We start from the raw sequence: 54,275 nt of genomic DNA on the forward strand, positions 1-54,275 counted from the left end.
GAAGATCTGGACCTGGCCCTTGTTGGCGTCGATGTCCGAGATGTTGAACTGGACGTTCGTCACCTCTTCCGAGAATTCCAGCTTGTAGGTGCTTTTCTCGTGGCTGTCGGCATCGGACCGCAGCGCCGAGTTGTCGTTGACCGCGCTGCCGTCGCCGGTGATGCCGCCGACATAGTTGCCGTCATCCTCGTAATAGCTTTGGGCGTTGGAGCCGCTGGAGCTCGGGACCGTCACCTTCACCGACACGTCGCCGGTATCCTGGGTGATCGTCCGGCCGGCGAGCGACTCGCCGTCATCGACCGTGTCGCCCGAATACCAGGCGCTGCTGTCGGGCAACTTGCTCCACTCGAAGGACTCGCGGCCGGTTTCCGGTGCCAGCGCCTTGTCGCCATAGATCAGGTCGTTGCCCGCGCCGCCCTCGACGCTGTCGTTGCCGGACCCGGCATAGACCGTGTCATTCGCCGCCCCGGCAAGGATCGTGTCATTGCCCGCGCCGGCATCGACGATGTCCTCGTCCTTGCTGAAGGTGTAGGTCTTCGCGTCACCCGCGTCGATCCGGTCGCCATCGGCATCGACATAGCCCGCGTTGATGAGGTTGGCGCCGCTGGTGCCGCTGACGATGCCGTCGCTCTTGCTGCTGCCGTGATCGTCGCAATCGTCGTCGTGCTTGTAGGTCATGTCTCGCCACTCCTCATCGTCCGGTCCGGCACGGGCGGTGCCGGTCGCGAGCCTGCAGGAGAGAGAAACGCAGCCGGAGGTCACGGAAAGACCGCCCGCCGGAGACACTATTCCGGCGCGTGGGACGGAGAGCAGTCATCCGTCCGAAAGGCATGTCGTCCGTGCGCCCGAGGCGCGTCGTCTCACCAGCCGCCCCCACGGCCTCGGTCCTGATCTGGACAAGGTTCGGGATACCGCCGAGTTCCGCGCGACAGAAGCGAAAAGTGTCGCGATCGTGGCCATTTGCGTCAGGCCAGTGGCAGGCCAACCGCCCGGATTGTCGCGGTTTTTCTTGCCTTGCGCGAGTGGCGTCCGGCCAGCGCCCGCGAGGACAAGAGGCTATGCCATTGATTTGATGTGAACTTGTCGTGAGGTGCCCTGATCCCGACACGCGTCATGGTTGCAGGCTGTTTCCATATTCCTGCGCCTTCGCGCCTGCCGGAACGTCGCCGACCGGCAGAAGATGTCCAAATCATGGCGCTGCGATTGACCGCGTTCTGGCGACAATCCGTCAAATCTTAACCGAATGGCCAGATCCGGATGCTGCGCTGCGCGAATCTCTTTTCTGAACTCCGGGCCGGCCGGCGGGTGCGGCGGATGGGTCGCGGGCTGCGCTGTCGATCCGTCTGGAATGGTGCCCGAGGTCGGACTCGAACCGACATATCTTGCGATGGCGGATTTTGAATCCGCTGCGTCTACCATTCCGCCACTCGGGCCGCGGTCCCTGCTCTAGCGCCGCCGCCGCGCTCTGACAAGACGGCTGCGGGCGGACGGCCCCAGGCGGTCAGAGAGTCTCGGCGGCGAAGGTGTCGCAGTCGGAGGGATCGCCGTTGCGATAGCCGCGGCCGAACCAGTCCTGCCGCTGCGCCGAGGTGCCGTGGGTAAAGCTGTCCGGCACCGGCACCCGGCCGGCCTGCCGCTGCAGCCGGTCGTCGCCGATGCGCGCGGCCGCGTTCATCGCCTCGGCGATGTCGCCGGGCTCGATCGAGCCGAACTGCGCCTCGGCATGGCGGGCGAAGACGCCCGAGAAGCAGTCCGCCTGCAGCTCGATCCGCACCGACAGCGCGTTCGACTGCGCCGCCGAGGCGCGGGCGCGCATCGCGTTCACCTCGGACAGGATGCCGAGTTCGTCCTGCACATGGTGGGCCACCTCATGGGCCACGACATAGGCGGCGGCGAAGTCGCCCGAGGCGCCCAGATCCCGCGCCAGCGTTCCGAAGAAATCGGTGTCGAGATAGACGCGGCCGTCCGTCGGGCAGTAGAACGGGCCCGTCGCGCCCGAGGCGCCGCCGCAGGCCGACTGGGTGACGCCGCTGAACAGCACCAGCGTCGCCGGGTCATAGCTGCGGCCCATCTGCGCGAAGATGTCCTGCCAGACCTCTTCGGTATCGGCCAGCGTGACCGAGACGAATTCCCCCATCTGCCGGTCCTCTTCGGACAGGGCGGCGCTGTCGCGGGGCGCGGGGCCGGGATCGCCGGACAGGATCGGGGTCAGGTCGACGCCGAAGAACAGGTAGATGGCGACAATGGCGATCATGCCGACGCCGCCCACCTGCACGGCGCCGCCACCCATCCGCTGTCCGCGCCGGTCGTCGATATTGCGGCTGCCGCGCCGGCCCTGCCATCTCATCCGCCGTCCTCCCTGCCCACCACCGCCGGTCCGCCGCCTGCGGCCGCGCTGTCAGCACATGCCGGACCGGCCCCCGCGGTTCCCGCGCCCCGGTGGAGCCCGAACAGCCCCGGTTGACGCTGCTGTCCGGCAGATGATCCCAAAACCGTGTGCAGCGCCAGCTTCGGCTTGACCTGCCCCCGTCTCCCGCCGCAATCATGCGACCGAAACCTGGCCGGGCGGAAAACCGCCGATCCCGGACCCGGCCTGCCATGCGCGGGGGCGGGCCCGAAGCGGAGCATGAAGATGGCAGCCTTCTGGAATATTGCGCGCCCGTCAGAGGGGTTGGACCGGTTCAGGATCCTGTGCCTGATCGCCGCCGGCGGTTCGGCGGCGCTGCTGGCGGGCGCGCTGATATTCCAGGCGCTCGGCTTCGCGCCCTGCCCCATGTGCCTGTGGCAGCGCTGGCCCCATGTCGCCGCCGTCGGCATCGGCGCGGTGGCATTGCTGCTGCCGGCCCCGGCGCCGGTCCTGCGCGGGCTTGCCCTGGCGGGGGCGGCGGCGGCGGCCTGCACCTCGGCGCTCGGGCTCTATCACACCGGGGTGGAGCGGGACTGGTGGCAGGGGCCGACCAGCTGCACCTCGTCCAGCGTGCAGGGGGTCAGCGCCTCGGACCTGCTGAACCAGATCATGGCCGCGCCGCTGGTGCGCTGCGACGAGGTGGCGTGGCAGTTCCTCGGCCTGTCGATGGCCAGCTGGAACGCGGTCTTCAGCCTCGGGCTGGTGCTGGTCTGGCTGGCGGCGGCCCGCCGGGCCGCCTGAGGCCGCGCCCGCCCTTCCCCGGTGACGGGTGGGTCAGTGCAGGGTGAACTCGCCCACGACGTTGCGCCATTCGCCCGGCGCGATCAGCTTGCGATGAGTGAAGCGCACCGAATGCAGCGGCCCCTCGATCTCTTTCTGCCAGAACTCGACGAAGGCGAAGAGCCGGGGGTGATCCGGGGCCAGGTCGTAGTCCTGCCAGACGAAGCTGTTCAGCACATGCCGGTAATCCGGCATCCGGTAGAAGAATTCCGCCGTGGTCAGCCCATAGCCCTTCAGCATCAGCTCCGTCTCGCTGCGCGGCGGGGCCGCGGACGGGGCTGAGGGCGGGCCCGAGGGCGATCCGGGGTCGTCGTTCCGTGGCTGCATCGGCTACCTCCTGCGGTTTCTTGTGGAAGCCATGCTGACACATCTTCTTCACAATTCAACGATTCCAGTATGTTGGCACTCTCTCGCGCCGGCTGCCGAGGATGGTTCCCCCGGCATTGCACCCAAGGGATGGGATCGGGTATAGTTCCGCGCAACAAGATGTGGTCAGAAAACAGAAGTCAGGCACCCACGTGAGCGACATCCCCGAACAACCTGAAAACACGCCGGATTCCCCGAACGGGGGTCATCTGCGCATGGCCCATGACGGGCCGCAGGTCTCGATCTCGGGCGAGATGCGCACCGCCTATCTCGACTACGCGATGTCGGTCATCGTCAGCCGCGCGATCCCCGATCTGCGCGACGGGCTGAAGCCGGTGCACCGCCGCATCCTCTATGCGATGCACGAGACCGGAAACACCCATGACAAGGCCTATCGCAAGTCGGCGCGGCCGGTGGGCGACGTGATGGGGAAATACCACCCCCATGGCGACGGCGCGATCTATGACGCGCTGGTGCGGATGGCGCAGGACTTCTCGATGTCGCTGACGCTGCTCGACGGTCAGGGCAACTTCGGGTCCATGGACGGCGACAATGCCGCGGCCATGCGCTACACCGAGGTGCGGATGGACAAGGCCGCCGCCGCCCTTCTGGCCGATATCGAGAAGGACACCGTCGACTTCCAGGACAATTACGACGGCAAGGACCAGGAACCGACCGTCCTTCCCGCCCGCTTCCCGAACATGCTGGTCAATGGCGCGGGCGGCATCGCCGTCGGGATGGCCACCAACATCCCGCCGCACAACCTGGGCGAGGTGATCGACGCGACGCTGGCGCTGATCGACGATCCGGACCTGTCCTCCGAGGCGCTGATGGAATTCGTGCCCGGCCCCGACTTCCCCACCGGCGGGCAGATCATGGGGCGCGGCGGCGCGCGCAAGGCCTATCTGGAAGGCCGGGGCAGCGTCGTCATCCGCGCCAAGACCCGGGTCGAGGAAATCCGCCGCGACCGCTATGCGATCATCCTCGACGAGATCCCCTATCAGGTGAACAAGGCGGCGATGATCGAGAAGATCGCCGACCTCGTGCGCGACAAGAAGATCGAGGGCATCGCCGGCATCGCCGACGAGTCCGACCGCGTCGGCGTGCGGGTGGTGATCGAGTTGAAGCGCGACGCGACGCCCGACGTGGTGCTGAACCAGCTGTGGCGCTTCACCCCCATGCAGACCAGCTTCGGCTGCAACATGCTGGCGCTGAACGGCGGCCGGCCGGAACAGCTGACCCTGCGCGATTTCCTGTCGCATTTCGTCACCTTCCGCGAAGAGGTGGTGGCCCGGCGCACCGCCTATGAACTGCGCAAGGCGCGCGAGCGCAGCCATATCCTCTGCGGTCTGGCCGTAGCGGTGTCGAATGTGGACGAGGTGGTGGCGACGATCCGGTCCTCGGCCGATCCGGCCGAGGCGCGCGAGCGGCTGATGACCCGGCGCTGGCCCGCGCATGACATCGCCGAATATCTGCGGCTGATCGACGACCCGCTGCACCCGATGAACGACGACGGCACCTATAACCTGTCCGAAACCCAGGCCCGTGCCATCCTCGACCTGCGGCTGCAGCGGCTGACCGCGATGGGCGTCAAGGAGGTGACGGACGAGCTGCGGGACCTGGCGGGCAAGATCCGCGAGTATCTGGAAATCCTCGGGTCGCGCGAACGGATCATGGCGATCATCTCGGACGAATTGCGCGAGGTGCGCGACCAGTTCGCGGTGCCGCGCCGGACCGAGATCGTCGACTGGGCCGGCGATCTGGAGGACGAGGACCTGATCGAGCGCGAGGACATGGTGGTGACCGTGACCTCGGGCGGCTACATCAAGCGCACCCCGCTGTCGGAATTCCGCAGCCAGCGCCGCGGCGGCAAGGGGCTGGCCTCGATGGCCACCAAGGAAGACGACGTGGTGACGCAGCTATTCGTCGCCAACACCCATACGCAGCTGCTGTTCTTCACCACCGACGGCATGGTCTACAGCCTGAAATGCTGGCGGCTGCCGCTGGCGGGCCGGGTGGGCCGGGGCAAGGCGCTGGTCAACATCCTGCCCATCGCCACCGGGATTTCCGTGGCGGCCCTGCTGGCCATCGACGAGCCCGAGGCGGAATGGGACCGGCTGCAGGTCTTCTTCGCCACATCGGAGGGCGAGGTGCGCCGCAACGCCCTGTCTGACTTCGCCAATGTCAAGCGCAACGGCAAGATCGCCATGCGCCTGCCCGAGGATGTGAGCCTCGTCAACGTGCGCATCTGCGACGAAGATGACGACGTGATGCTGGTCACCGCCGCCGGCCGCGCGATCCGCTTCCCGGTGCCCGAGGTGCGGATCTTCAAGGGCCGCGATTCCACCGGCGTGCGCGGCATCCGTCTGGGCGAGGCGGACCGGGTGGTGTCGATGTCGGTCATCCGGCATTTCGAGGCCACGCCCGAGGAACGGGTGGCCTATCTGAAGCAGCGCCGCCTGATGGCCGGCGTGACCGAGGACGAGGCGGCCGACGACGAGGACGAGGCCGTGGCCGAGGGCCAGCTGTCCCCCGAACGCTATGCCGAGATGTCGGCGGCCGAGGATCTGATCCTGACGGTCACCGCCAAGGGCGCGGGCAAGCTGAGTTCCAGCCACGACTACATCGTGCGCGGCCGCGGCGGCCAAGGCATCCGGGCGATGGACGCCGCGATGCGCGGCGGGGCGCTGGTCGCCTCCTTCCCGGTGGAGGCGTCGGATCAGGTGATGCTGGCCACCTCGACCGGCCAGTCGATCCGGGTGCCGGTGGACCAGATCAGCTTCCGCTCGCGGTCGGCCGGCGGGGTGAAGGTCTTCGACACCGGCGCGGACGAGGTCGTCGTCTCGGTCGCGCGCGTCGCCGAGACCGGCGAGGAGGAGTGACCGGGCCTGCCCCGCTGACGAAGAGCGCCTGTTAACCCTCTGGCACGAATGGCCTTTGGTTAACGAAACCTTTCGTGCGACGAAGCCCTCGGGAGCTATCCGCGGCCGGGCCCCCCGGGTCCGGCCGCCCTGATCCGAGGGATTGACGATGCTTTGCCGCGCCGTGGCGCTGTCCGTTCTCTCCGCCTGCGCGCTTGCGCCGCTGGCGGCCAAGGCCCAGTCCTCGCTGGGGTTCCGTCAGGTCGAGGCCGCCCTTGCCGCGACCGGGACGCCGGGCGACCTGCGCCCCGAGGCCCGGCTGTCCGCCGATCTGGCCATCACCGCCGCCCATGGGCTGCAATTCGACCTGTCGCTGGCCGATCAGCCCACCGGCACGCTGGGGGCGATCGACGCCCATCTCTACCTGACCCCGCGCCCGGGCCGCAGCTATGGCCTGTTCGGGCATCTGTCGGATCTCGACGGCACCGACAGCACCACCGTCGCCGCCGGGGCCGAGGCGCGCTTCGCGCTCGGGACCGGGGCGCGGGCCGAGGTGAAGGCCGGCATCGGCGTCCGCAACCCCGGCAGCTTCGACTTTCTTTTCGTCGAGGGCTGGGCCGAACGCGACCTCTCGCCCCGCGTGACCCTGATCGCCGGCGCGATGGCCGCGGATTATGACGAGGCCGACTTTTCCGCGACCGGCTGGCAGGCGCAGGCGGGGCTGCGGCTGGCGCTGGCGCCCCATGCCGCGCTGGAGACGACGGTGGGGCACAGCGGGCTTGCCGGGAGTGACGGCGACGGCGGGGAAACCTTTGCGCGGATCGGGCTGACCGTCAGCCTCGGCGGCGGCGCGAGCGGCGAGCGGCTGTTCCGCCCCGCCCGTCCGCTGGCGCCCCTGCAGCTGCGCGGGCTGGAATAGTCACAGCCCGTAGATCGCCCCGAACTTCGCGTCGAGATAGTCGAGCAGCGGCCCCTCGTCCGGCGCGGCCCCCGTCGCCCGGGCGATGACCTCGCGCGGGGCATAAAGCCCGCCATGCTGCTGCAGCCTCTCGCGCAGCCAGCCGGTCGCGGCGGCGGTATCGCCCCGGGCCAGCCGCGCGTCGAGGTCCGGCACATCGCGCCGCAGCGCCGCCATCAGGCAGCCCGCATAGACATTGCCGAGGCTGTAGGTCGGAAAATAGCCGAACAGGCCCACCGACCAGTGCACGTCCTGCAGCAGGCCATGCGCGGGACGGTCCACCGCCACGCCGAAATCCGCCAGGAAGCGGTCATTCCACGCCTCTTCCAGATCGGCCACGTCCAGCGCCCCCGACACCAGATCGCGTTCGAGGTCGAAGCGCATCATGATATGCAGGTTGTAATGCACCTCGTCCGCCTCGGTGCGGATGAAGCCCGGCTGCACCCGGTTGACGGTGGCGTGGAATTCCTCCGGCGTCTCGATGCCGAAGCTGCCGAACTCCGCCTGCATCTGGCGGAAGATCCAGCCGGTGAAGGGCGCGGAACGGCCGAGCTGGTTTTCGTAGATCCGGCTCTGGCTTTCATGGACGCCCATCGACACGCCCTGCCCCAGCACCGTCAGCGCGAAGGCCGGGGCGATGTTCTGCTCATAACAGGCATGGCCGGTTTCGTGGATGGTGGAATAGAGGCAGTTGAACGGGTCCGCCTCCACCACCCGGGTGGTGATCCGCACGTCGGCGCCCGAGCCGGAACTAAACGGGTGCACGGCAAGGTCCAGCCGCCCGCGGGTGAAGTCATAGCCGAAGGCCTCGGCCATCTTCCGCGCCAGCCGCAGCTGCCCGTCCTGCGGGAATTCGCCCTTCAGGGGCGCCACGATGCGGCCGGACCCGAGGATGCGGTCGCGCAGCGCCACCAGCCGCGGCCGCATCCGGTCGAAGATGGCGGCGATCTCCTCGGCGGTCGTCTCGGGTTCGTATTCCTCCAGCAGCGCGTCATAGGCGGTGGCGGCCTCCGTCCCCTCGCACAGCGCCTGCGCCGCCTCGCGCTTCAGCATCACCACCTGGCGCAGCGTCGGCAGGAAATGGTCCACCTCGTCCCGCGCCCGCGCCTCGGCCCAGATCCCCTGCGACAGGCTGGTCAGGCGCGCGATCTCGGCCGCCAGCCGGGCGGGGATGCAGGTCGCCCGGGCATGGGCGCGGCGGATCAGCGCCAGCATCCGCGCGCCCTCGGCATCCGGCGCGTCGGCCCGGTCCAGCCAGTCGGCCAGCCGCGGATCGGTGCGGCGGGCATGCAGCACGCCCTCCAGCGCCGCCATCTCGTCCGCGCGCTGTTCGGCGGCGCCGCGGGGCATCATCGTTTCCTGATCCCAGCCCAGACGGCCCATGACCTGCGCCAGCGCCTCGGTATCGCGCTGGAAGGCGATCAGATCGGGAAAAGCGGTCATCGGTGGCCTCGCAGCGATTGCACGACGGGATATTGCGCCAGATGCCGGGCGCGCAGGATCAGCACCCACAGCACCACGGCCCCCAGCTGATGCGCAAGGCCAAGGGGCAGCGGCGCCGCATGGACGACGGTCACGATGCCGAGCGCGACCTGGATCACCAGCATGGCGAAGACGGCATGGAAGGCGGCCCGGGTGGCGGCATGCACCGACCGCCGCCCGCGCAGCCAGACGACGATGCCGAAGACGAAGAGCAGATAGCCCGCCATCCGGTGCACGAACTGCACCAGCCCCGGATTCTCGAAGAAGGCGCGCCAGACCGGGCCGCTGCCGCCCTGCCCGTCCGGCACGTAGAAGGCATCGGCGGGAAACAGGCTGCCGTTCATCAGCGGCCATGTCGGAAAGCTGCGGCCCGCGTCGATCCCCGCGACCAGCGCCCCCAGCAGGATCTGCAGGAAGGCGAAATGCAGCAGCCCGGTGGACAGCGAGAACAGCTTGTCCTCGCGCTGGCGCCGGGCCTGCAGCAGCGCCGCCTCGGGCCGGGCCAGCGTCAGCATGTACCAGGCCGTCAGCCCGAGGATGACGAAGGCCAGCCCCAGATGCGTGGCCAGCCGGTAGGATTGCACATCCACCCGCGCGCCGGTCAGCCCCGAGGCCACCATCCACCAGCCGATGGCCCCCTGCAGCCCGCCGAGCAGCCCCAGCAGCAGCAGCCGGCCGGTCCAGCCCGGCGGCATCCGCCGGCTGACCAGCAGCCCCGCGAAGCCCAGGGCCCAGACCAGCCCGATGACCCGGCCCAGCTGCCGGTGGCCCCATTCCCACCAGAAGATCGTCTTGAACTCTGCCAGCGTCATCTGGTGGTTCTGCAGCTGGAATTCCGGGCTCGCCTGATATTTCGCGTATTCGGCCTGCCAGTCGGCGGCGTCCAGCGGCGGGATCGCCCCGGTGACCGGCCGCCATTCGGTGATCGACAGGCCGGAATCGGTCAGCCGGGTCAGCCCGCCCACCGCGATCATCGCCACGACCAGCAGGAAGATCGCCCCCAGCCAGATCCGCACCGCCCGCCGCGCGCCGCCGCCCGACTGCCGGTCGATCAGCCCGCCCTGCGGTGCGGGCGCCTTCTGCCCGGTCGCGACTTCCTCGAAAAGCTTGCGCTGTCCCGCCGCCATCCGGCACCCCTGTTCCGCTTGCGCGAAGGACAGTAGGTGCCGGGGCCGGGGCCTGCAAGGGCGCGCGGGACCCGGGGGACGGACTGCCGCACCGCTCGCGAACTGTTACAGCCGGGGCGGAAAGCAGCCGGCCCCCGATATCGCGCGCGAGACCGGCGCGGAACTTTCTCGAAGATGGCCTACTTGTGCTGCCACAGCGGTCCGGAACGGGACCGCGCCATCATGGACCAACGACGGGAAGGCTGATCATGACCAAATCCACCCTGCTGTTCCTCGGGCTCGGCGTCTTCGCGCTCTCCGCCTGCCAGGGCAACACCCCGAACCAGAACGCCGCCATCGGCGGCCTGACCGGCGCCGCCGTGGGTCTGGGCGCGGCCGATCTGGCCGATGCCAGCGACGAGGCGAAGATCGGCGCGACGCTGATCGGCGCCGCCGCCGGCACCGCCATCGGCGCCAACCAGGGCGCCCGCCGCTGCACCTATGCGAACGGTGCCCCGGCCCCCTGCCCGCCGCGCTACTGATCGCGCCGGACCAGGCGTCTGCCGCAGCATCTGCCGCCGCCCCTTGCCGGGCGGCGGTTTTCGTTTGCGGCGCCTTGCGCTTCTTGTCGGCGCAAATATCCCGGGGGTGCGGGGGCTGGCCCCCGCTTCCCCCGGCCCCCGCCAGCGCCGGTGTCAGACCATCGCGCAGAGGATCTCGAACATCAGGCTCGCCCCCAGCCAGGCGGTGTTGCCCGAGGGATCGAAGGGCGGGCTGACCTCGACCAGATCGGCGGCCAGCACCTCGACCCCCTGCAGATGCCGCAGCACCTCGATCGCCTCGCGCGCGATCGGCCCGCCCCATTCCGGCGTGCCGGTGCCGGGGGCGACGGACGGGTCGACGAAGTCGATGTCATAGCTCAGGTAACAGGGCGCGGTCCCCACGATCTCGCGCGCCTCGGCCATCACGTCGGGGATGCCGCGCGCGAACATCTCCTCGGCCCGGATCACCCGGATGCCGTTGGCCCGGGCGAAGTCGATATCGGCGCCGTCATAGGTGGTGCCGCGGATGCCGATCTGCACCATCCGCGCCGGGTCCAGCAGCCCCTCTTCCACCGCCACGCGGAACGGGTTGCCATGGGTCAGGGTGCGGCCGCCGAAATAGACCGGGTAGAGGTCGGTATGGCTGTCGAAATGGATCAGCCCCAGCGGCCCCTGCGCCAGCCCGCCGCGCCTGAGGCCCCGCAGCACCGGCAGGGTGCAGAGGTGGTCGCCTCCGGCGGTCAGTGGCCGGATGCCTTCGCCGGCCAGCCCGGCAAAGGCGGTCTCGAACCGGTCGAGCGTGTCCATCACGTCGACCGGGTTCGGCCCGATATCGCCCAGATCGGCGCAGGCCAGCGCCTCGAAGGGCCGCACCCCGGTGGCGCCGTTCTGGGCGCGCAGCATCGTCGAGGCGTCGCGCAGCGCCCGCGGCCCGTGCCGCGCCCCCGCCCGGTTCGACACCGCCCCGTCGAAGGGCAGGCCGACAATGCCGATCTGCACCTCGGCCCGGCGGGGATGGTCGGGGCCGACGATGGGCAGCCGCATGAAGCTGGGCACCCCGGCGAAGCGCGGCAGGTCCATGCCGGAGACGGGGTGGAAGAAGGGATCGGTGGTCATCGGCCGCTCCATGCTGGGTCCGGTGCCAGAGTTCCGGCAAGGCCGGCCCGCCGTCCAGTCCCCATATGCGGACCCGGTGCGATCCGGTGCGATCCGGCGCGATCCGGTGACGGCTGCATGAAATTCGCGCGGGCCGCCGCGGCAGCGGGAACCCGGCGCCGCGTTGCCGCGCTGTCTGTGCAACCTCCGGTCAGCAACAAGGAACCGACATGGACCTGATCCGCATCATCATCGCCATCCTGCTGCCGCCGCTCGGGGTCTTCCTGCAGGTGGGCTTCGGGCTGCAATTCTGGATCAACATCCTGCTGACCCTGCTCGGCTATATCCCGGGCATCATCCACGCGATCTGGATCATCGCGCGGCGCTGACCGGGGCCGAGGGGCTCAGAACAGCGACAGCTGGTCGCCGGGCCGGGGCGGCACGCGAAAGCGGGTCAGGTCATAGCCGGGCAACGGCGTGTCGAGCCCCAGCCGTCGCGCCGCCACCTTCATCCGCAGGTGCAGGATCTGCGCCTCGGGCCCCTCGCCCCTCATCCGGCTGCCGAAGCGAGGATCGTTCTCGCGCCCGCCCCGCATCGCGCGCAGCCGCGACATGACGTGATCCGCCTTGCCCGGATGGGTGCGGCGCAGCCAGTCGGTGAACAGCGGCGCCACCTCGAAGGGCAGGCGCAGCAGGATCCAGCTGGCCGCGCGCGCGCCCGCCTCCTTGCCGGCGGCGAGGATCGCCTCGCCCTCGGCATCGGTCAGCACCGGGATGATCGGCGCCACCATCACCCGCACCGGCACCCCCGCCCCGGCCAGCGCCCGGATCGCCGCCAGCCGCCGTGCCGGCGCGGGCGCGCGGGGTTCCAGCCCGCGGCACAGGTCCGTATCCAGCGTCGTCACCGACACACCCACATGCACCAGACCCCGCGCCGCCATGTCCGACAGGATGTCGAGGTCGCGCTCGATCAGCGCCGCGCCCTTGGTGACGATGCCGACCGGGTGGTTGAACTCGCTCAGCACCTCCAGCAGCCCGCGCATCACCCGGTGCCGGGCCTCGATCGGCTGGTAGGGATCGGTATTGGTGCCGATGGCGAGCGGCGCCATCCGGTAGCCGGGCTTCGACAGTTCCTTCGCCAGCAGCGCCGGCGCATCGGGTTTCGCCACCAGCTTGGTCTCGAAATCCAGCCCCGCCGACAGGCCAAGATAGCCGTGCGAGGGCCGGGCGAAGCAATAGATGCAGCCATGCTCGCAGCCGCGATAGGGGTTCACCGACCGGTCGAAGGGGATGTCGGGCGAATCGTTGCGGGCGATGATGCTGCGCGGACGCTCGATGGCGACCTCGGTGCGCAGCAGCCGTTCCTCCTCGGGGATGTCCCAGCCGTCATGCTGGCGGGCGCGGGTCTGCCGTTCGAACCGCCCCGCAGAGTTCGCCCCCGCCCCCCGCGCCTTCAGGCGCAGGTCGGGGTCCGAGGGGGGCATGTCGTGAATCCGCTTCATGCCCCGAGAATGGAACATTTACGGAACATCGGCAAGGGCCGGCCGCGTCAGGACGGGCTTCGCGCCCCGCGCCGGCGCCACAGGATCAGCCCCGCCGCCAGCAGCGCCAGCCCCGCCAGCAGCCCGAGCGCGAGGAAGGTCTGGCCCACCGCCGCGCGCGCCCGGGGCAGGCTGTCCGCCGCCAGATGCCCCAGCCCGACATACAGCGCGACCCAGACCGCCTCGCCCGTCACCGCCCACAGCGTGAACCGCCGCCAGCCGAAGCCGCCCGCGCCGGTGGCGAGGTTGACCCAGGGCCCCAGCGGGCTCAGCAGCCAGCGGCTGAAGAACACCGCCCCCGCGCCATGGCTCAGAAGCCATGCCTCGGCCCGCAGGATCAGCGCGGCGCGGCCCCGCCGCCGCGACAGCCGCGCCAGCAGCGGCGCACCGAAGCGTCGCCCCGCCCAATACCCCGCCTGATCGCCCAGCACCGCACCGGCGAGCGCCGAGGCCGCCACCGTACCCACCGGCAGTTGCCCCGCGGCGGCCAGCCCGCCCGCGGTCAGCATCGCCAGCGAGGCGGGCACCGGCAGCATCAGGCAGGACAGGAAGGTGACGATGCCCAGGACCAACACGGCGGAACCCGGCCCCCACCCGGACAGCAGGCCGGGCAGGTCCGCCGGCATCAGGCCAGTTCCTTCGCCGCGCGGGCGATCCCGTCGAGCGTCAGGGGAAACATCCGCCCGCCAAAGATCGTGCGGATCATCCCGGTCGAGGCCGAATAGCCCCAGCTGCCCTCGGGCATCGGGTTCAGCCAGACATGATGGGGCCAGGCCGCGCAGGCGCGTTCCAGCCAGACCGCGCCCGGCTCCTCGTTCCAGTGCTCGCTGGCGCCGCCGGCATGGCTGATCTCGTAGGGGCTCATCGCCGCGTCGCCGACGAAGAGGCAGCGCCAGTCACCGCCATAGGTCCGCATCAGCTCGGCCGTGGGCAGCATCGCCTCGCGCCGGCGGCGGTTGTCGCGCCAGACGCCCTCGTAGAGGCAGTTGTGGAAATAGACCTGCTCCAGATGCCGGAACTCCGCCCGCGCGGCCGAGAACAGCTCCTCGACCAGCCGGACATGCGGGTCCATCGACCCGCCCACATCCAGAAACAGAAGAACCTTCACCGCGTTGCGCCGTTCGGGGCGGGTCTGCACGTCCAGCCAGCCGCGTTCCGCCGTGGCGCGGATGGTGCCGGGCAGGTCCAGCTCCTCGGCCGCGCCGTCCCGCGCCCACCGCCGCAGCCGGCGCAGCGCCACCTTGATGTTGCGGGTGCCGAGCTCGACCCTGTCGTCGAAATCGCGGAACTCGCGCCGGTCCCAGACCTTGACCGCGCGGCGGTGGCGGCTGTCGTCCTGGCCGATGCGCACACCCTCGGGGTTGTAGCCCCAGGCGCCGAAGGGCGAGGTGCCGGCGGTGCCGATCCATTTCGACCCGCCCTGATGCCGGCCCTCCTGTTCCGCCAGCCGGTCGCGCAGCGCCTGCATCAGCGCGTCGAAGCCACCCATCGACCGGATCTGCGCCATCTCCTCGGGCGACAGCACCTTTTCGGCCAGCTTCTCCAGCCAGTCGCGCGGCAGGTCCAGCGCCGCCAGCACCTGATCCGCGCCGATGGCGTCGAGCCCGCGAAAGGTTTCGGCGAAGGCGCGGTCGAAGCGGTCCATGTGCCGCTCGTCCTTGACCATCGTCACCCGGGCGAGGTGGTAGAACCCCTCGGCATCGTAGGTGACCAGATGCGCCTGCATCGCCTGCAGGAAGGTGAGGTATTCGCGCAGCGAGACCGGCACCCCCGCCGCGCGCAACCGGTGCAGGAAGGGCAGGAACATCGCCGCCCCCGTCCGTCAGCCGGCGCGCTGGATGAAGATCATCGCGAACAGCGCGATCAGCGCAAAGAAGATGCCGAACCCGGCGGCATATTGCGCGATGTCGAAGCGGTTGCCCTTGCGCCGCCACGCCAGCCCGCCGCCCCACAGCGCCCCGGTCAGGAACCCGGCCAGGATGATCATCCGCAACTCCTCCGTCCGGCCGGGCGGCGCCTAGTCGGCCTCCGCCAGCGCCTGCACGATCTGCGCCGGGGGCGACAGGGCCGCGATCTCGGCCATCCGCCGGCGCACCTCCGCCTCGGCGCCGAAGCCATAGCGCGCCCAGCCCATCGCGTCCAGCCGCTCCGCCCGGGCCTCGGCCCCGCGCCCCTGCAGGTCCAGCGCCTCGGCCCGCAGGAACATCAGCGTCGCCAGCAGCGCCGCATTCTCGGCCCGCGCCACGACCGGGATCGCCCGGCCGGTGAAGGTCAGCACGTCCTCCGCCTGCCCGGCCGACAGCGCGAAGGCGGCGAGCTGCATGTCCACATGCGCCACCTGCACCTCCATCCCCGGTCCGGCGCGATAGATCAGCGCGGCGCGCAGGAAGGCGGTGAAGGCGGTTTCCAGATCGCCCGACAGGTTCAGCCGGCCGAGCGCGAACCACGAGAATCCGGCCCGCGCCCCGGTCCAGTCCTCGGCGATGGCGATGGCCAGCGCCCGGCCCGCCGCCGCCCGCCGCGCCCGGTCCGAGGCGCGGGGGCCGAGCGCGCGTTCCACCGCGTCGATCCAGGGGCGTGGCGTCACCTCGGGCGCGGCGCTTTGCGCGGCGCTGCCGCCCCGCGGGTTCAGCCTCGCCAGCAGCGCGGGCAGGCGGGCGGCGACCTCGGCCCGGGTCATGCCGCTGCGCAATTCGGGCGCGTTGTAGACGCGCAGCACCAGCATGTCGAAGCCGGTCAGCACCGCATGGAAATTGTCGTCGTTGAAGACCGAATCCGGCAGGGAATAGAGGTCGTTCAGCGGCCCGAGCGCCTGCGCCACCTCTTCGTGCAGGCAGTCGCGGATCTCTTGCGGCGAGGTGTCGGAGGGCACGAAGACCACCGCCCGTTCGCGCCGGGTCAGGGTCGTCCAGTCCACGTCGGCCGAGCGGCGCAGCGCTCGGTATTCCGCCCAGCTTCCGATGCGCGGCACCACGAAGCAGGCGGCCTCGGGCACCAGCCGCTGCATCTGCGCGCGTGGCAGGAACTCGATGGCGATGCGGTTGCCCCCGGCGGGCGCCGGACCGGCCGCCACCCGCACGTCGATCCCGGCCTCGGCCCTCAGCCGCCGCGCCAGCCGGTCGACATCGGCGCGCGCGGTGGGCGGCACCGCGCCGGCCACATGCAGCGTCACCGGCCCCTCGAACCGGGTCAGCACCGGCAGCTCGCGCCCGCTTTCCATGCGGAAGGACAGCTCGAGGATGTCGCGCGCGATCTCGGCATTGCTGCGGGCGGGGGGCTGGGGATGCGGGGTGCCGAAGACCTTCATCTGCGGCATCGGCAGCAGCGGCCCCTGCGGCACCGCCCGCGTCGGCGGTTCGGGCGCCGCCGCGACGCAGGCCGACAGCGCCAGCGCCCCCGCCAGCAGCGCCGCGCGGACGGCCCGCAGACCCGTCGCCGCCCTCATCCGGGCAGCCCCGCGCCGCGCCCGCCACGGGGCGGAACGGGCGCCGCCGCCGGTGGCGCGGACCGGGCAGGTGCCGGTGACGCGGCAGAAGGCGCGAGGATCATCGGGAGGCCCGTCATTTCACAGAACTGTCACCGCCTTAGCCGTTCCGGCGGGACGGGTCACGGGGATTCGGGCGGCCCGTCTGTCACGCCCCGGTGATCGGCGGATCGCCACGCGCGGGGGTGGCGGCTAGGCCTCGCGCACCATCCGCCAGCGGCCGTCCTCCTCGCTCCAGTACTGGGCCGGGCTGCCGGCGCGGGTCAGGGCGCGCCACTGGTCGCGGGCCCGGTCCAGCGCCTGATCGTCGCGCCCGTCGAAGAGGATCCAGACCCGGTCGAGCCGCGCCACCTCGGCCGCCGTGACCTTGGCCCCCGCCACCGTCATCAATGCGCGGGGATCGTTGGGCAGGTCGGCCCGGTCGGTCAGCAGCACGGGCTGGTCCGCGTCATGCGGCCCGCCCGCCAGCCCGTGCGGCAGGAAGGTATCCTCGCCCGCCCACAGCGCCCGATCCAGCCGGTCGAGGATCGGCCGGTCCGGCCCGCGCAGCACGACCCGCCAGCCCTGCCCGACCGCCCGGGACAGGATCGCCGCCGCCGTCTCCTCCAGCGTCGAGCGGGTGAGATGGTAGAAGAGCGCGGGCATCACCCCTTCTCGTAATGGTCCCGGATCATCCGGTTCAGCGCCATCACCCCCCAGCCGGTCGCGCCCTTGGGGGCGAGCGTGGTGTCGGCGGGCGGCAGCGTCACGCCGGCGATGTCCAGATGCACCCAGGGCATGCCCTCGCGGATGAAGCGGGCGAGGAAGGCCGCGGCGGTGATCGCGCCGCCGGGGCGGCCGCCCACGTTCTTCATGTCGGCCACGCGCGATTTCAGCTGCGCGTCATAGCCCGGCCCCATCGGCATCCGCCAGGCGCCCTCGCCCTCAGCCTTCGCGGCGGCGAGGAAGCGCCCGGCCAGCGCGTCGTCGTTGGAGAAGACCCCGGCATTCTCGTGCCCGAGGCCCACCACGATCGCCCCGGTCAGCGTGGCGAGGTCGATGACGCCCGAGGGGTTGAAGCGGTCCTGCGCATACCACAGCACATCGGCCAGCACGAGCCGGCCCTCGGCATCGGTGTTGATCACCTCGACCGTGTCGCCCTTCATCGAGCGGACCACGTCGCCCGGCCGCTGCGCGCGGCCGTCGGGCATGTTTTCCACAAGGCCCACCAGCCCCACGACATTGGCCTTCGCCTTGCGCAGCGCCAGCGTGCGCATCACGCCCGCCACCACGCCCGCGCCCCCCATGTCCATGGTCATGTCTTCCATGCCGGCCGCGGGCTTGATCGAGATGCCGCCGGTGTCGAAGCAGACGCCCTTGCCCACCAGCGCCAGCGGCGGTTCGTCGCCGCCGCCGTTCCACTGCATCACCACGACCTTGGACGGGCTGTCCGACCCCTGCCCGACCGCCAGCAGCGTGCGCATCCCCAGCTTCACCAGATCCTCTTCCTCGAGGATCTCGACCTCCAGCCCCAGTTCCTGCATCGCGGCCAGCCGCGCGGCGAAATCGTAGGTCGTCAGCACATTGGCCGGTTCGTTGACCAGGTCGCGGGTGAAGAACACGCCCTCGGCCAGCGCCGCCATCGGCCGCGCCTCGGCGGCCACCGCCTCGGGCTTCGCCACGGCGAAGATCACCTCGCCCGCGGGTTTCGCCTCGGCGGTCTTGTGGGCGGTGAAGTCATAGGCCCGGAGCGCGAGGCCGAGGCTGATCTCGGCCGCGCGGGGATGGTTGCCCGCCAGCACCAGCGCGCCCGCCTCGCCCAGGCTGCGCCCGATGGTGGCGCCGGCCTTGCGCGCCTCCTCGACACCGGCCTTGCGGTCCAGCCGGATCACCTGCACCGCCTCGGCCGCGATGCCGGCGGGGAAGGCCAGATCCGCCGCCTCGCCCGGTTTCAGCCGGCCGAAGGCGGGGCTGGCGGCAAAGCGCCCGAGCGCCCCCTTCATCGCCCGGTCGAGCCGCTTGGCCCCGGCATCGAGCGCCCCGCCCTCGGGCAGGAACAGCGCGACGCGGCCGGCGAAGCCTGCGGGATCGGCGGCATCGGCGGCGCGGAACTGGATGGCGGCGGGGGCGGTCATGCGGAAGGCTCCTGTCTGGGGGCCGCGGCCGGCCCTGGGATCGCGTGCCGGACGGATCATGCGCGGGCCGCAGATGCGGGCGCCGGCGGCCGGCCCCGGGGGACCTGCCCGTCAGCCGGCCCGGCACCGGCTGCCGGCGGACCCTAGCCCGCGCCCGCGGCCTTGGCCAGATAGCAGTTTTCCCGCAGGTCCCGATCGGCTAGACCCGCCGGGAAGAGGCCGGTCCGACCGGCCGGGACACGGGGCTGCGGGGGCGGGTGACAGTGGCGCGATTCGACAGATATCTGTTGTCGCAGATGCTGGCGCTGTTCGGATTCTTCTCGCTGATCCTCGTCTCGGTCTACTGGGTCAACCAAGCGGTGCAGATCTTCGAACAGCTGATCGCCGACGGGCAGACGGCGTGGGTCTTCCTCGAATTCTCGGCGCTGACCCTGCCCAATGTCATCCGCATGGTGCTGCCGGTCTCGGCCTTCGTCGCGACCGTCTACACCACCAACCGGCTGTCGCAGGAAAGCGAGCTGGTGGTGATGCAGGCGGTGGGTCTGTCGCCCTGGCGGCTGGCGCGGCCGGCGCTGGTCTTCGGGCTGATCGTCGCGGGTCTGCTGTCGGTGCTGACCCATGTGCTGGTGCCGGGGGCGCGGGCGGAGCTGGCCGACCGTCGGGCCGAGATCGCCGAGAACGTGACCGCGCAGTTCCTGACCGCCGGCAGCTTCCAGCACCCCGCCTCGGGGATCACGCTCTACATCCGCGACATCTCGCCCGCAGGCGAGTTGCTGGACATCTACATCGCGGATGCGCGGAACCCCGGGGAAAGCACCACCTACACCGCGGAACGCGCGCTTCTGGTGCGCAGCGAGACGGGGCCGAAGCTGGTGATGTTCGAGGGCATGGCGCAGGTGCTGACCCTGGCCGACGACCGGCTGCAGGTGACGCGCTTTGCCGATTCCACCTATGACATCGGCGCGCTGCTGTCGCCCTCCGCGCGCCAGAACCGGGACCTGCGCGAATTCTCGACGCCCCGGCTGCTGGCGGCCGCACCCGACGACCTCGACCGCGCCGATGCGAGCCCTGCGGAGTTCCTGGCCGAGGGCCATGCCCGCTTTGCCCATCCGCTGATCGCCGCCGCCTTTGCCGCCATCGGCTTTTCGGCACTGCTGACCGGCAGTTTCAGCCGCTTCGGCATCTGGCGGCAGATCGCGCTGGCGATCGTGGCGCTGGTGGTGGTGCAGGCTGCGGCCAATGCCGTGGACAGCGCGGCACAGCAGGACCCGCGGCTGTGGCCGCTGGTCTATCTGCCGCCCGCGCTCGGGGGCATGATCGCGGCGCTGTTTCTGGGCCTGGCCGGGCGGGCGCGGCGGGTCGCGCCGCCGGATGCGGCCCCGCCGCAGGAGGCCGCGGCATGACGCTCGCCCTTTACGTCGCGCGCCGCTTCGCGCTGGCCTTCGCCGGGGTGCTGGCGGTGTTCTGGGCGATCATGTTCATGGTGGACGTGGTCGAGCAGATCCGCCGGCTGGATTCGGGCGGCGGACTGGGGGCGGCCGCATGGCTCGCCGCGCTGAACGTCCCCGCCGCGCTCTACCGCATCCTGCCGCTGGTGGTGATGCTGGCCACGGTGACGCTGTTCCTCGCGCTTGCGCGCAGTTCCGAACTGGTGGTGATGCGCGCGGCCGGCCGCTCGGCGCTGCGCACGCTGCTGGCGCCGGTCGTCACCACCTTCCTGATCGGGGTGCTGGCGGTGGCGCTGTTGAACCCCGTCGTCGCCGCCACGTCGAAGCGCTACGAGGTGCTGTCGGCGCGGCTGAAGGAGGGCGTGGGCTCGGTCCTGTCGGTCAGCCGCGAGGGGCTGTTCCTGCGCCAGTCGGGGCCCGAGGGCCAGTCGGTGATCCGCGCGGCGCGCGCCAATCTCGACGGCAGCCAGCTCTATGACGTCACCTTCCTGTCCTTCGGGGCCGAGACCGGCCCGCAGACGCGGCTCGAGGCGGCCAGCGCCACGCTGAACCGGGGGGCGTGGGATCTGGTCGAGGTCAAGGAATGGCCGCTGGACAGCGACAATCCAGAACGCGACGCCCGCACCCATGACAGTCTGTCGGTGCCCTCGGACCTGACGACCGACCGCATCCGCGACAGTTTCGGCGCGCCCTCCTCGATCCCGATCTGGGATCTGCCGGGCTTCATCCGCGGGCTGGAGGAGGCGGGATTCTCCGCCCGCCGGCACCGGGTCTGGCTGCAGATGGAACTGGCGCTGCCGCTGTTCCTGTCGGCGATGGTGCTGGTCGGCGCGGGCTTCACCATGCGGCATGCGCGCTTCGGCCGGACCGGGATCATGGTGCTGACGGCGATGGGGGCGGGCTTCGCCATTTTCTTCCTGCGAAATTTCGCGCAAGTCTTGGGCGAGAACGGGCAGATTCCCGTGGCGCTCGCGGCGTGGAGCCCGCCGGTCGCCGCGATGCTGCTGGCGCTCGGACTGTTGTTGCATCTGGAGGACGGCTGAGACATGCGGCGCGCGACACTGGGCCTTGCCGCCGCCGCGGCGCTTGGCGGGCTTGCGGGGCTCGCGCCGGTGGCGGCCGTCGCGCAGGACCGCGCGCAGGAAAGTCGCGGCGCAGGCCAGCCCGCCGAACTGGCGACGCTGGTGGCCGACGCGCTGCTGATCGACGCGGAAGGCCGGCTGACGGCGACCGGATCGGTCGAGGCCTTCTATGGCACCGCGCGCCTGCGGGCGGCGGCGATCACCTACGATCCCGCGACCGAGCGGCTGCAGATCACCGGCCCGATCACGCTGGTCGAGGGCGACGGCGCGACCATCGTTCTGGCCTCGGCGGCGGACCTGTCCACTGACATGACCGAGGGCCTGCTGGAAGGGGCGCGGCTGGTGCTCGACCGGCAGATGCAGGTGGCGGCGCAGTCGATCCAGCGCACGCAGGGGCGCTATACCCGCGCCGCGCGGGTGCGCGCCTCCTCCTGCGAGGTCTGCGCCGCGAACCCGGTGCCGCTGTGGGAAATCCGCGCCACCAGCGTCGTGCATGACGAGGTGGAGCGGCAGCTTTATTTCGACAACGCCCAGTTCCGGGTGATCGGGATCCCGGTGTTCTGGCTGCCCTATCTGCGCGCCCCCGATCCGACGCTGGACCGGTCGCGCGGCTTCCTCGCGCCCTCGATCCGCACGACATCGGGCCTCGGGACCGGGATCAAGCTGCCCTATTTCATCCCGATCGGGCAAAGCCGCGACCTGACCGTCACCCCCTATGTCTCGACCAACGTCACCCGCACGGTCGAGCTGCGCTATCGTCAGGCCTTCCGCGCCGGCGATATCGAGTTCCGCGGCTCGCTCAGCCGCGACGACCTCGAACCCGGCGAGACGCGCGGCGCGTTCTTCGGCACCGGCAGCTTCGACATCGGCAGCGATTTCCGGCTGAACTTCGGCATCGAGGCGGTGACCGACGACGCCTATATCAGCGACTATGGCCTCGGCGACAGCGACCGTCTGGAAAGTTTCGTCGAGGTGACGCGTACCCGGCGCAACGACTATGTGCTGGGCCGGCTGATCCATTACGATTCGCTGCGCGAGGGCGAGGACAATTCCACCCTGCCGACGCTGATCGGCGATTTCACCTGGGTGCGCCGCTTCGCCCCGGCGATCATCGGCGGCGAGGGCGGGCTGACCTTCCAGACCCACAGCCACCTGCGCACCTCGGACGAGGAAACCGACGCCAACGGCGACGGGATCGTGGACGGGCGCGACGTGGCCCGCGCCACCATCGCCGCCGACTGGCGGCGCAACTGGATCGCCGACAACGGCATGATCTTGGCCGCGCTGACGGAACTGACCGCCGATGTCTACGAGGTGCGGCAGGACCCGGCCTATGACGACCTCGAGCTTCGCGTGACCCCCGCCGTGGGCGCGGAACTGCGCTGGCCCTTCCTGCGCCCCGCCCCAGCCGGCGGCGGCGCGGCCTGGGTGGTGGAGCCGGTGGTGCAGGTCGCGTGGTCGCCCGGCGATTCCGCCGATGACGAGGTGCCGAACGAGGACAGCGTCCTGGTGGAATTCGACGAGGGCAACCTTTTCTCGCTCGACCGCTTTCCCGGCGCCGACGCGCATGAGGCGGGCCTGCGCGCCAATGTGGGCTTCACCGCCACCCGCCACGCGCCGCGGGGCGCCTCGCTGGCCTTCGCGCTCGGCCGGGTGGTGCGGACCGAGGATCTGGGCCAGTTCAACAGTTCGACCGGGCTGGACGGCGCGACCTCGGACTGGCTGCTGGCGGCGCAGTATGACGGCGCCTCCGGCCTGACCGTGACCAACCGGGCGCTGTTCGACGACGATTTCGACGTGTCGCGCAACGAGCTGCGCCTGATCTGGAGCGCCGAGCGCTATTCCGTCGGCTCCTCCTTCATCTGGCTGGAACCGGATCTGGCCGAACAGCGCCCCGAGGCGACCTCGCAACTGGCGGTGGACGCGGCCTGGGACATCTCGGCCGACTGGGCCGCGCAGCTGGAAACGCGCTACGATTTCGAGGCGGACCGCGCGGCGCGGGCGGGTCTGGGCCTGCAGTATTCGACCGAATGCGTGACGCTCGATCTTTCGCTCTCGCGTCGTTTCACATCCTCGACTAGTGTACGCGCCACCACGGATTTCGACCTTGCCGTGGTGCTGAACGGCTTCGGATCGGGCAATCGCGGGTCCGCGCGCCGCGCCTGCGGCGGATGAGACTGCGGATGACACAGAACAACGGCCGGATGCACGGCGACGACGGAACAAGAGCAGGACGGACCTTCATGCGCAGATGCCCCTCCCTCCCGGCCCTCGCGGTTGCGGCGCTCGCCGCCTGCGGCTCGCCCGTGCTGGCCACGGTCGCGGCCGCGCAGGACCTGTCGCCGCAGGTCATCGTCAACGGCCGCGCCATCACCGCCTTCGAGATCCAGCAGCGCCAGCTGTTCCTGACGCTGCTGAACGCCCCGCCCGAGATGCTGGCCGGCGTCGAGGAGGCGCTGATCGAGGACCGGCTGCGCCAGGCCGAGGCGGCGCGCGTGGGCCTGAGCATCAACGAGCAGGAAGTGCGCGCGGCGATGGAGGAATTCGCCGGCCGCGCCAACCTGACCGCCGAGCAGTTCACGGGCGAGCTGGCCAAGGCCGGCGTCTCGGCCGAGACCTTCCGCGACTTCGTGGCGACCGGGGTGATCTGGCGCACGCTGGTGCGCGCCCGCTTCAACGCGCAGGGCAACCGCGTCACCGATCTTGAGGTCGACCGCGCCGTGGCGGAATTCGAGTTCGGCGAGGACATGCCCTCGGGGCCGCGGGTGCTGATCTCGGAAATCGTCATCCGCCGCGACGACGATGCCCGCGCCCGGCTTCTGGCCGAACGGGTGGCGACCGTCGCCACCACCCCCGCCAGCTTCGACACCGCGGCCCGGCAATATTCCACCTCCGGCACCCGCGACGAGGGCGGCGAGCTGGACTGGATGGCGCTGGAAAGCCTGCCGCCCGAGGTGCGGGGCACGGTGAACGCGCTGCAGCCCGGCCAGATCTCGGCCCCGGTGCGGGTGGGCGACGGCGTCTACGCGATGTTCCTGATGCGCGAGCGGGCGGCGCAGCCGGCACAGACGCCGGAAGGCGTCGACGCGCTGGACTATGCGCAGCTTCTGGTCAGCGGCCCGGCCGAGGCGGAAAAGCTGCGCGGCCAAGTGGATACCTGCAACGACCTCTACGACGCCGCGCAGCGCATGCCTGCCGGTGCCCTGACCCGGACCAGCCAGCCGGAAACCGCCCTGCCCGCCGATATCCGGGCGGAACTGTCGCGGCTCGATGCGGGCGAGGTCTCCACCGGGCTGCGGCGGGGCGAGGCCACGGTGTTCCTGATGCTCTGCGCGCGGGGCCGCCTGCTCGACACCACGACGGTGCCGCGGACCCAGGTGCGCGCCCGGCTGGAAAACGGCCGGCTGGTCCAGTTCGCCGACAGCTACATGGCGGAACTGCGCGCCGAAGCCGACATCCGGTATCCGTGACCGGCCCCCGCGACACCCTGCCCGTCGCCCTGACTTGCGGCGAGCCCGCGGGCGTCGGCCCGGAAATCGCCGTCCGCGCGTGGGAGTCGCTGCGCGCCCGGCTGCCCTTCGTCTGGATCGGCGACCCCGCGCATCTGCCCCGGGGCACCCCCGTGCGCGAGGTCGAGACGCCGGAAGAGGCGATGACCCATGCCGGTCAGGCGCTGCCGGTGCTGCCCCATCCCTTCCCCGAGGCGGCGATCCCCGGCCGCCCCGCCCCCGCCAATGCGGCGGCGGTGATCGAGGTCATCGCCCGCGCGGTGAAGCTGGTGGCGGACGGCCGCGCCGCGGCGGTCTGTACCGCGCCGATCAGCAAGCAGGCGCTGAAGGAAGGCGCGGGCTTCGCGCATCCGGGCCATACCGAATACCTCGCCCATCTGGCCGGGGTGAACCGGGTGGTGATGATGCTGGCCTGTCCCGACCTGCGGGTGGTGCCGGTGACGATCCACGAACCGCTGGCCGCCGTGCCGGGGCTGCTGACGCCGCAGCTTCTGTCCGACACGATCCGCATCACCCATGCCGCGCTGATCCGCGATTTCGGGATCGAGGGGCCGCGGCTGGCGGTGTCGGGCCTGAACCCGCATGCGGGCGAGGGCGGCACGATGGGGCGCGAGGAGATCGAGGTGATCGCGCCGGTGATCGCCGCGCTGAGGGCCGAGGGGCTGGCGCTGACAGGGCCGCTGCCCGGGGACACGATGTTCCACCCCGCCGCCCGCGCCCGCTATGACGCGGCGATCTGCATGTATCACGACCAGGCGCTGATCCCGATCAAGACCATCGACTTCGCCGGCGGCGTCAACGTGACGCTGGGCCTGCCCTTCGTGCGGACCTCGCCCGATCATGGCACCGCCTTCGACATCGCGGGGCAAGGCACCGCCGATCCGACCAGCCTGATCGCCGCGCTGCGGATGGCGGCCGACATGGCCGCGGCCCGCGCGGTCGGCTGAGACGATGGCGACGATCGACGGGCTGCCGCCGCTGCGCGAGGTGATCGCGGCGCATGGGCTGAGCGCGAAGAAACAGCTGGGCCAGAACTTCCTGCTGGACCTGAACCTGACCGCCAAGATCGCGCGGCGGGCGGGCGACCTTGCCGGCCATGACGTGCTGGAGGTCGGCCCCGGCCCCGGCGGGCTGACCCGCGGCCTGCTGGCCGAGGGTGCGCGCCGGGTCGTCGCCGTCGAGAAGGATGCCCGCTGCCTGCCCGCGCTGGCCGAGATCGCCGCCGCCCATCCCGGCCGGTTGCAGGTGATCGAGGGCGACGCGCTGGAGATCGACACCGCGCGCCTGCTGACCCCGCCATGGAAGGTGGTGGCGAACCTGCCCTACAATGTCGGCACCGAACTGCTGATCCGCTGGCTGACGCCCGCCGACTGGCCGCCGCCCTGGTCGAGCCTGACGCTGATGTTCCAGAAGGAGGTGGCGGACCGGATCGTGGCCCAGCCCGGGTCCAAGGCCTATGGCCGGCTCGCGCTGCTGGTGCAGTGGCGCTGCGAGGCGCGGATCGCGATGACCCTGCCGCCCGAGGCCTTCACCCCGCCGCCGAAGATCCATTCGGCGGTGGTGCATCTGACCGCCCTGCCCGAACCGCGCTTCCCGGCGGATGCGAAGGTGCTGGAACGGGTGGTGAAGGCGGGCTTCGAGCAGCGGCGCAAGATGCTGCGCGCCAGCCTGCGCGGGGTCGCCCCCGATATCGAGGCCAAGCTGGAGGCCGCGGGCATCGCCCCCACCTCGCGCGCCGAGGAGATTTCGCTGGAAGCCTTCTGCCGGCTGGCGCGGATCGTGGCGGGCTGAGGCGACGCGGGGCGGAGGCGTGGCGAGGGCGGCGTCGCGGGGGCGCTGCCCCCGCACCCCCGGGATATTTGGGTCAGCTGCAGGGGCAGGCGCGGAGGATCAGTCCTCGGACTTGTCGGCCCCGGCGGGAACCGTGTCCTGCGGGCCGGCATCGGCCGCCGCGGCGCGCGGCTTGCGCGGGGCGCGGCTGCGGGCCGGTTTGTCCTGATTGCCCTTGTCCTGATTGCCCTGGGTTTCGGCAGCCGGGCCCTCTGCCGCCGCGGGCTTGCGCGGGGCGCGCGGGGTGCGGGGCTTGACGGGTTTCGCCGCCTCGGCGCTGGCCGGAGCCTCGGCCTGCGGGGCGCGGTCCTCGCGCGGTCCGGCCTCGGCATCGGTCCGGGGTGCCGGGGCCTGCGGGGCCGGCGGCGTCTCGGTGCGGGCGGTGCTGTCGCGGCGCATTTCCGGCGTCTCGACCAGGCCGGTGCCGTCCTCGTCATCGCCGCGGGGGTCGATCACAGCCGCGGGTTCCGGTCGCCGGGGCGGCTGCGGGTTGCGGTCCTGCTGCGGACGGTCGCGACGGTCGTTCTGCCAGCGGTCGCCCTGACGGTCGTTCTGGCGGTCGTTCTGGCCACGGTCATTCTGGCGGTCGCCCTGCCGATCGTTCTGACGGTCGTTCTGGCCGCCGCCCATGTCGTCGCGGCCGCCCTGCCCCTGGCCGTTCTGGCCGTGACCGTTCTGGCCGCCGTTCTGCCCGTGCCCGTTCTGGCCACCGTTCTGGCCGTGCCCGTTGCCCTGCTGGCCCTGCGGATTGCCGCCCTGCCCGCGTTCCGCCTGTTCCCGCGCCATCTCGCGCTGCGCCTCGCCCAGCATCCGGGTGTAGTGCTCGGCATGCTGCAGGAAGTTCTGCTCGGCCACGCGGTCATTCGACAGCTGCGCATCCCGGGCCAGCATCAGGTATTTGTCGATGATCTGCTGGGGGGTGCCGCGCACCTTCCCCTCGGGCCCCGAACTGTCGAAGACGCGGTTGACGATATTGCCCAGCGTGCGCTGGCGGTTCGACTTGGAACGCGAACGGGACTTGGATGATCTCATGTGCTTTCGCTTGTTGCGAGCCTGCGACAAACTGATCGGAGGCTGATCGGACGCGCCGGTCTTGCGGCCTTGTTCTGCGACGATGACCCCTGCCGGGTGCTGCCCTTCGCTGCGGCCCTCTGCAACAGGGCGGCGACTGGCGGCTGCGGTCTCCGGCGGAGCGTGCTGGGGTTCCTCGATCTCCCGGCACGGCGCCCGTGTAACCTTCCGGATCACATCAGGGCAAGCGGAATCTTGGTCGCATCCGACGAAATTCAAGCCCCGCGGCCCGGAAAAGCCGGGTTCCGCCCGCCTCCGTCTCCGCCCGCGACACCAGGACGCAGCCGTCAGGGCCGGTGCGCCGTGACCACCCGGTCGCGGCCATCGAGGTCCGGCAGCACCCGCGCCGCCCGCAGCCCGGCGGAGGAGAACAGTGCCGCCACCGCCGCGCCCTGGCGCGGGCCGATCTCCACCATCAGCCGCCCGCCCGGCGCCAGATGCGCCCCCGCCCCCGCCGCGATGGCGCGATAGGCGTCGAGCCCGTCGCCCCCCGGCGTCAATGCCAGATGCGGCTCCCAGTCCCGCACCTCGGGGGCGAGGTCCGCCATCTCGGCGGCGGCGATATACGGGGGGTTCGAGACGATCAGGTCGAACGGACCCTCCACCCCGTCGAACCAGTCGGCCTGCCGGAAATCGGCGCGAGGGGCCAGCCCCAGCCGGGCCGCGTTCTCCGCCGCCACGGCCAGCGCCGCGGCGGACAGGTCGGTGCCGGTGCCGCGCGCCGCGGGCCGCTCGGCCAGCAGCGTCAGCAGGATGCAGCCGGTGCCGGTGCCGAGGTCCAGGATCGTGGCAAAGGGCTGTTCCAGCGCCGCCGCCACCAGCAGTTCGGTTTCCGGCCGCGGGTCGAGCGTGTCGCGCGTCACCCGGAAGGACCTGCCCCAGAACAGCCGTTCCCCGGTGATCTGCGCCACCGGCTGCCGCGCCGCCCGCGCCGCCACCGCCGCGGCGAAGCGCGCCGCCTGTGCGTCGTCCAGCGGATCGGCCAGATGCAGCGTCACCCGCTCCGCGGCCACCCCCATCGCATGGGCCAGCAGCCGCCGCGCATCCCCCGCCGCCGCCTCGATGCCCGCCGCCCGCAGCACCGGCACCGCCGCGCGCAAGGCGTCGGCCGCGGTGCCGCTCACGCCCCCGCCTCCAGCGCCGCGAGCCGGTCGGCCTGGTCATGGGCGACCAGAGCGTCGATGACCTCGGCCAGGTCGCCCGCCATGATCTGCGGCAGCGCATAGAGCGTCAGGTTGATCCGGTGATCGGTCATCCGGCCCTGCGGGAAGTTGTAGGTGCGGATGCGCTCGCTGCGGTCGCCCGACCCCACCTGCGACTTGCGGTCGGCGGCGCGGGCCGCGTCCTTCGCCCCGCGTTCGAGGTCGTACAGCCGCGCCCGCAGCACCGCCATCGCGTTCGCCCGGTTCTGGTGCTGCGACTTCTCGGAACTGGTGACGACGATGCCGGTGGGCAGATGGGTGATCCGCACCGCGGAGTCGGTGGTGTTCACATGCTGGCCGCCCGCGCCCGAGGCGCGCATCGTGTCGATGCGGATATCGGCGGCGGGGATGTCGATCTCCACCTCCTCGGCCTCGGGCAGCACCGCGACGGTGGCGGCCGAAGTATGGATGCGCCCGCCCGATTCCGTTTCGGGCACCCGCTGCACCCGGTGCACGCCGGATTCGTATTTCAGCCGGGCGAAGACCCCCTCGCCCGCGATCCGCGCCACCGCCTCCTTCACGCCGCCAAGCTCGGTCTCGGCAAGCTCCAGCAGCTGGAAATCCCAGCCCTGCGCCTCGGCATGGCGCTGGTACATGCGCAAGAGGTCGCCTGCGAACAGCGCCGCCTCCTCACCACCCGTCCCGGGCCGGATCTCGAGGATCGCGGGCCTTGCATCGGCCGCGTCCTTCGGCAGCAGCGACAGGCGCAGCCGCGTCTCCATCTCGGGGATGCGGGCCTTCAGGCGCGGGATCTCGTCTTCGGCCAGCGCCCGCATCTCGGGATCGGCCAGCATCGCCTCGGCCTCGGCCAGATCGGCGCGGGCCTGGCGCCAGGCGCCGATCTCGGCCACGACCGGCTTCAGCTCGGAATATTCCCGCGCCAGAGCCGCGATCTCGGCCGGGGCGGCGCGGCCCTCGGCGAGCTTCGCCTCGAGAAATCCGAAGCGGCTGGTGATCTGGTCGAGCGTGTCCCGGGGCAGCATGGCGCGGGGTGTATCGCAAGGGTTGTGCCGAGGGAAGGGCCGAGGGAGGGGTACTGGCGCGCGCCTCCCTGCCCTGCAGCTGACCGAAATATCCCGGGGGTGAACTGGCCGGCACGGCCAGGAGGGGGCAGCGCCCCCTCCCCTCTGCCGTCCCTCAGCCCGCCCGCCGGGTCCAGCCGTAGAGCGCCACGATCTCCATCGCCACATGCGCGCCGGCGATGGCGGTGGCGCCGGTGGTGTCATAGGGGGGCGAGACCTCGACCACGTCGCCGCCCTTCAGGTCGATGCCCGCAAGGTCGCGCAGGATCGCCGCCGCCTGCCAGCTGGCCAGGCCGCCCCAGACCGGGGTGCCGGTGCCGGGGGCGAAGGCGGGGTCCAGCGCGTCGATGTCGAAGGTCAGATAGACCGGCCGGTCGCCGAGGATCGCGCGGATGCGGGCGGCGGTTTCCGAGGGCCCCGCCTCGTGCACGGCGCGGGCGGGCAGGATGTTGAAGCCCATCGTGTCGGGGTTGTCGGTGCGGATGCCCACCTGCACCGAGGTCGCGGGATCGACCAGCCCCAGCTTCGCCGCCTTGTAGAGGAAGGTGCCATGGTCGATGCGGGCCATGTCGTCATCGGCCCAGGTGTCGGAATGGGCGTCGAAATGCAGCAGGCTGACCGGGCCGAAGCGGTCGGCATAGGCGCGCAGGATCGGCAGGGTGATGAAATGGTCGCCCCCCAGCACCACCGACCCCGCCCCGGCGGCGAGGATGCCCGCGACATGCGCGGTCAGCGCCGCGGGAAAGGCGGGCACATCGGCATAGTCGAAGGCGAGGTCGCCGTAATCCACCACCGTCAGTTCCGACAGCGGGTCATAGCCCCAGCCCCAGGGCGCGTCGAAGGCCTGCAGGGCCGAGGCCTCGCGGATCGCGCGCGGGCCGAAGCGGGTGCCGGGCCGGTGCGTCACCGCCTGGTCGAAGGGCACGCCGGTTACCGCCAGATCGACCCCGGTCAGGTCCTTGGTATAGCGGCGGCGCAGGAAGCTGGTCGCCCCGCCGAAGGCATTCTCGAAGGCCAGCCCCCGCGGGTCGCGCCGGGTGAAGGCCATGTCGACCTGGGTCTTTGCGTCTTCCAGTGCCATCCCGCATCCTCCTGCTGCCGTCCTCGCGGTGGTGGCGGGCGCGGGGCGCGCTGTCAAGCATGGGGCGGATCAGGCGGGGCCGGGTCAGCGGGGCCGGGCTTGCCAATCTGCCGGGCGCGGGTCCAGATCCAGGGCAGGCGGCAGGAGGCGCGGGAATGCGGCATCTTTACGAGGACGCGGCCTTTGCGCCGGACTGGCCGGACAGCCATTGGGTGCAGGGCAAGGCGCTGCCCGAGCTGCCGCCGGCGACGGGCGGGCTGCGCGCCGATGTGGCGGTGATCGGCGCGGGCTATGCCGGGCTGAACGCGGCGCTGGTGCTGGCGCGCGACCACGGCCGGTCGGTGGTCGTCCTCGACGCGGCGCAGCCGGGCTGGGGCGCCTCGGGCCGGAACGGCGGATTCTGCTGCCTCGGCGGGGCGAAGCTGTCGGCGGCGGCGATCCGGCGGCGGACGGGCGACGCGGGGCTGACCGCGTGGCAGCGGTTCGAGCGGGCGGCCATCGACCATGTGGCGGGGCTGCTCGATGCCCATGCCATCGACGCGCGGCAGGGGCCGGAGGGGGAGGCGCTGCTCGCCCATTCCCCCGCGGCCTTTCGCGCGCTGGAACGGCAGGCCGCGCCCGGCGCCCGGCTGATCCCCGGCGGCGCGCTGGCCGAACACGGGCTGGCGGGGCCGGGCTTTCACGGCGCGGCGCTGGCGTCGCAGGGCTTTCCGCTCGATCCCATGGCCTATCTGCTGGGGCTGCTGGCGGCAGCGCAGGCGGCGGGGGTGCGGGTGGCGGGGCAGAGCCCGGTCACCGCGCTGGTGCCCGCCCCGGGCGGCTGGCGGCTGCGTTTGCCCGCAGGCGAGGTCACGGCGGCGCAGGTTCTGGTCGCGACCAACGGCTATGCGGACGAAACCCTGCCCGGCTGGATCGGCGGGCGGATCCTGCCGGTGCTGTCCACGATCCTCGTCACCCGGCCGCTGACGGCGGCAGAGCGGGCGGCGGGGTTCGCCTCGCCGCTGATGTCCTATGACACACGTGAGTTGCTGCATTATTTCCGCCACCTGCCGGACGGGCGCTTCCTGTTCGGGATGCGGGGCGGCATCTCGGCCGCGCCGGCGGCGATGGCCGCCACCCATGCCCGCGCCCGCGCGCGGTTCCGGGCGCTGTTCCCGGCCTGGGCGGGGGTGGCGGTCGAACGGCAGTGGTCGGGGCTGGCCTGCCTGACCGGATCGCTCGCGCCCTATGTCGGGCCGGTGCCGGGGGCCGAGGGGCTGTTCGCGGCCTTCGGCTGGCATGGCAACGGGGTGGCGGCAGGGTCCTATGGCGGGGCGCAGGTGGCGCGGTTGATGGCCGGGGCGGCGGCGGACCTGCCCGCGCTGGTCCGCCAGCCGCCCCGCCGCCTGCCCCTGCCGCGGCTGCGGCGCGCGGGCCTCGCGCTCGCCTATCGGCTCTACGGGCTGACCGACGGGCCGCTGCCGCCCGATCCCGGCCCCGCCTGACGCGGCGCCGCACCCCGCGAAGGGCATGGAACGCCCGCGGGAAACGCGCTAAGGGGGCCGAATTGCCGCCCCGCCTGCCGCAGGACCCGTATCATGGCCGCCGAAGACCGCCCGCAGATCTATCTCATCACGCCCCCCGCCTTCGAGCTGGAGGTGTTTCCCGACCGGCTGGCCGCGGTCCTGGACCGGGTGGGGGTCGCCTGCCTGCGGCTGGCGCTGGCCACGCGCGACGAGGACCGCCTGCTGCGCGCCGCCGATGCCTGCCGGCTGGTGGCGCATGACCGCGACGTGCCGATCGTGATCGAGACGCATGTGAAGCTGGTGGAACGGCTGGGGCTGGACGGGGTGCATCTGGCCGATGGCGCCCGGTCGGTGCGCGCCGCGCGCAAGGATCTGGGGCAGGAGGCCATCGTCGGCGCCTTCTGCGGCGGATCGCGGCACGAAGGCATGGGTGCGGGCGAGGCCGGGGCCGATTACGTAGCCTTCGGCCCCTTCGGCGCAACGACGCTGGGGTCGGGCGAGCCGGCCGAGCCGGAATTGCTGGGCTGGTGGTCGGAGATGATCGAGGTGCCGGTGGTGGCCGAGGGCGCGCTGACCGAGGCGCTGGTCCGCGATCTGGCGGCGATGACGGATTTCTTCGGTCTGGGCGAAGAGGTCTGGTCCGCAGAGGATCCGGCGGCGGCGCTGGCAGCCTTCGACCGGGCGATGGGCTGACCCCGCCCGGGCGTCACCCCGACAGCACCCGCTCGATGACCTCTGCCGCGGCGCCGGTCAGGGCCGCCAGCCGCTCGCGCAGGTCCTCCAGATCCCCGGCGCCCGTCTCGCGCAGCAGGAAGGCGCGGCCGCCCTCGCCGATCTGGTCCATGTCGAGCGGCCGGTCGGTCAGCAGCCGCCCGCCCGCCTGCAGCCGCCATAGAAAGCGGTAGGCCTGCTGCAGCGCCGCCTCGGACTCGCGGTCCAGCAGCCCCGCCTTCAGCCCGGCGCGCAGCTGCGCCTCGACCCGCCGCGCGGGATCGGCGGCGCGCAGCGCGCAGGACTGCGCCAGCAGCTCGATATCCTGCAGCCGTCCGGGGCCGATCTTCGCCTCCCACCGGCCATCGGTGGCCTTGGCGGCAAAGATGCGGCGGCGCATGTCGGCCACATCGGCCCGCACCTTGGCGCCCTGGGCCTTTTCCGCCAGCACCGCACGGCGCAGCGTTTCCACCTCGGCCGCCAGCGCGGGATCGCCGGCGATGGCGCGGGCCCGGGTCAGCGCCAGATGTTCCCAGGTCCAGGCCTCGGACATCTGATAGCTGCGGAAGGCCTGCAGCGCCGTCGCCACAGGCCCCTGCCGCCCCGAGGGGCGCAGCCGCATGTCCACCTCGTAGAGCCGCCCCTCGGCGGTGGGCGCCGACAGCGCGGTGACCAGCGCCTGCGTCAGCCGGGCGTAGTAGGCGCGCGGGGCCAGCGGGCGCGGCCCCTCCGACGCCTCGGCCCCCGCCTCGTCATAGATCACGATCAGGTCGAGGTCCGAGGCCGCGTTCAGCCGCTCGGCGCCGAGGCTGCCCATGGCCAGCACCACCGCCCCCCGTCCCGGCATCGGCCCGTGCTTGCGGGCGAATTCGGCGGCGCAGGGGTCCCACAGCACCGCGACGCAGGCCTCGGCCAGATCGGCATACATCCGCGCCGCCTCGGCCGCGTCGGCCACGCCGCGCAGATGGTGGACGCCGATGCGGAAATGCCATTCCTTCGCCCATCGGCGCGCCGCGTCGAGCCGACCCTCGTAATCCGCGAACCGCGCCAGATCGGCCGCCAGCGTCTGTTTCAGCGCCGCCACCCCCGGCCAGGCGGCGAAGAAATCGCCGCCGATCACCGCGTCGAGCACGCTCGCATGGCGCGACAGGTGCCGGGCCAGCGCCGGGGCGGTGGCGCAGATGTCCACGATCAGGTCCACCAGCTGCGGATTGGCGTCGAACAGCGAGAAGAGCTGCACCCCCGCGGGCAGGCCGCGCAGGAAGCCGTCGAATTGGGCCAGCGCCTCGTCGAAATTCGCGGCCCGGTCCTGCATCCGGCGCAGCAGGTCCGGCTCGATCCGGCGGAAGATCTCGCGCGCGCGCTGCGATCGCAGGGCGGGATAGGCGCCCCAGCCCTCGACGATGTCCTCGGCCCGCGGCGACAGGTCCGGCCGTGCCTCGGTCGCGCCGGGGGCGAAGAAGCCCTCGGTCAGTTCCGCCACCCGGTTCAGCCGCGCCTTCAGCCCGGCCCGCAGCCGGGCGGTATCCGGCTCGCCCATCATCCGCGCCAGCCGGTCGAAGCCTTCGGACGAGGAGGGCAGCGCATGGGTCTGGGCATCGGCGGCCATCTGCAGGCGGTGTTCCACCTCGCGGTGCTGGCGGTAGAGCGCGGTCAGTTCTCCGGTCACCGCCGGCGGCACCCAGCCCTTCGCCGCCAGCGCCGCGAGGCCGCCCACCGTCGTGCGGTCGCGCAACTCGGGGTCGCGCCCGCCCGCGATCAGCTGCCGGGTCTGGGTGAAGAACTCGATTTCGCGGATGCCGCCCACGCCCAGCTTCATGTCATGGCCGTCCAGCACCACCGGCCCGTGCAGCCCCTTGTGGTCGCGGATCTTCAGCCGCATGTCATGGGCGTCCTGGATCGCGGCATAGTCCAGATGCCGCCGCCAGACGAAGGGCGTCAGCCGCTGCAGAAACCGCTCGCCCGCCGCGATATCGCCGCCGCAGGGCCGCGCCTTGATATAGGCGGCGCGTTCCCAGGTCCGGCCCTGCGCCTCGTAATACTGATAGGCCGCCTCCATCCCGATGCAGACCGGGGTGACGCTGGCGTCGGGGCGCAGCCGCAGGTCGGTGCGGAAGACATAGCCCTCGGCGGTGACGTCGCCGATCCAGGCCGCCATCTTGCGGGTGACGCGGATGAAAACGGCGCGGGCCTCGTGATAATCGGCCTGGTCATAGCGGTCGTCGTCGAAGAGGCAGATCAGGTCGATGTCGGAGGAATAGTTCAGCTCCCCCGCCCCCATCTTGCCCATGGCCAGCACCACCATCCCGCCGGCGGTCTTCGCATCCTCGGGCGCGGCGCCCGGCAGGCGGTTGCGCCGGATCTCCTCGGCCACCAGCCGTTGCAGCGACAGGTCCACCGCCCGGTCGGCCAGCGCGGTCAGCGCGCCCGTCACCTGCTCCAGCCGCCAGACGCCGCCCAGATCCGCCAGCGCCGCCAGCAGCGCCACGCGCCGCTTGGCCTGACGCAGCGCGCCGGGCAGGTCGGGGGCGGTTTCGGTTGCGGCCAGCGTCGCCGCCAGCGCCGCCTCGGGCGCCTCCGCCAGCACCGGGGCCAGCCACTCCGCCTCGCGCGCGATCAGACCGGCGAGGTAGGGGCTGCAGCCGGCCGTGCCCGCCAGCAGGTCCCGCAGTTCCGGCGGCAGGCCGGGCAGCCGCGCCACGGCATCGGCCCCCCGGTCCGGGTCATGCGGGATCGGGCAGCGCGTCAGGCGGACGGCGAAAGGGCGGTGGGCGTCGGGATCGGTCATGGCCCCGGCGAGACTAGCCGGCGCGCTGCCGGCGTCAACGTGGCCCGAACTGCCTGCCCGCACCCGCTTGCCCTTCGCCCCGCGCCGGGAAAGGATGCGCCGCGACAGGAGAGGGACGGGAATGAGCAAGAGCCTGAAACGGGTCGAGGCGGCGCTGGCCGCGGCGGGCCTGCCCGCGCGCATCGTCGAGGCAGAGGCCGAGACGCGCACCGCCGAACGGGCGGCCGCCGCCGCGGGCTGCGCGCTGGACCAGATCGTGAAGTCGATCATCTTCCGGGGCGAGACCACGGGCCATGTGGTGCTGTTCCTGACCGCCGGCGGCAACCGGGTGGACCCGGACCGCGCCAGCGCCGCGGCCGGGCAACCGCTGGGCCGCGCGGATGCCGATCTCGTGCGGCGCGAGACGGGCTTCGCCATCGGCGGGGTGGCACCGATCGGTCACCTGACCCCGCCCCGCTGCTTCATCGACCCGCGGCTGCTGGAATTCGACACGGTCTGGGCGGCGGCGGGCACGCCGCGGCACATCTTCGCCATCGACCCGAACCGGCTGGTGCAAATCTGTGGGGCGACGCCGGCCGCCTTCACGGGCTGAGCGGCGATCCGCGCGATGTGAATTTCTTTCACATCCCCCTTGATCGACTCGGGTCCGCGGCCATATGCCTAGATGTGAAGAGAGTTCACATGGACATTTGACCCGGAGGAGAGACATGACCCCGACCGCCACCCTGCCCCGCCAGAACTGGCTCGGCCGTGCGGAAACCTGGCTCGACGACCGCGGCCGCGGCGCCTGGATCGCGCTGATGGTGCTGCTGTTCGTCTTCGTCTGGCCGCTCGGCCTCGCCCTTCTCGCCTACATGATCTGGAGCAAACGCATGTTCAGCTGTTCGTCCCGCCGTGCCGACCGCGCCGAGCGCGGCCACCGCTTCTCGCCGACCCGCTTCCGGTCCTCGGGCAACACCGCCTTCGACGCCTACAAGGCCGACACCATTTCGCGCCTGGAACGCGAGCAGGACGAGTTCGAGGGCTTCCTGCGCCGCCTGCGCGAAAGCAAGGACAAGGCCGAGTTCGACGCCTACATGGAAGAGCGCAACCGCGCCGCCGCCGAAGGCGGACCGAGCGAACCCGCCCCGCCGAAACCCGTCAGCGGCGAAACCCTCTGACCGTCTCGCGGCGGGCGGCCCCAGGGCTGCCCGCCCCGCCCTTCCGTGCCGCGCCGGCTTGCACCGGCTTGCACAGGGGGGCCGCCCCGCCCATATCGCCAGACAATTCCGCATCCCTTCGGAGAAGCGCCATGTATGCCGACCGCCCCGCCTTCAGCATCGACCCGGATCGTGACACCGGTCCGGCGCGCGATTTCCTGTGGGGTCTGCCGGATCCCGACCGGCAGGGCGCCTTTTATGCCGGCGTGCCGACGAAACGCGCCCTCGCCTGGCTGGCCGACACGGTGCTGGTGACGCTGCTGACGCTGATCGCCGTGCCGCTGACCGCCTTCGTGGGGCTGTTCTTCCTGCCGCTGCTGTTCGTGACCATCGGCTTCGTCTATCGCTGGTCGACCATCGCCGGCGGATCGGCCACCTGGGGCATGCGGCTGATGGGGATCGAGTTCCGCGATCGCAACGGCCGCCGGTTCGACAGCGGCATGGCCTTCCTGCACACGCTGGGCTTCGTGCTGATCGCGACGACCGTGATCCCGCAGATCCTCTCGGCCGGGCTGATGCTGACGCAGCCGCGCGGCCAGGGCCTGCACGACCTGGTGCTGGGGACGACGGCGATCAACCGCCCCGCCTGACGGGCGCGGAGGGATGCGACGGGCGGGCGGCGGTGCGGCAATCCGCATCGCCGCCGGTTTCCGTTCCGGCTCGATTCGCGCTTGGCGGCGCACGGGCGGGTTGCTAACGTTGCCCACAGCCAACCTCTTCCCCGCCAGCACTGATCGTTCGGGTTATCACGGGACCGCCGCCTTTCCATGCGTCACACGCTGCCGATCGCGCCCCAGTTCTATGTGACGGCCCCGCAGCCCTGTCCCTATCTGGACGGGCGGGCCGAACGGAAGCTGTTCACCGCGCTGCAGGGCGACACCGCCGGGCGGCTGAACGACGCGCTGTCGAAGCAGGGCTTCCGGCGGTCGCAGAACGTGCTGTACCGGCCCTCCTGCGCCGATTGTACCGCCTGCCTGTCGGCGCGGATCCGGGTCGCGGATTTCCAGCCCTCGCGCACGCAGCGCCGCACGATGAAGCGCAATGACGACCTGCGCCGCGAGGCGACCAGCCCCTGGGCGACCGAGGACCAGTATGCGCTGTTCCGCCGCTATCTGGACAGCCGCCATGCCGATGGCGGCATGGCCGACATGGACATCTTCGAATTCGCCGCGATGATCGAGGAGACGCCGGTCAAGACGCGGGTCATCGAATATTCCGCCGCCCCGCCCGACGGCAGCCGCAAGCGCCCGCTGGCCGCCGTCTGCCTGACCGACGTGCTGGATGACGGGCTGAGCATGGTCTACAGCTTTTACGACCCGGACCGGATCGCCGACAGCCTGGGCACCTACATCATACTCGACCATGTGGCGCTGGCCCGGCAGGTGGGGCTGCCTTACGTCTATCTGGGCTATTGGGTGCCCGGCAGCCGCAAGATGGGCTACAAGGCCAATTTCGCCGCGCTGGAGATCTACAAGGGCGGCAGCTGGCAGCCCATCGGCGACCCGGCCAGCCATACCGGCGAGACGCATCCCCTGTCCGTCGATCCCATCGCCGAACAGGTGGCGCGGATCGCCCTGCCCGACACCCGGCCGGTCAAGGGCTGACGCCCCGCCCCGGCGGCCGCGGACGCGGTATGTCGCGCCCGCAACAGGCGGAAATGTCGCGCCGAAACCACCTTGATCCGGCCCGCCCCCGCCCCAAGTCGGATGAAACCATCCGCTAGGGGGACATGTGACCTATTTCCTGCTGCTGCTCGGCCTTCTGGGCCTGTTCCTGGGGGGCGAGCTTCTGGTGCGCGGCGCCGTCGGCATCGCCCGGACCTTCCGCCTGTCCCCGCTCGTCATCGGCCTGACCGTCGTGGGCTTCGGCACCTCGATGCCCGAACTGCTGGTCTCCGTCTCGGCGGCGGCCGGGGGCAATCCCGGCATCGCGATGGGCAATGTCGTGGGGTCGAACATCGCCAACATCCTGCTGATCCTCGGCGTCGCCGCGCTGATCTCGCCGGTGCGCATGGGCTTTGCCGACCTGCGTCGCGACCATGCGGTGATGCTGGCCGCGACGGTGGCGCTGTGGCTGGCGATCTTCGGGGGCCTCCTGTCGCGGATCGAGGGGCTGGCGCTGGTGGCGGGGCTTCTGGTCTTCCTCACGCTGGCGCTGCGCAGCGGCAAGGACGCCCCGGCCGAAGCCGGGGTCGACGCGGGCGACGTGCTGCCCCCGCCGCCGCTGTGGCGCGCGGGGCTGATCACGCTGGCGGGCCTTGCCCTGCTGGTGCTGGGCGCGCGGTTCCTGGTGGACAGCGCCACGATCATCGCCCGCGATTTCGGCGTGTCCGAGGCGGTGATCGGCCTGACCATCGTCGCGGTGGGCACCTCGCTGCCGGAACTGGCGACGACGGTCGTCGCCGCCTTCCGCCGGCAGGCCGACATCGCGGTGGGCAATGTCGTGGGATCGAACGTCTTCAACATCCTCGGCATCCTCGGGATCACCGCGCTGATCGCGCCGATCCCGGTCGATCCGCGGTTCTTCCGGCTGGACGTGCCGCTGGCCCTGGCGGTTTCGGCGGGCCTGGTCGCGCTGTCCTGGGCGCTCGGCCGGCTGGGGCGGATGGCGGGCGCGGCGCTGCTGGCGGCCTATGGCACCTATGTGGTGACCATCGCCGCCGTCTGACCGGTGCCCGCGTGCGCCGGCCGATGGCCCGGCGCGCACCACCCCGGCGCAACAAAAAAACGTCAGACTGCCCCGCCGCGACACTTTCCGCATGACTTCGCGCTTGACGGCCCCCGGCGCCCTACCTATTGAAGGGCGCACGAGACATGAAGGGAACCGCAGCGATGGCGCGGATCGTAGTCCTTGTAGGGGAGTGGCGCATGGGCCGGTAACGGCAGGACCATGACGGTTCCCCATGCGCCCCCGCCCAGTCGGGGGCTTTTTGTTGCGGATTTGGCAGGAGACGGCGATGCAACGGCAGATGACCGGCGCGAGGATGGTGGTTCAGGCGCTCAAGGATCAGGGCGTCGAGGTGGTGTTCGGTTATCCGGGCGGCGCCGTGCTGCCGATCTATGACGAGATCTTCCAGCAGAACGACATCCGCCACATCCTCGTCCGGCACGAACAGGGCGCGGTGCACATGGCCGAGGGCTATGCCCGCTCTACCGGCAAGCCCGGCGTGGTGCTGGTGACCTCGGGTCCCGGCGCCACCAATGCGGTGACCGGCCTGACCGATGCGCTGATGGATTCGATCCCGCTGGTGGTGCTGTCGGGACAGGTGCCGACCTTCATGATCGGCACCGACGGGTTCCAGGAGGCCGATACCGTCGGCATCACCCGCCCCTGCACCAAGCACAACTGGCTGGTGAAGGACACCGACCGGCTGGCCGAGACGTTGCATCAGGCCTTCCATATCGCCACCTCGGGCCGGCCCGGCCCGGTGCTGATCGACATTCCGAAGGATGTGCAGTTCGCCACCGGCAGCTACAGCGGCCCCGCCGAGGCGCGCGTGTCGCATTACCGCCCGCGCACCGAACCCGAGGCCGAGGCGGTGGCGCGGCTGGTCGAGCTGATCGAGACGGCGGAGCGCCCGGTCTTCTACACCGGCGGCGGCGTCATCAATTCCGGCCCCGCGGCCTCGCGCGCGCTGCGGGAACTGGTGGATGCCACCGGCTTCCCCATCACCTCGACGCTGATGGGCCTCGGTGCCTATCCGGCCTCGGGCAAGGGCTGGCTGGGGATGCTGGGGATGCACGGGCTCTACGAGGCCAACCTCGCCATGCATGGCTGCGACCTGATGATCAACCTCGGCGCGCGCTTCGACGACCGCATCACCGGGCGGATCGCCGATTTCTCGCCCCGCTCGACGAAGGTGCATGTCGATATCGACCCCTCCTCGATCAACAAGGTCATCCATGTCGACCTGCCGATCATCGGCGATGTCGGGACGGTGCTGGCCGCCGCGCTGGAGGCATGGACCGCGCGCGGCCGCCGCGTGAACGGCGCGGCGCTGCAGAAATGGTGGGGCCAGATCGAGCAGTGGAAGCTGAAGAACTGCCTCGCCTATGCGCCGTCGAAGGCGACGATCAAGCCGCAATATGCGTTGCAGCGGCTGGAGGCGCTGACCAAGGGCCGCGACCGCTATATCACCACCGAGGTCGGCCAGCACCAGATGTGGGCGGCGCAGTTCCTGGGCTTCGAGGCGCCGAACCGCTGGATGACCTCCGGCGGGCTCGGCACCATGGGCTATGGCCTGCCGGCCTCGATCGGGGTGCAGATCGCCCATCCCGAGGCGCTGGTGATCAACGTCGCGGGCGAGGCGTCGTGGCTGATGAACATGCAGGAGATGGGCACCGCCGTGCAGTTCCGCACGCCGGTCAAGCAGTTCATTCTCAATAACGAACGGCTGGGCATGGTCCGCCAGTGGCAGCAATTGCTGCATGGCGAGCGCTACAGCCATTCCTGGTCGGAAAGCCTGCCCGATTTCGTCAAGCTGGCCGAGGCCTTCGGCTGCAAGGGCATCCGCTGCGACAACCCCGCCGATCTGGACGAGGCGATCCTCGCCATGCTGGACCATGACGGGCCGGTGATCTTCGACTGCCTGGTGGAAAAGCACGAGAACTGCTTCCCGATGATCCCCTCGGGCAAGCCGCACAACGAGATGCTGCTGGGGGATGCGGCTGTCGCGGGCGCGATCGAGGCCGGCGGCGCGGTGCTGGTGTGACGGCTGCGGGGGGCTGCGCGCCCCCCGCCCCCACCCCGAGGATATTTCCGAAGAGAAGATGGGGCATCGCGCCCCGCGAGAGAGGGACCGATGTCCGCACTGAACATCAAGAAGGGCTCGACCAGCCATTCCGCCTATGACCTGCGCGATCCCCATGCCGAGGTGGTGGAAAGCCACACGCTCGCGGTGCTGGTCGACAACGAGGCCGGGGTGCTGGCGCGGGTGATCGGGCTGTTTTCCGGCCGGGGCTACAATATCGACAGCCTCACCGTCGCCGAGATCGACCACAAGGGCCACCGGTCGCGGATCACCGTGGTGACGCGGGGCACGCCCGCGGTGATCGAGCAGATCAAGGCACAGCTGGGCCGGCTGGTGCCGGTGCACGAGGTGCATGACCTGACGGTCGAGGGCGCGGCGGTCGAACGCGAACTGGCGCTGTTCAAGGTGCGGGGCACCGGCGACAAGCGGATCGAGGCACTGCGGCTGGCCGAGATCTTTCGCGCCAATGTGGTGGATTCGACGCTGGAAAGCTTCGTGTTCGAGATCACCGGCACCATCGAGAAGATCGACGCCTTCGCCGAACTGATGCGACCGCTGGGTCTGGTGGACGTGGCGCGCACCGGCGTCGCGGCGCTGCCGCGCGGGTTCTGAACCGGGGCGCGGGGCGTCATGGGCCGCGCCGCGTCAGACGCCGCGCGACCGCGCCATCCGCGCGGCAAGAGCCGCCTGCAGCGAGGCGAGGTTGCCCCCGCCTTCCTCGGCCGGCTGCGTCCGGGGCGTCCGCATCATCCCCTGACCGACGGGCACGGGGGCAAAGGGCGCGGGCGGGAAGGCCGGGCGTTCCGGCCGCCACGGCTTGCGCTCCGGCTCTGAAACGGTCTCTGCGGCGGCGGGCGGAAGGTCGGCCTCCGGCCGCGCCGGCGCGGCGGCGCCGTTCGCCGCCGCCTGCACCTCTGCCGCGGCGGCCGTGGCGAGCAGGCGTTCGGGCAGGTATTCGGCCCAGCGACCCGCCACCGGCTCGGCCCGGGTCACCAGCCGCAACCCGCCCGCCTGTTCGGTCGCCACCGCCATCAGCGCGCCCTTTGCGGGCCAGCGCGGCGCCGGCCGCTCCGGCGCAGCCGCCAGCGCCCCACGGCCGCGCAGATAGGCCACGGGACCGTGATCCTCGCACCACAGCACGGCTTCCTGCCGCAGCGCATTCGACCAGACAACCACAGCCAGCATCACCGGCCCTCTCGCTGCACGGACGCAGTTCATGCAAGGTGACGCCCCGCGGCCCTGCAGCCGCATATCCGGAGCGCCGAAACGTCCTCATCCCCTTTCGACCTATGGGGCGGCGGGAACCGGGGTCAATCTGTCCCGAAGTATCTTTCTGACCATACTTATGTCTTGGGGCGTCGATTTCTCGGCCCGGGTCAACCGGTTGGGGCCCGGGCGACATCCGGTTCTTTTTTGATCCGCCCGCCGTCTGGAACCGGCGCTGACGGCGGGACCGGGGCCGACGGGCCGCCCACCGGCAGGGCTTCGCCGCATCGCGCCGCCGCCGCGAACCTTCCGCGGGTTTGCGCGTTACGCCCCCGACCATCAACATGCGACGCGCCCAAGATCCGCCATCAGCCCCGCCACCCGCCATCCGGATCGGAGACCCGCTTGACCGTCCTTCCGCCCCTCGCGCGCCCCGGGCGCGGCCGACACGGCCTGCTGCTGGCCCTGCTGCTCTTGTCCGGGCTGAGCGTCGCCACGGCGCAGCCCCTGTCCGTCATCCGCCCGGCCGAGGCCTCGCCCGCGGAGACGACGGACCAGCCCGCCGACGCGGGAATGAGCGAGCAGGCCCTGCGCGCCCTGACGCTTCGCGATGCGACGGGCCGCGCCCTGGGGCCGGTGACCGACCTCGTCTTCACGACCGGGGCCGAGGGCCAGCGCATCAGCCATCTGATCGTCGATATCGGCGGCCTGCTGGGGCTGGCCGCGCATCGCGTCGCCGTGCCCTATGCCGCGCTGCTGCTGCTGCCGGGCGAGGGGCGGACGACGGCGATCGTGCCCTGGACGCAGACGCAGTTGCTGTCGGTGCCGGCCTGGAACCCGGACGATCCCGCCACGCTGGGCCTGCGCGGCGCGGCACCGCGTCCGCTGGGCGAGGCGGAGGCCGCAGCCGATGATCTGGCCGCGCCCGGCGGCGAGGCCCCCGGCTGATCCCTGAACCGGCCGGACCGACCGGACGGGAACATCGGCGGGGCCCGGGGGTTTGGGCGCCGAACGACGTGATCCGGCGGGAGAATCCGTGTCCCCCACAGCCCGACATCCACGCCGCGACCCGCTGGCGCGTGCCCCCGATCTGGCGGCTACGGTGGTGATCGTCGGCGGCGGTTTTGCCGGGCTGGCCTGTGCGCAGGCGCTCGGCCGCGCGGGGGTGGATGTGCTGCTGATCGACCGGCGCAACCACAACCTGTTCCAGCCGCTGCTCTATCAGGTGGCGACCGCCGCGATCTCGCCTGCCGATATCTCCGAACCGATCCGCCGGACGCTGGCCCGGTACCGCAGCATCCGCGTCATCATGGCCGAGGCGACGGGGGTCGAGGCCGATGCGCGCCGGCTGAGGCTGGCCGACGGCCGCGCGGTGATCTTCGACCGGCTCGTGCTCGCCCCCGGCTCGGGCTATGACTATTTCGGCCATGACGACTGGCGCGCCCATGCACCGGGGCTGAAAAGCGTCCACGAGGCGCGGCTGATCCGGCAGCGGCTGCTCGTGGCCTATGAGCGCGCCGCCCAGGTCGAGGATGGCGAGCTGCGCCGGGCGCTGCTGACCACGGTGATCGTCGGCGGCGGGCCGACGGGGGTGGAGATGGCGGGGGCGGTGGCGGAACTCGGCCGCTTCCTGACCGCGCGCGATTTCCCGATGCTCTACCCCGATGACCTGCGCGTGCTGCTGGTGGAGGCCGGCCCCCGCATCCTCGCCGCCTTTCCCGAAGACCTCGCCACCCATGCGGCCGAGGCGCTGCATGACGACCGGGTGGAGATCTGGACCGGAACCCGCGTGACCGAGATCGGACCCGATCACATCGTGGCGGGCGGGCGGCATGTCCAGGCGGGGTGCATCGTCTGGGCCGCGGGGGTCAAGGCCGCCCCCGTCGCCGATTGGCTGGGGGTGACGCCCGGACCGGGCGGGCGGGTCGCGGTGGACCCCGACCTGTCGCTGCCCGGACGGCCGGAGATTTACCTCTTGGGCGATGCCGCGCTGTGCATGGGCGCGGATGGCCGCCCGCTGCCGGCGCTGGCGCAGGTGGCCCGGCAGCAGGGCGCGCATCTGGGGCGCGGGCTGGCGCGGCAGCTGAAGACCGGGGCGCCGCTGCAGGCCTTCCGCTATCGCAACCGCGGCGACACCGCGGTGATCGGTCGCGGCCAGGCGATCTTCGACTGGGGGCGGCGGCGGCTGACCGGGCGCCTCGCCTGGCTGCTGTGGGCAATCGTCCATGTGGCGCTGCTGGTGAATTTCGAGAAGCGGGCGCTGGTATCGCTGCAATGGGCGATGCGGGTCGCGACCGGCCAGCGCAGCGCCCGCCTGATCGACGAGACCGGCGCGCGGTCGCTGCCCGCCAGCACCGATGACAGCGAGACGGGGGCGGATGGCTGATCGCCATCGACCGCGCGGACGAAGGCCCGGAACGTGAAGGCCCGGAACGTCCGGCCCGGGCTGGCTGTTACTATGGGGAAGACCACAAACCGAAAGGAAATCCGATGTCCACGTTGTCGAGAGCCCTGCCCGTCTTGGCCCTTGGCGGGATCGGCTATCTGCTGGCCACGATGCGCAGCACCCGCGCCCCGGCCGCCGCCGCCCGCACCACCTCGCTGCCCGCCCCCCGCGCGCAGCAGGACGACGCCACCGCCAGCCCCCCGGCCACGCCGGAGGTGCGTACCGCCGGCCGGAAAGAGATGAGCAACCCGCCCCGGCACTGGGACGAGGTGGACGAGCGGCTCGACGAAAGTTTCCCGGCAAGCGACCCGCCGGCGAGCTACTGAACCCTGCCCCCACATGACTGCGGCGCCCGGGATGACCGGGCGCCGCTTTCGTTTCCGTGGTTGGTCCGGGGCGTGGTACGCGCCCGTGGAAGACGCCGCCTAGAACAGCAGCGCCATCACCAGCACCACGATCAGGATGCCGCCCAGGATCGCGATGGCGCGGCTCGAGGCATCGTCGGCAATCTCGATCTGCGGCACCGGAATGGCCCGGCGGACTCCGGCCAGCCGCGCGCCGCGCCGGGGCGGGTTGTCGGCAAGGGCCATGGCTTCAAGATGCGTCGAGCCGGTCATCGCCGGACGACGCGGATAGGATGTCGGGCTCATATCCGGCATCGGTCTGCTCCGTCGCTGAACCTGTGTTGGAGAGGTAACCCCCTGCTGGTCCTTTGCGTTCCCCGCGGCCTGCCGGTCGGCGGCGGACAGCCGGTCCGGAGGAGGCCGCGCGCGGACGGCGGGGCAACAATGGGCGGCAGGCGCGCAGCGGCACGGAACATCCCGGCGGGGTTCCGGGTTGGCCCGCAACAGGTTCGGGCCGCAATCGCCCGCACCATGGAAACAATGACTTTGACACGGATTTTTCGGAGGCTGACATGTCCGCACCGCAGACCAACATCGAAAAGCAGAAGCGGCGGCATTCCGCGCCCCTGATCGGCATGATCGCCGTCGTCCTGTTCGGCGTCGCGATGATCGTCTGGTGGGGGGTCGAGCAGGCCGCCCGTGCCCCCGGCCCGGACAGCGACGAGAGCCAGGTCGACGCGGACAACAATGCCCCGGTGCTGGACGCCACCCCCGCCCCGGCCACCGACACCGCCGGCGGCGAGGCCAGTTCGGGCGGCGGCCAGCCCGGCGTGGCCGTCGGGACGGATGGCGCCACCGGCACCAGCGCCGGCAGCGCGCCCTATGTGGGTGGCGAGCCCCCCGCCGGCAGCGAGGTCGGGCAGTGAGCGGTCCGGACGGAAAGGCAAACGGGGCGCTGGAGGTGGACCCTGACCGGTTGCTGCGGCTGGAGGCGCAGATCCTCGCGCAGCGGCGCCTGATGATGCGGCTGATCGCCGTGTCGGGTCTGGCGCAGGACCTCGAGGCCGCCCTGGCCGAGCGGGACACGTTCGCCGGGCATGACGAGGATCCGGGGCTGATCCCGGATCAGGCCTTCGCGCTGCAGGCGGCGCTGGCCGAAGAGAACCGCAGGCTGGGTCAGGAACTGGCGGGGGTCGCCGCCGGCCTGACCGCCGGCCCCGGGCGCTGAGCAGCCCTGCACCTGCCCTCCCGGGTCGCCGCCGCGCGCGGCGGCCCGTTGACGCCGCGCCACGGCCCGCTTAAGCCCCGGCGCATGGCACGCGCACCCCTTCTACAGCTTTCCGGCATCTCGCTGACCTTCGGCGGCAACCCGGTCTTCGACGGGCTCGACCTCGTGGTGCAGCCCGGCGACCGGGTGGCGCTGGTGGGGCGGAACGGCTCGGGCAAATCCACGCTGATGAAGGTGATGGCCGGGCTGGTGGAACCGGATGCCGGCCTGCGGGTGATCCCGCCCGGCGTGACGGTGGGCTATATGGAACAGGAACCCCGGCTGGAGGCCTATCCCACGCTCGGGGATTACGCCGCCGAAGGGCTGGCGCCCGGCGACGAGTGGAAGATCGCGGCCCTGTCGGAAGGGCTGAAGTTCCGCCCCGAGGCCGAGTGCGCCACCGCCTCGGGCGGCGAGCGGCGGCGGGCGGCGCTGGCCCGGCTGCTGGCGCGCGAGCCGGAGCTGATGCTGCTGGACGAGCCCACCAACCACATGGATATCGAGGCGATCGGCTGGCTGGAACGCCATCTGTCCGACACCCGCGCCGCCTATGTGCTGATCAGCCATGACCGCGCCTTCCTGAAGGCGCTGACCCGGGCCACGCTGTGGATCGACCGGGGCGAGGTGCGGCGGCAGGAACGCGGGTTCGAGCATTTCGAGGACTGGCGCGAGGAGGTCTGGACCGCCGAGGACGAGGCCCGCCACAAGCTGGACCGCAAGATCAAGGCCGAGGCGAAATGGGCGGTCGAGGGCATCAGCGCCCGGCGCAAGCGCAATCAGGGCCGGTTGCGGGCGCTGGCCGCGATGAAGGCCGACCGCGCCGGCCAGATCCGCCGGCAGGGCACTGCCGCGATGGAGCTGGAATCGGGCCAGACCTCGGGCAAGCTGGTGGCCGAGGCGAAGGGGCTGACCAAGACCTTCGGCGACAAGACCATCGTGAGGGATTTCGACCTGCGCATCCAGCGGGGCGACCGCGTGGCCTTCGTCGGGCCGAACGGGGTGGGCAAAACCACGCTTCTGAAGCTGCTGACGGGCGAGATCGCGCCGGACGCGGGTACGGTCCGGCTGGGCACCAACCTCGACATCGCGGTCTTCGATCAGGCGCGGGCGACGCTCGACCTGTCGATGACGCTGTGGGACGGCATGGTGAACGATCCCGACATGGCGGTGTCGGGGCGCAACGATCAGGTGATGGTGCGCGGCGTCGCCAAGCATGTGGTGGCCTATCTGAAGGACTTCCTCTTCGACGAACAGCAGGCCCGCGCCCCCATCGGCTCGCTCTCGGGCGGCGAACGGGCGCGGCTCTTGCTGGCGCGGATCATGGCCAAGCCCTCGAACCTGCTGATCCTCGACGAGCCGACCAACGATCTGGATGTCGAGACGCTGGACCTGTTGCAAGACATCCTCGGGGATTATGACGGCACGGTGCTGCTGGTCAGCCATGACCGCGATTTCATCGACCGGGTGGCCAACACCACCGTGGCGATGGAGGGCGACGGGCGCACCACCGTCTATGCGGGCGGGTGGAGCGACTATCAGGCACAGAAGGCCGCGACCGCGCCCGCGGCCCCCGCGTCCCAGCCCGTGCCGCCGGCGCCTTCGGCGGCGAAATCCGCGACCGCCGCCGCGGCGGCGGCACGGAAATCCGGCCTCTCCTTCACCGAAAGGCACCGGCTGGATGCCCTGCCCGGCCAGATCGCGCGGCTGGAGGCGGAAATCGCCAAGCTGAACGATCTCTTGGCCGATCCGCAGCTGTTCTCGCGCGAGCCGGTGAAGTTCCGCAAGGCGACCGAGGCGCTGGCAGACCGTCAGGCGGCGCTGAACGCGGCCGAGGAGGACTGGCTCGACCTCGCCGAACGCGCGGACGGGTAAGGTCCGCCTGCCGCAGGGGCAGCATCGCCCGGCGCCGGCGCGAAATGCGGCAGGGCCCGCCTTCGACCGGGTTCGACCGGGACGCGGCATGTCGCGGCTTTTCACCACGGATGGCGTGGCGTATAAGGCCCACGACGCCGCGGACCCCGCACCAGACGGGGCGCGTGACCCTTCTGCTGAGGACGGCATGACGAAACATCCCCACGATACCGACGTCGCGTTCATCCAGGCTCTGGCCGAGCTTCTGAACCAGAACGAACTCACCGAACTGGCGGTCATGCGCGAGTACGGCGAGAACGACAGCCTGGAAGTGAGGGTGGTCAAGCAGCAGACCGTCATCGCCGCCCCGGCGCCGGCCTATGCCGCGCCCGCCGCCGCACCGGCCCCGGCCGCCGCCCCCGCCGCCCCGGCGGCGAGCGAGGATCCGGCCAAGCATCCCGGTGCCGTCACCTCGCCCATGGTGGGCACGGTCTATCTGGCCGCCGAACCCGGCGCCAAGGCCTTCGTGACCATCGGCGACCAGGTGAAGGAGGGCCAGACCCTGCTGATCGTCGAGGCAATGAAGACGATGAACCACATCCCCGCCCCGAAGGCCGGCACGGTGAAGCGGATCCTGGTCGAGGACGGCACCCCGGTCGAGTACGGCGCGCCCCTGATGATCGTCGAGTGAGGGCAGCCTCATGTTCGAGAAGATCCTGATCGCCAACCGCGGCGAGATCGCCCTGCGCGTGATCCGCGCTGCCCGCGAGATGGGCATCAAGACGGTCGCGGTGCATTCCACCGCCGATTCCGACGCGATGCATGTGCGGATGGCCGACGAAAGCGTATGCATCGGCCCGCCGCCCTCGTCGGAAAGCTACCTGTCCATCCCCTCGATCATCGCCGCCTGCGAGATCACCGGGGCCGAGGCGGTGCATCCCGGCTATGGCTTCCTGTCCGAAAACGCCAATTTCAGCCAGGCGCTGGCGGATCACGGGATCGTCTTCATCGGCCCCACCGCGGAACATATCCGCATCATGGGCGACAAGATCACCGCCAAGGACACGATGAAACGGCTGGGCGTGCCCTGCGTGCCCGGTTCGGATGGCGGGGTGCCGACGGTCGAGGAGGCCAAGCGCGTCGCGGCCGAGATGGGCTATCCGGTCATCATCAAGGCCACCGCCGGCGGCGGCGGGCGCGGCATGAAGGTCGCCCATGACGCGGACGGGCTGGAAGTGGCCTTCCGCACCGCCCGCAGCGAGGCGAAGGCCGCCTTCGGCAATGACGAGGTCTATATCGAGAAATACCTGCAGCGCCCGCGCCATATCGAGATCCAGGTCTTCGGCGACGGCAAGGGCGGCGCGGTCCATCTGGGTGAACGCGACTGCTCGCTGCAGCGCCGCCACCAGAAGGTGTTCGAGGAAGCCCCCGGCCCCGCCATCACCCCCGAACTGCGGGCCGAGATCGGCCGCACCTGCGCCGATGCCGTGGCCGCGATCAACTATATCGGCGCCGGCACCATCGAATTCCTCTACGAGGACGGGCAGTTCTACTTCATCGAGATGAACACCCGCCTGCAGGTGGAACATCCGGTGACCGAGGCCATCTTCGGCGTGGATCTGGTGCGCGAACAGATCCGGGTCGCGGCGGGCATGCCCATGTCCTTCGGCCAGGACGACCTGCAGATCTACGGCCACGCGATCGAGGTGCGGATCAACGCCGAACGGCTGCCGAACTTTTCGCCCTGCCCCGGCCGCGTCAATGTGTTCCACGCGCCCGGCGGGCTGGGGGTGCGGATGGATTCGGCGCTCTATGCCGGCTATTCGATCCCGCCCTACTATGACAGCCTGATCGGCAAGCTGATCGTGCATGGCCGCGACCGCCCCGAGGCGCTGGCCCGGCTGAAGCGGGCGCTTGGCGAGCTGATCGTCGATGGCGTGGATACCACGGTGCCGCTGTTTCACGCGCTGCTGGACGAACCCGACATCCTGAAGGGCAACTATTCGATCCACTGGCTCGAACGGTGGCTCAGCGAAACCTTCTCGTCCTGATCCGGGCGCCGGCGGCATGACGGACGTGCCGCCGGACCTGCTGCTGCAGATCTACGCCGCGGGCGCCTTCCCCATGGCCGCCAGCCGTGACGATCCGGGCTTTCGCATCGTCGAGCCGCGGATGCGGGGGCTGATCCCGCTGGACGGGTTCCACATGTCGCGGTCGCTGCGGCGGCGGCTGCGGCGGGATGCCTTCTCGGCCAGCGCCGACACCGCCTTTGCCGAGGTGGTGGCCGCCTGTGCGGACCGCGAGGAAACCTGGATCAACCCGGCGCTGGAACGTCTTTACGACACGCTGCACCGCGCCGGCCACGCGCATTCGGTCGAGGTCTGGCAGGAGGGCGCGCTGGTGGGCGGCACCTATGGCATCTCGCTGGGGGCGGCCTTCTTCGCGGAAAGCATGTTCTCGCGCCGCAGCGATGCGTCGAAGGCGGCGCTGGCCTGGCTGGTGCAGCGGCTGCGGGCACGGGGCTATCTGATCCTGGACACCCAGTTCCTGACCCCGCATCTGGCCAGCCTGGGCGGGATCGAGATGCCGCAGGCGCGGTTCCGGCCGATGCTCGCCGCAGCCGTGGCGCGGACGGAGGTCAGCTTCGGCCCCGCGGGGCCGCTGCCGGGTTGGGCGAGCCTGCTTGCCTGACGCCCCTCAGCGGACGCAGTGCAGCACCCAGAGGTCATAGCGGGGATGGTCGAGTGCGACCAGCGCGGGGCTGGACGCGACCATCCAGCCGTCGAACACCACCTCGTCCCGGTCGCGTACCGTCAGATGCGCATAGGCGTCCGAGGACGGGTCCGACACCGGAAAGCGGCAGTCCGACAGCGAGACCGACAGGCGGAACAGCGCGGCCGTGGCGCCGGCGCCGATTTCCAGATCGACCGTTTCCCCCGACAGCCGGTCGAGCCCGCGTAGCATGGCGCCGCTGCCCGAGGCCACGGCCCCGGCAGATTCGGAATCGATAGAGCTTTCGGGTTCCAGCGCCTCGGGCGTCACCGGCACGGGGGGCAGGTCCTCTTCGGCGCCCAGACCCTCCAGCGGCAGGACCACGCCGTCCGGCAGCTGTTCCTGCGCCCGGGCGGGGGCGGCCAGCGCAAGCCCCGCCAGCAGCGCCAGCAGTGCCGCCCTCATGGCGCCGCGTCCGCGCTGTCCTCGCCGCCGCCGGCAAAGCGCATCAGCAGGGTGAAGATGCTGACCGCGCCCTGCGTGTCCTCGATCTCGCCGCCCGCCTCGATATTGACCGGGCTGCCCCCCGGCACCAGTTCGACGAAGGCGCCGCCGAGCAGTCCCTCGGAGGAGACCAGCGCGGCGCTGTCCTCGGGCAGCAGCAGGTCGTCGCGCAGCGACAGGGTTGCGTCGGCGAAGAAGGTCTGCGGGTCCAGCTCCATCGCCGTGACCGACCCGACCTTGACCCCCGCCAGCCGCACATCGGTGCCGATGGTGATGCCTTCGAGCGAGCGGAAGCTGGCATGCAGGTCATAGCTGCCCGACGGCCCGGTCAGCCCCGATCCCAGCCCGGCGAAGGCGGCGAAGCCGAGCGCCACGGCAAGGACCGCGGCGCCGGTCAGGATTTCTGCGCGCTGGTCCGACATTATTCCGGCTGCCACGCCTCGTAGTCGCGCCGCTCGACCGGCGCCACCCGCCGCAGCGACCCGGCCGGCACATAGGCCCCCGGCGTGCCGGTCAGGTTTTCGACATGCGGCTGTTCCCAGGGCTTGCGGACCAGCGGCTTTTCGGTCGGCGGCTCGTCCCAGGTGAAATGCAGCCAGCCGTGCCAGTCGGGCGACACGCGGCTCGCCTCGGCCTCGCCATTGTAGATCACCCACCGCTTCCGCCCGTCCTTCGACCGGTAGAAGATGTTGCCCTGCTCGTCCTCGCCTACCTTCACGCCGTGGCGGGCGGTAAAGATCTGGGTGCCGAGCGTCTGGCTGTTCCACCAGGTCAGCAGGCGAAGCAGGAATTTCATGCGGATGGCTCCATCTTGGCCGGGCGCGCGCCCCGGTTCGGGGCAGTTATACCCGAGCGGGCGCCGCGGTCCAGTGCCGAAACCGTGGGGGGCCTGCGGCGGGCGGGGTGGCAAAGGCGAACGGCCGCACCCGGAGGCGCGGCCGTCAAGATTTCGGGCGATCCCGTCGCCGCCGGTCAGCCGGCGCTGGCGGGGATCTTCTTCTTCGGTTCGTGATGCACCAGGAGCGGCTTGCTGCCGTTGTTCACCGCGTCGTCGTTCACCACCACCTCGGCGATGCCGTCCATGCCCGGCAGTTCGAACATGGTGTCGAGCAGGATGTCCTCCATGATCGACCGCAGGCCGCGTGCGCCGGTCTTGCGCTTGATCGCGCGCTTGGCGATCGCTTTCAGCGCCTCGTCGGTGAAGGTCAGCTTCACGCCCTCGATGTCGAACAGGCGCTGATACTGCTTGACCAGCGCGTTCTTCGGCTCGGTCAGGATCGTCACCAGCGCCGCCTCGTCGAGGTCGGTCAGCGTGGCGATCACCGGCAGACGGCCGACGAATTCCGGGATCAGCCCGAACTTCAGCAGGTCTTCCGGTTCCAGTTCCTTGAACAGCTCGCCCACGCCGCGCGCATCGGGATCCTTCACCTCGGCGCCGAAGCCCATGCCGGACCCCTTGTTGCGCTGCGCGATGATCCGTTCCAGCCCGGCAAAGGCGCCGCCGCAGATGAACAGGATGTTGGTCGTGTCCACCTGCAGGAATTCCTGCTGCGGATGCTTGCGCCCGCCCTGCGGCGGCACCGAGGCGACGGTGCCTTCCATGATCTTCAGCAGGGCCTGCTGCACGCCCTCACCCGACACGTCGCGGGTGATCGAGGGGTTGTCCGACTTGCGGGTGATCTTGTCGACCTCGTCGATATAGACGATGCCGCGCTGCGCCCGTTCGACGTTGTACTCGCTGGCCTGCAGGAGCTTCAGGATGATGTTCTCGACATCCTCGCCGACATAGCCGGCCTCGGTCAGCGTCGTCGCGTCGGCCATGGTGAAGGGCACGTCGAGGATGCGGGCCAGCGTCTGCGCCAGCAGCGTCTTGCCGCAGCCGGTGGGGCCGATCAGCAGGATGTTCGACTTCGCCAGCTCGATATCGGCCGATTTGGACGAATGGTTCAGCCGCTTGTAGTGGTTGTGGACGGCCACCGACAGCACGCGCTTGGCATGTTCCTGGCCGATG

Annotated in this window: 53 protein-coding genes and 1 tRNA gene (2 of these 54 running past the window's edge); 29 read left to right on the forward strand and 25 right to left on the reverse strand. The window is 71.1% G+C overall.

What is annotated here, in order from left to right; genetic code table 11:
• The 3 genes from EEY80_RS10720 to ypfJ form a co-directional block, all read right to left on the reverse strand.
• Positions 1-678, reverse strand: the 5' end (the start) of a protein-coding gene (locus EEY80_RS10720) for a Hint domain-containing protein (RefSeq protein WP_126976564.1). 1,638 nt of this gene lie to the left of the window's left edge; the window shows 678 of its 2,316 coding nt (coding positions 1-678); it begins with the start codon at positions 676-678; its stop codon lies off the left edge, out of view.
• Positions 679-1,349: 671 nt separating this feature from the next.
• Positions 1,350-1,433 (reverse strand) — tRNA-Leu (locus EEY80_RS10725).
• 68 nt (positions 1,434-1,501) lie between these two features.
• The gene (gene ypfJ, locus EEY80_RS10730) at positions 1,502-2,347 is read right to left on the reverse strand and encodes a KPN_02809 family neutral zinc metallopeptidase (protein ID WP_126976565.1); all 846 of its coding nucleotides are present in this window, start codon (positions 2,345-2,347) and stop codon (positions 1,502-1,504) included.
• 285 nt (positions 2,348-2,632) lie between these two features.
• Here ypfJ and EEY80_RS10735 point away from each other — a divergent pair, with 285 nt between their 5' ends.
• A complete protein-coding gene (locus EEY80_RS10735) occupies positions 2,633-3,148 on the forward strand; it encodes a disulfide bond formation protein B (RefSeq protein ID WP_205749090.1) in 516 nt (171 codons plus the stop codon).
• 33 nt (positions 3,149-3,181) lie between these two features.
• Here the strand turns inward: EEY80_RS10735 and EEY80_RS10740 are convergent, their stop codons facing one another.
• On the reverse strand, positions 3,182-3,427 hold the full coding sequence (locus tag EEY80_RS10740) for an usg protein (protein ID WP_126976665.1): 246 nt from the start codon (positions 3,425-3,427) through the stop codon (positions 3,182-3,184).
• A 341-nt stretch (positions 3,428-3,768) separates the two neighbouring features.
• On the opposite strand from EEY80_RS10740, the gene gyrA reads away from it, so the two are divergent.
• Positions 3,769-6,435: a DNA gyrase subunit A gene (gyrA, locus tag EEY80_RS10745; protein ID WP_126976666.1), complete on the forward strand. Its 2,667-nt coding sequence runs from the start codon at positions 3,769-3,771 to the stop codon at positions 6,433-6,435.
• A gap of 148 nt (positions 6,436-6,583) precedes the next feature.
• Positions 6,584-7,333, forward strand: coding sequence for a hypothetical protein (locus EEY80_RS10750; RefSeq protein ID WP_126976566.1), 750 nt, complete (start codon positions 6,584-6,586; stop codon positions 7,331-7,333).
• On the opposite strand, the gene EEY80_RS10755 is transcribed toward EEY80_RS10750, so the two are convergent.
• Both EEY80_RS10755 and ctaA read right to left on the reverse strand, forming a co-directional pair.
• Positions 7,334-8,815 carry a carboxypeptidase M32 gene (locus EEY80_RS10755; protein WP_126976567.1) on the reverse strand — a complete coding sequence of 494 codons (1,482 nt, stop codon included), beginning with the start codon at positions 8,813-8,815 and terminating at the stop codon, positions 7,334-7,336.
• Positions 8,812-9,981 (reverse strand): heme A synthase, encoded by a 1,170-nt coding sequence (gene ctaA, locus EEY80_RS10760; protein ID WP_126976568.1) that lies wholly within the window; start codon positions 9,979-9,981, stop codon positions 8,812-8,814. The genes EEY80_RS10755 and ctaA overlap by 4 nt, the downstream gene beginning before the upstream one ends.
• A gap of 248 nt (positions 9,982-10,229) precedes the next feature.
• Here ctaA and EEY80_RS10765 point away from each other — a divergent pair, with 248 nt between their 5' ends.
• Positions 10,230-10,502, forward strand: a complete 273-nt coding sequence (locus tag EEY80_RS10765) for a glucose-6-phosphate isomerase (protein WP_126976569.1) — start codon at positions 10,230-10,232, stop codon at positions 10,500-10,502.
• Between the two features lie 153 nt (positions 10,503-10,655).
• Here EEY80_RS10765 and EEY80_RS10770 read toward each other — a convergent pair whose 3' ends face one another.
• On the reverse strand, positions 10,656-11,618 hold the full coding sequence (locus tag EEY80_RS10770; protein ID WP_126976570.1) for an agmatinase: 963 nt from the start codon (positions 11,616-11,618) through the stop codon (positions 10,656-10,658).
• A gap of 209 nt (positions 11,619-11,827) precedes the next feature.
• On the opposite strand from EEY80_RS10770, the gene EEY80_RS10775 reads away from it, so the two are divergent.
• Positions 11,828-11,986, forward strand: a complete 159-nt coding sequence (locus EEY80_RS10775; protein ID WP_126976571.1) for a YqaE/Pmp3 family membrane protein — start codon at positions 11,828-11,830, stop codon at positions 11,984-11,986.
• A 15-nt stretch (positions 11,987-12,001) separates the two neighbouring features.
• Here the strand turns inward: EEY80_RS10775 and EEY80_RS10780 are convergent, their stop codons facing one another.
• The 7 genes from EEY80_RS10780 to EEY80_RS10805 form a co-directional block, all read right to left on the reverse strand.
• Positions 12,002-13,081 (reverse strand): PA0069 family radical SAM protein, encoded by a 1,080-nt coding sequence (locus tag EEY80_RS10780; protein ID WP_235829796.1) that lies wholly within the window; start codon positions 13,079-13,081, stop codon positions 12,002-12,004.
• 65 nt (positions 13,082-13,146) lie between these two features.
• Positions 13,147-13,764 carry a DedA family protein gene (locus EEY80_RS10785; RefSeq protein ID WP_126976573.1) on the reverse strand — a complete coding sequence of 206 codons (618 nt, stop codon included), beginning with the start codon at positions 13,762-13,764 and terminating at the stop codon, positions 13,147-13,149.
• A complete protein-coding gene (locus EEY80_RS10790; RefSeq protein ID WP_126976574.1) occupies positions 13,764-14,945 on the reverse strand; it encodes a vWA domain-containing protein in 1,182 nt (393 codons plus the stop codon). The genes EEY80_RS10785 and EEY80_RS10790 overlap by 1 nt, the downstream gene beginning before the upstream one ends.
• A gap of 15 nt (positions 14,946-14,960) precedes the next feature.
• Positions 14,961-15,125: a hypothetical protein gene (locus EEY80_RS20095; protein ID WP_164738223.1), complete on the reverse strand. Its 165-nt coding sequence runs from the start codon at positions 15,123-15,125 to the stop codon at positions 14,961-14,963.
• Positions 15,126-15,155: 30 nt separating this feature from the next.
• Entirely contained in the window at positions 15,156-16,583 is a 1,428-nt protein-coding gene (locus tag EEY80_RS10795; protein ID WP_126976575.1) for a DUF2927 domain-containing protein, read from the reverse strand.
• Between the two features lie 231 nt (positions 16,584-16,814).
• Positions 16,815-17,267, reverse strand: coding sequence for a DNA polymerase III subunit chi (locus EEY80_RS10800; RefSeq protein ID WP_126976576.1), 453 nt, complete (start codon positions 17,265-17,267; stop codon positions 16,815-16,817).
• Positions 17,267-18,736 (reverse strand): leucyl aminopeptidase, encoded by a 1,470-nt coding sequence (locus EEY80_RS10805; protein ID WP_126976577.1) that lies wholly within the window; start codon positions 18,734-18,736, stop codon positions 17,267-17,269. The genes EEY80_RS10800 and EEY80_RS10805 overlap by 1 nt, the downstream gene beginning before the upstream one ends.
• A gap of 296 nt (positions 18,737-19,032) precedes the next feature.
• On the opposite strand from EEY80_RS10805, the gene lptF reads away from it, so the two are divergent.
• From lptF to rsmA, 6 genes are all read left to right on the forward strand, one after another.
• Positions 19,033-20,139 carry an LPS export ABC transporter permease LptF gene (gene lptF / locus EEY80_RS10810; protein WP_235829801.1) on the forward strand — a complete coding sequence of 369 codons (1,107 nt, stop codon included), beginning with the start codon at positions 19,033-19,035 and terminating at the stop codon, positions 20,137-20,139.
• Positions 20,136-21,227: an LPS export ABC transporter permease LptG gene (gene lptG / locus EEY80_RS10815; protein WP_126976579.1), complete on the forward strand. Its 1,092-nt coding sequence runs from the start codon at positions 20,136-20,138 to the stop codon at positions 21,225-21,227. The genes lptF and lptG overlap by 4 nt, the downstream gene beginning before the upstream one ends.
• Before the next feature lie 3 nt (positions 21,228-21,230).
• Positions 21,231-23,441: an LPS-assembly protein LptD gene (locus EEY80_RS10820; RefSeq protein ID WP_126976580.1), complete on the forward strand. Its 2,211-nt coding sequence runs from the start codon at positions 21,231-21,233 to the stop codon at positions 23,439-23,441.
• Between the two features lie 68 nt (positions 23,442-23,509).
• The gene (locus tag EEY80_RS10825; RefSeq protein ID WP_164738225.1) at positions 23,510-24,736 is read left to right on the forward strand and encodes a peptidylprolyl isomerase; all 1,227 of its coding nucleotides are present in this window, start codon (positions 23,510-23,512) and stop codon (positions 24,734-24,736) included.
• The gene (gene pdxA / locus EEY80_RS10830; RefSeq protein WP_235829797.1) at positions 24,733-25,722 is read left to right on the forward strand and encodes a 4-hydroxythreonine-4-phosphate dehydrogenase PdxA; all 990 of its coding nucleotides are present in this window, start codon (positions 24,733-24,735) and stop codon (positions 25,720-25,722) included. The genes EEY80_RS10825 and pdxA overlap by 4 nt, the downstream gene beginning before the upstream one ends.
• Positions 25,723-25,726: 4 nt before the next feature.
• Complete coding sequence (gene rsmA, locus EEY80_RS10835) at positions 25,727-26,566, forward strand: 16S rRNA (adenine(1518)-N(6)/adenine(1519)-N(6))-dimethyltransferase RsmA (protein WP_126976582.1); 840 nt, start codon at positions 25,727-25,729, stop codon at positions 26,564-26,566.
• A 99-nt stretch (positions 26,567-26,665) separates the two neighbouring features.
• On the opposite strand, the gene EEY80_RS10840 is transcribed toward rsmA, so the two are convergent.
• From EEY80_RS10840 to speB, 4 genes are all read right to left on the reverse strand, one after another.
• Positions 26,666-27,637, reverse strand: coding sequence for a DUF4167 domain-containing protein (locus tag EEY80_RS10840; protein WP_126976583.1), 972 nt, complete (start codon positions 27,635-27,637; stop codon positions 26,666-26,668).
• A gap of 326 nt (positions 27,638-27,963) precedes the next feature.
• Positions 27,964-28,800 (reverse strand): peptide chain release factor N(5)-glutamine methyltransferase, encoded by an 837-nt coding sequence (prmC, locus tag EEY80_RS10845; protein WP_126976584.1) that lies wholly within the window; start codon positions 28,798-28,800, stop codon positions 27,964-27,966.
• Positions 28,797-29,861: a peptide chain release factor 1 gene (gene prfA, locus EEY80_RS10850; RefSeq protein ID WP_126976585.1), complete on the reverse strand. Its 1,065-nt coding sequence runs from the start codon at positions 29,859-29,861 to the stop codon at positions 28,797-28,799. The genes prmC and prfA overlap by 4 nt, the downstream gene beginning before the upstream one ends.
• Positions 29,862-30,015: 154 nt before the next feature.
• Complete coding sequence (speB, locus tag EEY80_RS10855) at positions 30,016-30,981, reverse strand: agmatinase (RefSeq protein ID WP_126976586.1); 966 nt, start codon at positions 30,979-30,981, stop codon at positions 30,016-30,018.
• A 155-nt stretch (positions 30,982-31,136) separates the two neighbouring features.
• Here speB and EEY80_RS10860 point away from each other — a divergent pair, with 155 nt between their 5' ends.
• Positions 31,137-32,465 carry an NAD(P)/FAD-dependent oxidoreductase gene (locus EEY80_RS10860; RefSeq protein ID WP_126976587.1) on the forward strand — a complete coding sequence of 443 codons (1,329 nt, stop codon included), beginning with the start codon at positions 31,137-31,139 and terminating at the stop codon, positions 32,463-32,465.
• A 93-nt stretch (positions 32,466-32,558) separates the two neighbouring features.
• Positions 32,559-33,179 (forward strand): thiamine phosphate synthase, encoded by a 621-nt coding sequence (locus EEY80_RS10865; RefSeq protein ID WP_126976588.1) that lies wholly within the window; start codon positions 32,559-32,561, stop codon positions 33,177-33,179.
• A 13-nt stretch (positions 33,180-33,192) separates the two neighbouring features.
• On the opposite strand, the gene EEY80_RS10870 is transcribed toward EEY80_RS10865, so the two are convergent.
• Positions 33,193-35,985: a [protein-PII] uridylyltransferase family protein gene (locus tag EEY80_RS10870; protein WP_126976589.1), complete on the reverse strand. Its 2,793-nt coding sequence runs from the start codon at positions 35,983-35,985 to the stop codon at positions 33,193-33,195.
• 121 nt (positions 35,986-36,106) lie between these two features.
• Between EEY80_RS10870 and EEY80_RS10875 the strand changes: the two genes are divergently transcribed.
• From EEY80_RS10875 to ilvN, 7 genes are all read left to right on the forward strand, one after another.
• On the forward strand, positions 36,107-36,577 hold the full coding sequence (locus EEY80_RS10875; RefSeq protein ID WP_126976590.1) for a YbaK/EbsC family protein: 471 nt from the start codon (positions 36,107-36,109) through the stop codon (positions 36,575-36,577).
• Between the two features lie 115 nt (positions 36,578-36,692).
• Positions 36,693-37,145: a DUF2852 domain-containing protein gene (locus tag EEY80_RS10880; RefSeq protein ID WP_126976591.1), complete on the forward strand. Its 453-nt coding sequence runs from the start codon at positions 36,693-36,695 to the stop codon at positions 37,143-37,145.
• 131 nt (positions 37,146-37,276) lie between these two features.
• Positions 37,277-37,774: an RDD family protein gene (locus tag EEY80_RS10885; RefSeq protein WP_205749091.1), complete on the forward strand. Its 498-nt coding sequence runs from the start codon at positions 37,277-37,279 to the stop codon at positions 37,772-37,774.
• Between the two features lie 177 nt (positions 37,775-37,951).
• Complete coding sequence (locus EEY80_RS10890; RefSeq protein WP_126976592.1) at positions 37,952-38,788, forward strand: arginyltransferase; 837 nt, start codon at positions 37,952-37,954, stop codon at positions 38,786-38,788.
• 127 nt (positions 38,789-38,915) lie between these two features.
• Complete coding sequence (locus tag EEY80_RS10895; RefSeq protein WP_126976593.1) at positions 38,916-39,851, forward strand: calcium/sodium antiporter; 936 nt, start codon at positions 38,916-38,918, stop codon at positions 39,849-39,851.
• A 289-nt stretch (positions 39,852-40,140) separates the two neighbouring features.
• A complete protein-coding gene (locus tag EEY80_RS10900; RefSeq protein WP_126976594.1) occupies positions 40,141-41,895 on the forward strand; it encodes an acetolactate synthase 3 large subunit in 1,755 nt (584 codons plus the stop codon).
• Between the two features lie 90 nt (positions 41,896-41,985).
• Entirely contained in the window at positions 41,986-42,546 is a 561-nt protein-coding gene (gene ilvN / locus EEY80_RS10905) for an acetolactate synthase small subunit (protein WP_126976595.1), read from the forward strand.
• Positions 42,547-42,579: 33 nt separating this feature from the next.
• Here ilvN and EEY80_RS10910 read toward each other — a convergent pair whose 3' ends face one another.
• Positions 42,580-43,119 carry a hypothetical protein gene (locus EEY80_RS10910; protein ID WP_126976596.1) on the reverse strand — a complete coding sequence of 180 codons (540 nt, stop codon included), beginning with the start codon at positions 43,117-43,119 and terminating at the stop codon, positions 42,580-42,582.
• A 426-nt stretch (positions 43,120-43,545) separates the two neighbouring features.
• Between EEY80_RS10910 and EEY80_RS10915 the strand changes: the two genes are divergently transcribed.
• The 3 genes from EEY80_RS10915 to EEY80_RS10925 all read left to right on the forward strand — a co-directional run bounded on the left by EEY80_RS10915 (position 43,546) and on the right by EEY80_RS10925 (position 45,912).
• Positions 43,546-44,088 (forward strand): PRC-barrel domain-containing protein, encoded by a 543-nt coding sequence (locus EEY80_RS10915; RefSeq protein WP_126976597.1) that lies wholly within the window; start codon positions 43,546-43,548, stop codon positions 44,086-44,088.
• An 88-nt stretch (positions 44,089-44,176) separates the two neighbouring features.
• Positions 44,177-45,526, forward strand: a complete 1,350-nt coding sequence (locus EEY80_RS10920; protein ID WP_205749092.1) for an NAD(P)/FAD-dependent oxidoreductase — start codon at positions 44,177-44,179, stop codon at positions 45,524-45,526.
• Between the two features lie 104 nt (positions 45,527-45,630).
• Entirely contained in the window at positions 45,631-45,912 is a 282-nt protein-coding gene (locus EEY80_RS10925; RefSeq protein ID WP_126976598.1) for a hypothetical protein, read from the forward strand.
• Positions 45,913-46,011: 99 nt separating this feature from the next.
• Here the strand turns inward: EEY80_RS10925 and EEY80_RS10930 are convergent, their stop codons facing one another.
• Positions 46,012-46,245 carry a hypothetical protein gene (locus tag EEY80_RS10930; protein ID WP_126976599.1) on the reverse strand — a complete coding sequence of 78 codons (234 nt, stop codon included), beginning with the start codon at positions 46,243-46,245 and terminating at the stop codon, positions 46,012-46,014.
• A 257-nt stretch (positions 46,246-46,502) separates the two neighbouring features.
• On the opposite strand from EEY80_RS10930, the gene EEY80_RS10935 reads away from it, so the two are divergent.
• The 6 genes from EEY80_RS10935 to aat all read left to right on the forward strand — a co-directional run bounded on the left by EEY80_RS10935 (position 46,503) and on the right by aat (position 51,739).
• Positions 46,503-46,856 carry a hypothetical protein gene (locus EEY80_RS10935; RefSeq protein WP_126976600.1) on the forward strand — a complete coding sequence of 118 codons (354 nt, stop codon included), beginning with the start codon at positions 46,503-46,505 and terminating at the stop codon, positions 46,854-46,856.
• On the forward strand, positions 46,853-47,158 hold the full coding sequence (locus tag EEY80_RS10940; RefSeq protein ID WP_126976601.1) for a hypothetical protein: 306 nt from the start codon (positions 46,853-46,855) through the stop codon (positions 47,156-47,158). Before EEY80_RS10935 ends, EEY80_RS10940 begins: the two co-directional genes overlap by 4 nt.
• Before the next feature lie 84 nt (positions 47,159-47,242).
• Complete coding sequence (locus tag EEY80_RS10945) at positions 47,243-49,069, forward strand: ABC-F family ATP-binding cassette domain-containing protein (RefSeq protein ID WP_126976602.1); 1,827 nt, start codon at positions 47,243-47,245, stop codon at positions 49,067-49,069.
• Positions 49,070-49,256: 187 nt separating this feature from the next.
• A complete protein-coding gene (gene accB, locus EEY80_RS10950) occupies positions 49,257-49,739 on the forward strand; it encodes an acetyl-CoA carboxylase biotin carboxyl carrier protein (RefSeq protein WP_126976603.1) in 483 nt (160 codons plus the stop codon).
• 10 nt (positions 49,740-49,749) lie between these two features.
• Entirely contained in the window at positions 49,750-51,099 is a 1,350-nt protein-coding gene (gene accC / locus EEY80_RS10955; RefSeq protein WP_126976604.1) for an acetyl-CoA carboxylase biotin carboxylase subunit, read from the forward strand.
• Positions 51,100-51,115: 16 nt separating this feature from the next.
• Complete coding sequence (gene aat, locus EEY80_RS10960) at positions 51,116-51,739, forward strand: leucyl/phenylalanyl-tRNA--protein transferase (protein ID WP_126976605.1); 624 nt, start codon at positions 51,116-51,118, stop codon at positions 51,737-51,739.
• A gap of 6 nt (positions 51,740-51,745) precedes the next feature.
• On the opposite strand, the gene EEY80_RS20460 is transcribed toward aat, so the two are convergent.
• The 4 genes from EEY80_RS20460 to clpX form a co-directional block, all read right to left on the reverse strand.
• Positions 51,746-52,225, reverse strand: a complete 480-nt coding sequence (locus EEY80_RS20460) for a DUF2155 domain-containing protein (protein WP_235829798.1) — start codon at positions 52,223-52,225, stop codon at positions 51,746-51,748.
• Positions 52,222-52,686, reverse strand: coding sequence for an outer membrane lipid asymmetry maintenance protein MlaD (mlaD, locus tag EEY80_RS10970; protein WP_126976606.1), 465 nt, complete (start codon positions 52,684-52,686; stop codon positions 52,222-52,224). Before mlaD ends, EEY80_RS20460 begins: the two co-directional genes overlap by 4 nt.
• On the reverse strand, positions 52,686-53,060 hold the full coding sequence (locus tag EEY80_RS10975; protein ID WP_126976607.1) for an NADH:ubiquinone oxidoreductase subunit NDUFA12: 375 nt from the start codon (positions 53,058-53,060) through the stop codon (positions 52,686-52,688). Before EEY80_RS10975 ends, mlaD begins: the two co-directional genes overlap by 1 nt.
• A 176-nt stretch (positions 53,061-53,236) precedes the next feature.
• Positions 53,237-54,275, reverse strand: the 3' portion of a protein-coding gene (gene clpX, locus EEY80_RS10980; RefSeq protein ID WP_126976608.1) for an ATP-dependent Clp protease ATP-binding subunit ClpX. Its footprint extends 230 nt past the window's final position; the window shows 1,039 of its 1,269 coding nt (coding positions 231-1,269); its start codon lies off the right edge, out of view; its stop codon occupies positions 53,237-53,239.

It is taken from the genome of Frigidibacter oleivorans, assembly GCF_003993775.1.
Taxonomy (GTDB): Bacteria; Pseudomonadota; Alphaproteobacteria; order Rhodobacterales; family Rhodobacteraceae; genus Frigidibacter; species Frigidibacter oleivorans.

What these genes read in the sequence shown, in the direction of transcription:
- EEY80_RS10805 (WP_126976577.1), bottom strand. Translation starts at nt 18,736, where the DNA reads ATGACCGCCCCCGCCGCCATCCAGTTCCGCGCCGCCGATGCCGCCGAT.
- EEY80_RS10735 (WP_205749090.1), top strand. Translation starts at nt 2,633, where the DNA reads ATGGCAGCCTTCTGGAATATTGCGCGCCCGTCAGAGGGGTTGGACCGG.
- gyrA (WP_126976666.1), top strand. Translation starts at nt 3,769, where the DNA reads ATGGCCCATGACGGGCCGCAGGTCTCGATCTCGGGCGAGATGCGCACC.
- EEY80_RS10900 (WP_126976594.1), top strand. Translation starts at nt 40,141, where the DNA reads ATGCAACGGCAGATGACCGGCGCGAGGATGGTGGTTCAGGCGCTCAAG.
- ctaA (WP_126976568.1), bottom strand. Translation starts at nt 9,981, where the DNA reads ATGGCGGCGGGACAGCGCAAGCTTTTCGAGGAAGTCGCGACCGGGCAG.
- EEY80_RS10795 (WP_126976575.1), bottom strand. Translation starts at nt 16,583, where the DNA reads ATGAGGGCGGCGACGGGTCTGCGGGCCGTCCGCGCGGCGCTGCTGGCG.
- EEY80_RS10865 (WP_126976588.1), top strand. Translation starts at nt 32,559, where the DNA reads ATGGCCGCCGAAGACCGCCCGCAGATCTATCTCATCACGCCCCCCGCC.
- EEY80_RS10890 (WP_126976592.1), top strand. Translation starts at nt 37,952, where the DNA reads ATGCGTCACACGCTGCCGATCGCGCCCCAGTTCTATGTGACGGCCCCG.
- EEY80_RS10930 (WP_126976599.1), bottom strand. Translation starts at nt 46,245, where the DNA reads ATGCCGGATATGAGCCCGACATCCTATCCGCGTCGTCCGGCGATGACC.
- EEY80_RS10880 (WP_126976591.1), top strand. Translation starts at nt 36,693, where the DNA reads ATGACCCCGACCGCCACCCTGCCCCGCCAGAACTGGCTCGGCCGTGCG.
- accC (WP_126976604.1), top strand. Translation starts at nt 49,750, where the DNA reads ATGTTCGAGAAGATCCTGATCGCCAACCGCGGCGAGATCGCCCTGCGC.
- lptF (WP_235829801.1), top strand. Translation starts at nt 19,033, where the DNA reads ATGCTGGCGCTGTTCGGATTCTTCTCGCTGATCCTCGTCTCGGTCTAC.
- mlaD (WP_126976606.1), bottom strand. Translation starts at nt 52,686, where the DNA reads ATGTCGGACCAGCGCGCAGAAATCCTGACCGGCGCCGCGGTCCTTGCC.
- EEY80_RS10770 (WP_126976570.1), bottom strand. Translation starts at nt 11,618, where the DNA reads ATGACCACCGATCCCTTCTTCCACCCCGTCTCCGGCATGGACCTGCCG.
- rsmA (WP_126976582.1), top strand. Translation starts at nt 25,727, where the DNA reads ATGGCGACGATCGACGGGCTGCCGCCGCTGCGCGAGGTGATCGCGGCG.
- EEY80_RS10740 (WP_126976665.1), bottom strand. Translation starts at nt 3,427, where the DNA reads ATGCTGAAGGGCTATGGGCTGACCACGGCGGAATTCTTCTACCGGATG.
- EEY80_RS10885 (WP_205749091.1), top strand. Translation starts at nt 37,277, where the DNA reads ATGTATGCCGACCGCCCCGCCTTCAGCATCGACCCGGATCGTGACACC.
- accB (WP_126976603.1), top strand. Translation starts at nt 49,257, where the DNA reads ATGACGAAACATCCCCACGATACCGACGTCGCGTTCATCCAGGCTCTG.
- EEY80_RS10945 (WP_126976602.1), top strand. Translation starts at nt 47,243, where the DNA reads ATGGCACGCGCACCCCTTCTACAGCTTTCCGGCATCTCGCTGACCTTC.
- EEY80_RS10785 (WP_126976573.1), bottom strand. Translation starts at nt 13,764, where the DNA reads ATGCCGGCGGACCTGCCCGGCCTGCTGTCCGGGTGGGGGCCGGGTTCC.
- EEY80_RS10750 (WP_126976566.1), top strand. Translation starts at nt 6,584, where the DNA reads ATGCTTTGCCGCGCCGTGGCGCTGTCCGTTCTCTCCGCCTGCGCGCTT.
- EEY80_RS10840 (WP_126976583.1), bottom strand. Translation starts at nt 27,637, where the DNA reads ATGAGATCATCCAAGTCCCGTTCGCGTTCCAAGTCGAACCGCCAGCGC.
- EEY80_RS10935 (WP_126976600.1), top strand. Translation starts at nt 46,503, where the DNA reads ATGTCCGCACCGCAGACCAACATCGAAAAGCAGAAGCGGCGGCATTCC.
- EEY80_RS20460 (WP_235829798.1), bottom strand. Translation starts at nt 52,225, where the DNA reads ATGAGGGCGGCACTGCTGGCGCTGCTGGCGGGGCTTGCGCTGGCCGCC.
- EEY80_RS10775 (WP_126976571.1), top strand. Translation starts at nt 11,828, where the DNA reads ATGGACCTGATCCGCATCATCATCGCCATCCTGCTGCCGCCGCTCGGG.
- ilvN (WP_126976595.1), top strand. Translation starts at nt 41,986, where the DNA reads ATGTCCGCACTGAACATCAAGAAGGGCTCGACCAGCCATTCCGCCTAT.
- EEY80_RS10870 (WP_126976589.1), bottom strand. Translation starts at nt 35,985, where the DNA reads ATGACCGATCCCGACGCCCACCGCCCTTTCGCCGTCCGCCTGACGCGC.
- EEY80_RS10790 (WP_126976574.1), bottom strand. Translation starts at nt 14,945, where the DNA reads ATGTTCCTGCCCTTCCTGCACCGGTTGCGCGCGGCGGGGGTGCCGGTC.
- prfA (WP_126976585.1), bottom strand. Translation starts at nt 29,861, where the DNA reads ATGCTGCCCCGGGACACGCTCGACCAGATCACCAGCCGCTTCGGATTT.
- ypfJ (WP_126976565.1), bottom strand. Translation starts at nt 2,347, where the DNA reads ATGAGATGGCAGGGCCGGCGCGGCAGCCGCAATATCGACGACCGGCGC.
- aat (WP_126976605.1), top strand. Translation starts at nt 51,116, where the DNA reads ATGACGGACGTGCCGCCGGACCTGCTGCTGCAGATCTACGCCGCGGGC.
- EEY80_RS10925 (WP_126976598.1), top strand. Translation starts at nt 45,631, where the DNA reads ATGTCCACGTTGTCGAGAGCCCTGCCCGTCTTGGCCCTTGGCGGGATC.
- lptG (WP_126976579.1), top strand. Translation starts at nt 20,136, where the DNA reads ATGACGCTCGCCCTTTACGTCGCGCGCCGCTTCGCGCTGGCCTTCGCC.
- EEY80_RS10755 (WP_126976567.1), bottom strand. Translation starts at nt 8,815, where the DNA reads ATGACCGCTTTTCCCGATCTGATCGCCTTCCAGCGCGATACCGAGGCG.
- EEY80_RS10765 (WP_126976569.1), top strand. Translation starts at nt 10,230, where the DNA reads ATGACCAAATCCACCCTGCTGTTCCTCGGGCTCGGCGTCTTCGCGCTC.
- EEY80_RS10800 (WP_126976576.1), bottom strand. Translation starts at nt 17,267, where the DNA reads ATGCCCGCGCTCTTCTACCATCTCACCCGCTCGACGCTGGAGGAGACG.
- speB (WP_126976586.1), bottom strand. Translation starts at nt 30,981, where the DNA reads ATGGCACTGGAAGACGCAAAGACCCAGGTCGACATGGCCTTCACCCGG.
- EEY80_RS10860 (WP_126976587.1), top strand. Translation starts at nt 31,137, where the DNA reads ATGCGGCATCTTTACGAGGACGCGGCCTTTGCGCCGGACTGGCCGGAC.
- EEY80_RS10975 (WP_126976607.1), bottom strand. Translation starts at nt 53,060, where the DNA reads ATGAAATTCCTGCTTCGCCTGCTGACCTGGTGGAACAGCCAGACGCTC.
- EEY80_RS10875 (WP_126976590.1), top strand. Translation starts at nt 36,107, where the DNA reads ATGAGCAAGAGCCTGAAACGGGTCGAGGCGGCGCTGGCCGCGGCGGGC.
- EEY80_RS10780 (WP_235829796.1), bottom strand. Translation starts at nt 13,081, where the DNA reads ATGCCCCCCTCGGACCCCGACCTGCGCCTGAAGGCGCGGGGGGCGGGG.
- EEY80_RS10910 (WP_126976596.1), bottom strand. Translation starts at nt 43,119, where the DNA reads ATGCTGGCTGTGGTTGTCTGGTCGAATGCGCTGCGGCAGGAAGCCGTG.
- EEY80_RS20095 (WP_164738223.1), bottom strand. Translation starts at nt 15,125, where the DNA reads ATGATCATCCTGGCCGGGTTCCTGACCGGGGCGCTGTGGGGCGGCGGG.
- EEY80_RS10825 (WP_164738225.1), top strand. Translation starts at nt 23,510, where the DNA reads ATGCGCAGATGCCCCTCCCTCCCGGCCCTCGCGGTTGCGGCGCTCGCC.
- EEY80_RS10820 (WP_126976580.1), top strand. Translation starts at nt 21,231, where the DNA reads ATGCGGCGCGCGACACTGGGCCTTGCCGCCGCCGCGGCGCTTGGCGGG.